Consider the following 55,738-nt stretch of genomic DNA (forward strand, 5'->3'; position numbering starts at 1 on the left):
AAGCATTCACTAAGTTGCTGCTAGGTGCTTGTGAGTTATGGCTATCAGAGAAGTAGTAATCGTCTTTGCCTTCTATACCAATTGATGCGTAAAGTGCTGGCGTAAAGTTATAACGCGCAGTGAATGCATATTGGTATTTAGGAGCTTGTGCTTGATCTCGACCATCTTGATCTAGGCCTGATTGCGCAACAAAGTCATTGATTTCTGTATGTAGATAACCTGCACTACCCGTTAGTAGTAAATTGTCAGTAGCTTGGAAGCTGCCTTCAATTTCTAAACCATAGTTTTCGCCAGAGCTGGCGTTATCGATATAACCTGTGAATTTTTGGCCTTCAACTTGCCACGATTTTAGCTGCATATCTTCACGGTACATGTAGAAAGCGGCAAGACGTAACACAAACTTATCGTCCAAAGAGCTTCCTTTCACACCAAACTCACCGCTCCATAGATATTCAGGGGCAAATGATGTGTGATTAGCAAAGAAATCAGCATCTAGGTTTAAGCCTTCGTCTTTTGCTTTTGCTAAAGCTTCAGAGTTAATACCGCCAGCTTTATAGCCACGAGTAATGCTGGTGTAGATCATGGTGCGATCAATAACTTGGTATTCAAGTGCAAGCTTACCGCCCACCATTACATCATCGGTTTCTTCAATAAAACCGTTATTGTCAATGTAGTCGCCTTGATACTGCTCAACACGTAAACCTGTGATTAAGGTTGTTTTTGGGCCGATAGGTGTTGCTAATTGACCGTATGCAGCAATATTGCTGGTTTCATAATTTGAGGTAAATGGTTGCGCAAGCCAAGTGTATTGACGTTCTAAGTCAACTTCGCGACCTTGATAATAAATGCCTGCGACCCACTCACCAGATTTACCACTAAATTGCAGCTCAGCCGCTTGATCTTGACGATCGCGAAAGTAAGCATCTGTTGAGCTATAACCCCAATCATGCAAGCCAGCAGCACATAACTCAGGTTGGGCTTCATCATTACACACCCAGTCTTCGTCATAGCTGTATAACAGCTCGCTGTCGATACCAGATAGGTTTAAGCTCACATCAAAAAAGTCAAAGCCGGTGTATATGTTTGCTAGGCCAACCGCAATGCTTTCTTGGTTGTCTTGGCCTGGCTCATCAGCAACACTGTAACGGCTGTTATCTAGTGTGAATGCGTCATAGCCGTTATTTATATCGATGTAATGTACATTCAGTTCAGTACGCAAATGCTCGGTCAATTGGCTGTGTAACTTAAAGCGAGAAACAAGCTCATCTTGTTGCTGGGTATCTTCACCTAAATAACGGTTTTCTACATACCCATCAGACTCACGTTGATAAATGCTGGCGCGTACTGCTGTGTCGTCGGTAATACCCGTACCTGCGGCAATACCTGCTTCATAGCTGTTGTAGTTGCCCGCACCTAATTGTATTTTCACACTTGGGTCAAGAGTGGGTGTTGAAGATTCCATTTGAATCATGCCAGCTAAGGCATCAGCACCAAAGCGAGTCCCTTGTGGGCCGCGATAAATTTCAACTTGGTCGATATCAAATAACAGTGAACTGCCGCCTAAACCAGAGTAGTTAATACCGTCGATCACTAAGCCAACTGAAGGATTAATAGGGTCAACAAACTGTGAGCGTAAACCAACACCACGAATTTGCACGAAACGACCACGAGATGCACCAGAGGTAAAGTTTACATTCGCTGCACTAGCAAGCATCTCATCTAAAAACTTTGCACCGCGTTGATTGATTTCATGATCTGAAAACAAGCTTGCGCTAGCACTAAGGGTTTGAATGCTTTCTCTTTTGAAATCACCGGTAACTTCAATCGTTTCTAGATCACCGTCTTCAGCGTAAGCAATCGAAGATGCTGCAAATAAAGGCAGGATGGCAGCAGATAATAATGATAAACGTCGTTTCATGCGGATTCTTAACTCCATTTTCGGGACTGCTATTCTAGCAACCTAGCTAGCCAAATGGCTATAAAATCAATTTTTATGGTATAAACGCAGGCAATTATACGTAAATTGATTAGGAATACGACTATGACCTTTAAAGTAGACTTTAAAGTGCGTGATTATGAGTGTGATTTACAAGGCATTGTTAATAACAGTGTTTATTTTAATTACCTAGAGCATGCTCGCCATGAGTTTTTACATGCTCAAGGTATCGACTTTGCAAAGCTAGCAAGAGAAAAAGTAAACCTTGTCGTGCTGCGAAGCGAAATGGATTACAAGGCATCACTAGTGCCGGGCGATGAGTTTTACGTTGCAGTTGAGCCTGAGCGTATCAGCCGTTTAAAGTTTGCTTTTAGGCAAACGGTGTATCGTAAACATGATGATAAAGTGATGCTGCAAGCTTTGGTGATTGGCACGTCGGTAAATGAAAAAGGTCGTCCTTTTTTACCAGAAGAAGTCGATAACTTATTCAAATAGTCTGCGTTGTTATTTAAAAAGCTAACTTAGAACAATTTTTTACAGATAAAACATGTTTTTTTAACGATCAATTGCGTTAAATGTTGTTATTATTACTATATTGAAATTTGAATCGTAAAAAAATATGAAGTTAGTAGCCTTGCCCCTCCTTTTAGTATTATTTTGCATGGGCTGCTCATCGACAGGGACAGTCACTAGTGAGCAATTAAAATATACACAGTGGCAATTATCAAAAGTGAATGGTTTAGCCATTCCTGTATCCCAAACAGCCTCGCTGCGTTTTATCGAAGCGATGCAGGTTAACGGCTTTGCTGGCTGTAATAAATTTTTTGGTGAAGGTGCGCTCAGCGAAGATACGCTAACAGTAAATAAGTTAGGTATGACACGTAAATCTTGTGGTGAGCAAGTTGATGCGCTTGAGCAGCAATTACTGTCAGCGCTAAAAGAAGGCGCAGCCATTACTTTAACTGGTGAGCAACTTACCCTACAAGGCGAGCACCATTTTACCTTCATTGCAAAAAACTAAAGTGGCTGAGCTTGCAGCAATTTTTTAACTGACGTACACTCAGGGCGTTTTAAAAGAAACGAATTTATACTTGTCGGAGTGCCTTAAATAAGGCTGAGATCGCGAAAGCGGGATCCGTGAACCTGATCAGGCTAACACCTGCGTAGGGAACAAGCTGCCTCACTGGGCGCTTGTGCGCCAAATTTTGGGGCATAAGCGGCACAGGCTGCACTAGTAAGCAATTAGCTTATTGACGATCCAATGGCGTTTGCCACTCTCTATTGCATTTGCAATATCTGACAAGACAACCCTTAAAGCAATGAGGTAAGTCATGTCAAACACAACAACTAAACCATCTCGCCGCGAAGTCCGCGCGGCTGCATCAGATTATATTTATAACTTAACGGGGCAACCGTTTCCTAATTCTCATAAAGTTTATGTAGAAGGTACACAAGACAATGTACGAGTAGGGATGCGTGAAATCACTCTCAGCGATACTTTTATCGGTGGCACTGAAGAGAACCCTGTATTTGAGCCTAACGCGCCAATTCGTGTTTACGATACATCAGGTCCATATACTGACCCAGATTTTCAACTTGATGTGCGCAAGGGTCTTGAAAAATACCGCGAAAAGTGGATTGAAAGCCGCGGCGACACTGAAATTTTAGACTCAGTGACTTCGCAGTTTTCTCAACAGCGAATGGCAGATGAAGGGTTAGATCATATCCGCTTTGAACATCTACCAAAGATCCGCCGTGCAAAAGCGGGTAAAAACGTGACCCAAATGCATTATGCGCGACAAGGCATTGTGACGCCTGAAATGGAATATGTCGCAATTCGTGAAAACATGGGACGCGCTAAAATTCGTGAAGAGTTACTAGCAGCCCAGCACAAAGGCGAATCGTTTGGCGCTAGCATTCCTGATTTTATTACCCCTGAATTTGTGCGTGATGAAATTGCCCGTGGCCGCGCCGTGCTTCCTAACAACATCAACCATCCTGAAACTGAGCCGATGATCATTGGCCGAAACTTCTTAGTTAAGGTGAACGCGAATATTGGTAATTCATCGGTCACATCATCAATCGAAGAAGAAGTAGAAAAAATGGTGTGGTCGACTCGTTGGGGCGCCGACACGGTGATGGACTTATCAACGGGCCGTTATATTCACGAAACCCGTGAATGGGTGGTGCGTAACTCGCCAGTACCAATTGGTACCGTACCAATTTACCAAGCGCTTGAAAAAGTAAATGGTGTGGCTGAAGACCTAACGTGGGAGATTTTCCGTGATACCTTGATTGAACAAGCAGAACAGGGTGTTGATTACTTTACCATTCACGCTGGCGTATTGTTGCGTTACGTGCCGATGACAGCAAAGCGTGTTACCGGTATTGTTTCCCGTGGTGGCTCAATCATGGCGAAATGGTGTTTAGCGCACCATAAAGAAAACTTCTTATACACGCATTTTGAAGAAATCTGTGAAATTTTAAAACAGTATGATGTGTGTTTTTCATTAGGTGATGGCTTGCGTCCGGGCTCTATTGCCGATGCTAATGACGAAGCCCAATTCAGCGAATTACGTACTTTAGGTGAGTTGACAAAACTTGCTTGGAAACATGATGTACAAGTGTTCATCGAAGGCCCAGGCCATGTGCCAATGCATATGATCAAAGAGAATATGGAAGAGCAGCTAAAACACTGTGAAGAAGCACCGTTTTACACGCTTGGTCCATTAACCACGGATATTGCACCGGGGTACGATCATTTCACATCAGGTATTGGCGCTGCGCAAATTGCTTGGTACGGCTGCGCTATGCTTTGTTATGTAACCCCTAAAGAGCATTTAGGCTTACCTAACAAAGAAGACGTTAAAGAAGGTTTAATCACTTACAAAATTGCTGCTCATGCTGCCGATTTGGCAAAAGGCCACCCGGGTGCGCAAGAGCGTGACAACGCATTATCAAAAGCGCGCTTTGAGTTCCGTTGGCACGACCAATTTAACCTAGGTTTAGACCCTGAACGCGCCCGCGAATATCACGACGAAACATTGCCACAAGAATCAGGCAAGATTGCACATTTCTGCTCTATGTGTGGCCCTAAGTTCTGCTCGATGAAGATCACTCAAGAAGTTCGTGATTACGCCAAAGATCTTGAAGCAAGAGGTATTGATCCAAATAACGTAGGTGATGCTATCGAAATCAAAATGGTCGATGTTGAAGCCGAAATGAAAGCGAAATCAGACGAGTTCAAAAAAACAGGCTCTGAGATTTACCACAAAGCAGTTTAATTGATGGAGCTAGGCATCAGCGATAGGCTCTGGGTATTTACCTAGGGCCTAGAGCTTAGGCCTAGAAAGTTTATGTCATTAAAGATAGCGATATTGGGCTTTGGTTTAACTGGCCGTTTAACTGCATTAGCACTTGCTAAAGAGCATCAGTTAAGTGTGTTTGAACAAGATGATGAACATGCTAGCAACAGTGCCGGTAGCGTTGCTGCAGCGATGTTAGCCCCCTTTGCAGAATCAGTCCTGTGTGAACAGGATTTAGCCATACAAGGGCTTAATAGCATCATTCGTTGGCAGCAAATTTTAAGTGAGCTCGATGAAGCGGTGTATTTTCAACAAACAGGCAGTTTAGTGGTTGCTCATCAGCAAGATAAGGGCGATTTACAAAGTTTTGTGAGCCGCTTAAAACCACTTGAAAGCTATCAGGCACAGGCATTGGTCGGCACTCAAATCGCTGATCTTGAGCCAGAACTAGCTGGGCGTTTCCATCAAGGTGTGTATTTACCTTGTGAAGGGCAGCTCGATAATCAGGCATTTTATTGCGCTAGTTTTAAAAAGCTTACCTCGCAAGGAGTGCAATTTAACTTTGGCTGTAAAGTTGAATTGAACGCCCATCAAGTGAATGGCCAAAGCTATGATTATGTATTTGATTGTCGCGGCTTGGGTGCTAAACAGGCTGAACCCTTACTGCGTGGAGTAAGAGGGGAGGTGGCGCGTTTATATGCACCAGAGGTGAACCTAACCAGACCGATACGACTGATGCATCCGCGTTACCCAATTTATATTGCTCCTAAGCCAAATCATCAATTTGTGATTGGTGCGACTGAAATCGAATCGCAAGACCGCGGTAAAGTCACCGTGCGCTCGGCGCTGGAGTTATTGTCTGCTGCTTATACCGTGCATAGCGGCTTTGCTGAAGGGCGTATCGAGAGCTTGCAATCAGGGCTTCGTCCAGCGTTTGCAGACAACCGCCCGAAAGTCACAAAACAAGGTCGAGTGATCAGTATTAATGGCTTGTACCGTCATGGCTATTTACTCGCGCCTCAGGTGGTTGATGACGCAGTGAGCTTAATTGCTTAAGGATAAAAATGAATATTTTAATTAATGGTCAGTCAGTTACAGTGAACGACAATACATCGCTCACTCAGGCGTTGAGCCAGTTTGGCGCAAGACCTCCATTTGCGGTTGCCGTTAATGGTGACTTTGTACCGCGCAGTCAATGCGATGCTAAAACCCTCAACGAAGGCGACAGCATTGAGTTATTGTCGCCAATTCAAGGAGGCTAAGATGGATAGTTTTTCGGTTTATGGTGAGCAGTTTACGAGTCGGTTACTGATAGGCTCAGCATTGTATCCTTCACCTAGTGTTATGCAGGATTCGATAGTGGCCTCACAGGCTGAGATTGTCACGGTTTCATTAAGACGTCAGCAAAGCGTTGCTGCGGGTGATGATTTTTGGCAATTGATAAAAAACACCGGGTTAAAGGTGCTGCCTAATACGGCGGGTTGTCATAGTGTGAAAGAAGCGGTGACCTTGGCACAAATGTGCCGCGAAGTGTTTGCCACTGATTGGATCAAGTTAGAGTTGATTGGTGATGAATATAATTTACAGCCCGATCCAATCGCACTGCTCGAAGCCACTAAAATTTTATTGGCCGATGGCTTTAAAGTTTTACCTTATTGCACAGATGATTTAGTGCTGTGTCAGCGCCTCGCTGACTTAGGCTGCGAAGTACTTATGCCTTGGGGGGCACCGATAGGCACGGGTAAAGGCTTACTGAATCCTTACAACTTAAAAATGATTCGTGAGCGCTTGCCAAACCATACTTTAATTGTTGATGCGGGCTTAGGTTTACCATCTCATGCCTGTCAAGCGCTTGAATTAGGGTATGATGCCGTATTATTAAATTCGGCGATTGCAGGTGCAGGTTGCCCAGTAACGATGAGTAAAGCGTTTAAGAGTGCGGTTGAAGCGGGGCGATATAGCTATTTGGCTAAAGCGATGCCAGAAAAAGACGTAGCAAGCCCATCAACGCCGACGCTTGGAATGCCATTTTGGCATCAAGAATAAAATGTGAGGAATAACATGAATCAGGTTGTATGGACCATAGCTGGCTCAGATTCGGGCGGCGGTGCAGGAATTCAAGCCGACATCAAGGCAATGCAAAGTTTTAATGTACATGGCTGTACGGTTATTACTGCTTTAACGGCACAAAATAGTTTAGGTGTAGAAGCACTTAACCCGATTTCAACAGAAGTGATTGAGTCGCAACTATTAGCCTTAGCCAGTGATATGCCTGCCAGTGTGATTAAAATTGGCATGCTTGCCAATGTGCAGCAAATACAGCTTATTAGTGAGCATTTAAAACATTACAAAGCAACTTGGGCAGAGCCGCCTTTGGTTGTTTATGATCCGGTTGCCATTGCCTCAAGTGGTGATTTATTAACAGAAGAAGATACTGTTAGTGCCATTAAAGAGTGCTTATTGCCATTAGTCGATGTAGTAACACCGAACACCCACGAAACGCAGCTATTAACCGGTGTTTATTTGATTGGCCCAAGCGCAGTGAAAGAAGCCGCAGAAAAGTTAACTGACTTTGGTGCAAAAGCGGTGATTATCAAAGGGGGTCATTGGGATTACCCAAGTGGCTATTGCATTGATTACTGCGTGCAAGGTGAGCAGGAATATTGGCTTGGTAACGAAAAAATTCAAACTCCGCATAGTCACGGTACTGGATGCAGTATGGCTTCTGTTATTGCAGCGTGTTTATCTAAACAGTATCCACTCAAAGATGCCTTTATTTTAGCAAAAGCCTATATAAACCAAGGATTAAAAGCAGCCGTTCGATATGGTGAAGGGATTGGCCCCGTTGCGCACACTTGCTTTCCAACAAATCTAGCAGATTACCCACAAGTCATCGAGGCGGGAAGTTGGCTAGGTGATGAACTCGACTTTGATTGCCCGGTTGACTTTACCATGGCCGCAGGTTTTGCCGAGTGCGACTCTAAACAGCTTGGTCTATATGCCGTTGTAGATACAGTTGATTGGTTAGAGAAGTGTTTAGCCGAAGGGGTTAAAACAGTTCAATTAAGAATGAAAAATGCAGACGATGCAGCACTTGATGAGTCGATTGCAAGTGCGGTTATGCTGGGGCAGAAGTACGATGCGCAGGTGTATATCAATGATTATTGGCAATTGGCGATTAAGCACGGCGCTTATGGTGTGCATTTAGGGCAAGAAGACTTACAAACCGCTAATTTAATTGCCATAAAAGAGGCGGGGTTACGCTTAGGTGTGTCGACTCATGGCTTTTATGAGATGCTACGCGCGCATAATTACAGACCAAGTTATATGGCGTTTGGTGCTATTTATCCAACCACCACCAAAGACATGACTGGGCAAATTCAGGGCTTAGAAAAGCTAGAAAAATTTGTGCCGTTGATGGCCGATTATCCAACGGTTGCAATTGGCGGGATTGATTTATCACGTGCTGAGCAAGTTGCTAGCACGGGTGTTGGCAGTGTTGCCGTAGTGCGTGCGATTACTGAAGCCGAAGACTACCAAGCAGCCATTGCCAAGTTAAAACAGCTGGTCGAAGGTCAGTCATAATATGAGCGCGTTAAGCGACAAAGAGCAAATTCGTTATAGCCGCCACTTGCTATTAAAAGAGGTGGGGCATGCGGGGCAGCAAAAGTTAAAGGCTGCACATATTGTGGTTGTAGGAGCTGGTGGGCTTGGCTCACCGGCACTGTTTTATTTAGCGGCAGCAGGAATAGGAACGCTCACTTTGATTGACGACGATAAAGTTGAGCTTTCAAATCTACAGCGACAAATACTCTATAAAGTAAACCACATGGGGCAGGCAAAAACACAGGCGGCTGCCAAAGTGTTAAGCAGTTTAAATAATCAAATTACGGTTAAGCCTCTATGCCAAAAGCTTGATGAAAGTAACTGTGCTGAGCTACTTGAAGGTGCTGACATCATTCTTGATTGCAGTGATAACTTTGCTACCCGCTATTTGGTTAATCGCTATTGTTTAGCTAAATCTATTCCGCTTGTTTCAGCTGCGGCTATTGCAACGCAGGGGCAGGTGATGAGTTTTGATTTTCGTGATGAACAAAGCCCTTGCTATAGCTGTATATTCCCGCAAACGGAGGAGCAAACAGCGCTTAATTGTGACAATGCTGGGGTATTGAGCCCTTTACTGGGTGTTATGGGAAGCATGCAAAGTTTATTGGCTATCAATATATTGCTTGGCCACAAAACGGGCAGCGAGTTTATTCAATTTGACGGGCTAACACTAATGCAGCAGCGCTTTAATATTCAAAAAGATAGTGAATGCTCAGAGTGTAATCGTGGAGTGTAGGCGCGATTTATTGTGAATTTTAAGCAAACCACTATTGCTCAAGTGGTTTGCTAAATTGAACTTATTAGTCGTTAATTTTCGCAAATGGTGTGCCCATGCGCGTCACTGTTTCTGGGTGTTGATCTGATAAGAACTCAGCTTGATTTGCACCCCAGGCTAAAATAACGGTCGAGCCTAACTTAAAGCGACCCATTTCTTCACCCTTCTTCAGAGTAATCGCGTTGTCACCTGTGGTTGGGTAATTCCAACTAAATACATCTTTACCTGCTGGTGGCGTGACTGTGCCTGCCCAAATAGTCTCGATGCTAGCAACAATTGTTGCACCAACAAGTACCATGGCTAGCGGGCCAATTTCAGTCTCAAAGATAGCCACAACACGCTCGTTACGAGCAAATAGGTTAGGTACATTTTGCGCTGTTAACGGATTTACCGAAAATAAATCACCCGGTACGTAGATCATTTTGCTCAGCGTACCATCAACAGGCATGTGAATACGGTGGTAATCTTTAGGCGCTAAATAAATAGTGGCAAATTTACCGCCTAAAAACGGCGCTGTGTCTTCTTCTTTGCCACCAAGGAGTGCTTGTAAGCTGTAGTCATGGCCTTTTGCTTGGATGATTTGACCGTCTACTACATCGCCTAATTGGCTAATTGCACCATCAACTGGGTGAGCAATAATGTCGCTTTCTTCAGCAAGTGGACGAATACCTTCTTTTAATGGGCGAGTGAAAAACTCATTAAAAGTTTTGTAATGAGCTGGATCTGGGTATTTAGCCTCACTCATATCAATTTTGTATTGTTTGATAAACAATTTAATTAAGGCCGTTGTTAAGCCACCCGCTTTTGCTGCTGCTAACTTGCCAACCATGCGCGAAATGAAATGTTTTGGCATGGCATATTGCATAGCAATTTTGAATTTATCTAAACTCACTTGTTATTTCCTAAATAGTTATACGCGAGGAGCGCGTGCACCAGCACGGCCGTCGGCCATAGTTTCTAAAATTCGGTGGTAACTGTCAAAACGAAGTTCTGAAATTTCACCATCATCAACAGCTTGGCGAATTATACAGCCAGGATCGTTTAAATGCTTACAATCGCGAAAACGACAGCCACCAATAAAATCACGGAACTCTTTAAAGCACCATGTAACGCGCTCAACATCTAAATGCCATAAGCCAAACTCACGAATTCCTGGTGAGTCGATTAGGTTACCACCACTTGGTAAATGGTGTAATCGCGATACGGTTGTTGTGTGTTGACCAAGGCCGCTGTTCTCAGAGACTTCTTGGGTTAGGATGTCTGCATCTGGCAGTACAGTGTTTACTAAGGTTGATTTACCCACACCACTTTGACCAACAAAAATGCTGTTTTTATCGACCAGTTTTTGTTTAAGCTCAGCAATGCCTTGACCGGTTTTATTACTGACTAATAGTACTTGATAACCAAGGTCGCGATAGATATCGAGAATTTCATCAATAAAAGCAAGGCCTTCATCGTCAATTAAATCTATTTTATTAAGCACTAAAATAGGCTCAATCCCCATGTCTTCACAGGCAACTAAATAGCGGTCGATAATGTTTGGCGTAAACTCAGGGAGTACTGCAGAGACCATTAAAATTTGGTCGATATTGGCAGCGACGACTTTCACGCCGTCATAAAAATCAGGTCGTGTTAGTTGTGAGCGACGCTCATGGGTTGCTTCAATAACGCCTGCTAAGTCGCCTTCGCTAACTTTTGCACGGCGAAAAATAACTTCATCACCACATACAAGGCTCGATACAGTTCTGCGTATATTACAGCGCAATACTTCACCTGATTCGGTTTCGATATCGGCATGTTGGCCAAATCGACTGATCACAACCGCATTTTCGGCAGGGCCTAAATTGTCATTTTGCCATTGCACAGTTGCCCCTTTCTGTTGCTTTTTGTCTGCATTAGAGAGGCGTTTTTGATGATTGGCCTTAATTCGACGTGATTGGCCTTTACTTAATTTCTTTTGTTTTGCCACTTTTGGCCTATAACTTGAGTAAATGTCGGGCTTTTTGAAAAAAAAGCTTTAGGTCGACTGATGATACTAATATGATATATCTAAATGCGTTGGATCTAAAGGAAAGCACCGCTAAGGTAACTATGTCTTTTCATAAATCAAATCTTATCTGGCTCGACCTGGAAATGACAGGCCTCGAACCAGCAACAGATAAAATACTCGAAATTGCCACTGTTGTCACCGACAGTGATTTAAACATCTTGGCTGAAGGCCCTGTTATTGCTATTCATCAAAGCGATGAACTGCTTGATGGCATGGACGAGTGGTGCACGACTCAGCACGGTCAATCTGGTTTAACAGCTCGTTGTAAAGCAAGCACATTCACTGAACAAGATGCTATTGATCAAACATTGGCATTTCTAAAGCAATGGGTACCTGCGGGTGCTTCACCTATGTGTGGTAATTCTATCGGCCAAGACCGCCGTTTTATGAATAAGTACATGCCTGAATTGGAAGACTACTTTCACTACCGTAACCTTGATGTGAGTACCGTTAAAGAACTTGCACGTCGTTGGAAACCTGACGTATTAGCGCAAGTGAACAAAAAAGGTTCACATCTAGCCCTCGACGATATCAAAGATTCGATCATGGAATTAAAGGTTTACCAAGAAAAATTCTTTAATTTGTAAAAAACATTTGCAAACACATCGGATTATTGTAGAATCCTGCCCCGCTTAAGACGTTAACCCCCGCGGGGTTGGTATGTCTCTAAGTAATTGAATGCGGCACTAGCTCAGTTGCCAGAACGTTTTACCGCAACCTTCAGGTTGTGCGCCAACGGACAAATTACTGACTACTTTTGAATGCGGCACTAGCTCAGTTGCCAGAACGTTTACCGCAACCTTCAGGTTGTGCGCCAACGGACAAATTACTGACTACTTTTGAATGCGGCACTAGCTCAGTTGCCAGAACGTTTACCGCAACCTTCAGGTTGTGCGCCAACGGACAAATTACTGACTACTTTTAATGCGGCACTAGCTCAGTTGCCAGAACGTTTTACCGCAACCTTCAGGTTGTGCGACAACGGACAAATTACTGACTACTTTAAAGCGGCACTAGCTCAGTTGGTAGAGCGCAACCTTGCCAAGGTTGAGGTCACGAGTTCGAGCCTCGTGTGCCGCTCCAATTTCTCACCAAAAGAAATTGGCTTAAGTTTCAAGGGGAAAGTAACTAACTTGAAGCTTGTAACTTAAAACTAGTAACTTATTGTGCGGCACTAGCTCAGTTGCCAGAACGTTTAACCGCAACCTTCAGGTTGTGCGCCAACGGACAAATTACTGACTACTTTAAAGCGGCACTAGCTCAGTTGGTAGAGCGCAACCTTGCCAAGGTTGAGGTCACGAGTTCGAGCCTCGTGTGCCGCTCCAATTTCTCACCAAAAGAAATTGGCTTAAGTTTCAAGGGGAAAGTAACTAACTTGAAGCTTGTAACTTAAAACTAGTAACTTATTGTGCGGCACTAGTTCAGTTGCCAGAACGTTTAACCGCAACCTTCAGGTTGTGCGCCAACGGACAAATTACTGACTACTTTAAAGCGGCACTAGCTCAGTTGGTAGAGCGCAACCTTGCCAAGGTTGAGGTCACGAGTTCGAGCCTCGTGTGCCGCTCCAATTTCTTCACCAAAAGAAATTGGCTTAAGTTTCAAGTGGAAGTAATTAACTTGAAGCTTGTAACTTAAAACTAGTAACTTATTGTGCGGCACTAGTTCAGTTGCCAGAACGTTTAACCGCAACCTTCAGGTTGTGCGCCAACGGACAAATTACTGACTACTTTAAAGCGGCACTAGCTCAGTTGGTAGAGCGCAACCTTGCCAAGGTTGAGGTCACGAGTTCGAGCCTCGTGTGCCGCTCCAATCTCTAAAAAATCCCAAAAACACTTTCTTAAATATAAAGCCAAGTTTTGCTTACAGCTTACAGCTTACAGCTAGTTTTAGATCTGGCCTTGAACAGTCGCGATAATACGTCTAGCGCCACCATGATCTCGGTGTTCACCTAAATAGATACCTTGCCAAGTACCTAGCATTAAACGGCCTTGGTTAATTGGAATAGTGAGCTCAGCACCTAGTGTACTGCTTTTTATGTGGGCTGGCATGTCGTCATCACCTTCATAATCATGGCGGTAATAACTTTGTCGTTCTGGCACAAAATGATTGAAGTGACTTTCCATATCCATTCTTACTGTAGGATCTGCATTTTCGTTAATAGTTAAGCTTGCAGAAGTGTGTTGAATGAATAGGTGTAATAAGCCGACTTTGTATTGTGCTATTTCTGGAAGTTGACGAAGTAGCTCGTCATCAATGATGTGAAAGCCTCGTGAGCGAGGCTTCAATTGAATGGTTTTTTGCTGCCAGCTCATAGTTTATCAAAGCTAACTTCAATATTGGCGTTACCATCAGCAGACGTGAATGGAATTAACACCTTGGCGCCTTCACATTTATGTGCAATTGTATGTCCCTTACCAGACACTACAACTGGCGTTGCCATATCAAACTCATAGCCTTTTTCGCCAAGTAAGTTTTTAGCGCCACCTGTCACCATGTTAGTAATTTCACCTACCATGTCGGTTACTTCTTCGTTCACCGTATCAGGGCGTTCACCTAGCATTCTTTCCATAATCGTCAGTGCTAGATTTTCATCAAAGGTGATTGAAAGTGAACCTTTAGTTTGTGGGCCAACCATACCAATCAAACCTGATACATCGCCACGGGCTAGTTCGTCTTTCTTTAAACTAGGTTTGCCCGGCTTTAATTCTGTTTGAGCCATAGTGCTCAAAACATTTAATAATGATGATAAAAAAGGGTTGATGAACTCCACATTCATTATTTATTTTCCCTTAGGTTTCGAAATGCTGTTAATCATACTTTAAGTGTAGTGGTTGTTTCAAACACCGCACTTATTCTTTGCATTTTTCGCATTTACCGTGCGCTTCAATTGTTTGTCCTGAGACAATAAACCCACTTTCTGCTGCTAAGTTATTAAGTTCATGAGAAATTACTGTTGAATGTAATTCTTTTACATAACCACAGCTGTCACAAATTAATAACTGTACAGGGTGAATGTGATCGAAATGATGGCACAGCATAAATGAGTTGGTGCTTTCAATTTTATGAATAAAGCCAAGTTCCGATAAGAAATCGAGCGCTCGATAAATAGTGGCAGGTTTTGCGCCTGACTCAGTTAATTTGAGTTGTTCTAATAGGTCATAAGCACCCACACCACCTTGCGCACTAGCTAATAGGCGGAATACTTTTTCACGGATAGGTGTGAAACGTGCACCACGATTATCGCATACTTGTTTTGCTTTACTGACGAGTGATTCTATATTCATCTTCTCTTATCCTTACGCTACCGTGATATACTAACATACTGTATTGTAGTTGCAGTGTTTTTATTCACTAACACGTTTTCAGGGGGTTTTCTTAATGAATGAATTGCTAGCTGCATTCATTTTCTTTTTTGCCGTCATTGATCCTATCGGGACCGTGCCTGTTTTTATTGCTGTTACACGCTGGGATGACGCCAAATTTAAGCGCAAAGTTGCATTAAAAGCGGTTGGTGTTTCGGCATTAGTGCTATTATTTTTTGTTGTTGCGGGCGAGTTACTTTTAAACGCGATCAATATTCCACTTTCGGCATTTCAGATTGCCGGAGGTATCGTATTATTACTGTTTGCTCTGTCGATGATCTTCGGTGAAAGTAAACCAGAAACAGAAATCAAAAGTGTTCGAGATAGCACCGAAACCGCTATTTTTCCGTTGGCGATTCCTTCTATTGCCAGCCCCGGTGCTATGCTTGGTGCAGTACTGATGACTCGAAATACCGAATACACTTGGTATGAGCAACTTATAACCTCATCAATTATGCTTTCTGTACTAGTAATTGTATTGGTTTTATTACTGCTTGCCACGCATGTTCATAAGTTAATTGGTGATAGTGGCGCGAGCATTATCAGTCGGGTGATGGGCTTAATTTTATCGTCAGTAGCGGTTACCAATATCTTAGGCGGTATCGCTCACTACTTCGGTTTGAGTGTTGTCGGCTAGTTTTAATTTAAAGTGCATTTTCAGTGATTTAAACTTTGAATAATTGCCTTCTTTTATCTAACTTTAAAGAAGGCAATATAAAATTTAAGGAACAAAGAATGCTAATCAAAAATGTCGTCTTATCTGTTTTTCTGATTTTTAGTTTAGGTGCTTGCATGGAGCCGACCTATGATAGTGGTAAGCTAAAAGTTATCGAAGTAACAGATCATGATTTTAAAATTAATGGTGAAAGCGCAGTAACCGTAATTGTTGGTCATGCCAATGTGGCGGAATACAGCTTCTCACTTCGTAAAAGTGATTTAAAGAAAGGCACGCTCCTGCAGTCTGTGTCTGACAGTAATCCAAATGTACGTGCAGATGGTACCTTCTTTAGTGAATATTATGTGCAATCAAAAGATCATGATACGCGTGCATCAATTGAAATTGTCGAAATGGACCCCGTTGAGAAAGTAGCACGAATTGCAGTGGGCGCTAAATTAGTTAACCTCAAGAACGAGGACTACAAAGAGCTTGAAATTACGATTTTGGAACTAACGGGCCAAAACCTTGAACACCTTCTTAGTAAAGTAAAAATGTAGTCTTAGTATTTAACCTTATTCATCAAAGAAGTGAGATTGCAGTACACTTCTTCGCCTCTTTTCACCATCTGATCTTCGATTAAGCCATGCCGCGAGCTAGCTTCGGTGGTATAATGGTCACAATTTTTCATTTCGGTGCATACCTAAAGGGTATGTGTCATCGCTATATTAAGCGTTAATCGTATTAGGTAATTTAAGTTGCAAGTAAATGCATTGATCTTTAAAGGGGCCATGTTATGAGCACAACGACATTAAACCGCCGTTTTTCCGTGGCACCCATGTTAGATTGGACTGATCGTCACTGTCGAACCTTTCACCGTAAAATGACTAAGCATGCTGTGCTTTACACTGAGATGGTGACAACCGGCGCTATTTTATTTGGTAAAGGCGATTACCTACACTTTAATGAGCATGAAGGGCCAGTGGCATTGCAACTTGGTGGCTCAGATCCTGAAGCGTTGGCTAAGTGTGCAAAGTTAGCGGCGGAGCGCGGCTATCATGAAGTAAATTTAAATGTCGGCTGTCCGTCTGATCGCGTGCAAAATGGTCGTTTTGGTGCTTGTTTAATGGCTGAGCCTAAACTGGTTGCTGACTGCGTTGCTGCAATGAAGGCCGAAGTGACTATTCCTGTTACTGTTAAAACGCGCATTGGTATTGATGAGCAAGATTCGTATGAGTTTTTATGTGCTTTAATTGAAGCGAGTCATGATGTTGGTTGTGATGACTTTATTATTCATGCGCGTAAAGCTTGGTTAAATGGCTTAAGCCCAAAAGAAAATCGTGAGATCCCACCTCTTGATTACCCGCGCGTTTATCAGTTGAAAAAAGATTATCCGCAATTGCATTTAAGCTTAAATGGTGGCGTGAAAACAATTGCTGATAGCGTAGCTCACCTTGAGTATGTTGATGGCATTATGATTGGTCGTGAAGCGTATAGTAATCCGTTTATTTTGTCTGAGGTCGACGAAAACATATATGGTGATGAAGCCTTTACGCTGAGTCGTCATCAGGTTGTGCGCTCGATGTATGACTATATTGAAGATGAAATGAGCAAAGGCGCTAACTTTTGGCATATTGCTCGCCATATGTTGGGAATTTTCCAAGGCCAACCTGGTGCGCGTGGTTTTAGACGCCATCTTTCAGAAAAAGGCCATGGTAAAGCGGCCGATTTATCTGTTATGGATAAAGCCTTAAGTTTTGTCCCAGAAGCCTAATCATTTACCCTATTAAAAAAGCCACATTTTGTGGCTTTTTTTGATCCTAAAATTTAGTGAAAAAGTTAATTTTTTAGTCAAATTAGTTATTTTTCATTCAGTCACTAGTCAGCCTAAATCTAAATTTAATTGACTCAACTCATTGTATATAAATGATAATTTTAATTTATTCGTTAGTTGGCACAAGAATTGGAATCTCCTAGCTGTATTAACCCAATAATCAACAGGAGAGTCACATGGGTGTATTAAATCGCGTAAATGACATTATTCAGGCAAACCTTTCTGCAGCATTAGACAAAGCTGAAGATCCTGAAAAGTTACTTAATCTACTCGTGCAAGAAATGCAGGATGCACTGACCGAATGCCGTGCAACTGCTGCGACATTTTTAACGCAAGAAAAGCAAATGAAGCGTGAAATTGCAGCGAAAAAAGCGAAAGTAGCTGACTGGCAAGCGAAAGCAGAAAAAGCGTTGAGTAAAGATCGTGATGATCTTGCCAAAGCAGCATTAGTTGAAAAGCAGCGTTTAACGACAGAAATCGAAGCGCAACAAGCTGAAATGGATAAAGTGGTAGAGTCACTCGCTAAATTGACAGAAGATTGTCAGCGTTTACAAAACAAGCTTGCAGATGCAAAAGCCAAACAGCTGACTTACATGCAAAAAGAACGCGTTGTTACAGCACGCTTAAAAGTAAAAGAGCAGCTTCATAGCAGTAAAGTTGAAGATGCATTAGCGCGTTTTGACTATTTAGAGCAGCGCGTTGAAAACATTGAGTCGCAAGTTGAAGCGTATGAACTGACACAAAGTGATGCTGCAAATTCAACAGCAGCACAATTCGCTGCCCTTGAGAAAGATGAAGCAATCGATAAAGAGCTTGCTGACTTGAAAGCAACGATGAAGCAGTCGGCTTAGGAGGTTAATAATGAATACTTATCACACATCGACACGTTGGTACCGTGATCTGAGTAATAAAAAGATCTCGGGTGTGTGTAGCGGACTCGCTGCGCGCTTGGGCTTCCCTGTATGGTCAACACGTTTGGTCATGATCATATTACTTATTCAAATGCCGCTGTTAATAGGCGTGGGTTATTTAGTGGCTCATTGCACTTTACCAGTGAAAGGTTACTAGGAGTAGGACATGAAAACGTTAGCTATCATCATTTTGGCAATGTTATTACTATGCACTGATGCGGTTTCATTTGTATCGTTTGACTCATGGCAATTACCTTTATCAATTGCTGATATGAGTTGGGCTGGGCTTGAGGTCATCGGTGCAATAGTGGCAGTCATTGCCGTCGTTGCAGGTGTTGCGCTATTCACTATTGGGCTGCTAGGCGCAGGTGTTGTTGCTTTGATTGGTGTTGTGCTTGCGTTTTTATTTGGCTCAGTAATGATTGCATGGCCACTTTTACTCATCGCAGCATTATGCTGGTTGATTGCCGATAACAAAAAATCGCCAGCTTAAGGTACTAATAAACTGCCTTAATACATAAAATATGCTAAATTTAGCGGGTAAGTTAATGTCTTAACAAGGATTAAAACATAATGAAACTGTGGCCCGCACTCTCTTTTCTTACCGCAAGTTTATTCTTTAGTACTTTTTCATCTGCCCATAGTGGCCATGACCATAGCGATGTTGCCGAAGTAACTGTAAGCAACGCGCAGGTACGTGAATTTTTACCAGCCAGTAAAGCCAGCGTGGCTTATTTAACTATTACTAACCCAAGTGAGCATGCAACGGTATTAACTAAAGCTGAGCTTGATGGTTTAGGACGTGTTGAAATTCATCAGCATACTCATGTTGATGGCATGATGAAAATGGAACAGGTTTTATCATTAAAGATTGATGGTCACAGCAGTGTTGAGTTTAAACCGGGTGGTTATCACTTAATGGTGTTTGAACCTGAAGATCAACTAAAAGCAGGGCAAGAACGAAAACTCACGCTATATTTTAATGATGGCAATCGAGTTTTTACTCAAGCCAAGGTTGTGTCTTTACAAGAAATGTCTGAGCAGGCATCAAAAAAAAGTAAAGAGCACTCACATCACTAGGAGGTATTATGTCTGAGCATAAAGGAAAAATAGCCAGTGCATTACTTATTATACTAATTATTTTTTACGCGATTGCTGTTTACTGGAGTAGTGAACCAGCTCGTATGGATGTTGTTAGCAAGGCAAAACAGGAAGCGCAAATGCGCGGTGAAAAGTTTGTCACCGGCTACACTACAACAACTACGTTGATCAATGTGGCAAGTACATTATTAAATAAGCCTGGCGGCTACTTATCTAACGATATGATGCCACCAAGTGTAATGATGGATAACATGCCGGCGTGGGAATATGGCGCGCTTGAGATGACCCGAGATTTAGTGTTGTCGATGCGTAAAGACTTCAGCCGTTCACAGTCTCAATCAACTGAGCACGAAGCTCTTAAAAAAGCACAGCCGCAATTTAATATAAGCTCGGTAGCATGGGCATGGCCTAGCGCAGAAACTGAATATCAAAAGGGTATTGATTTACTGGTTGTGTATCGCACTCAAATTGCGGATCAGAACGATCGAGATAGCCAGTTTTATGCCCGGGCCGATAACTTACGTGGCTGGTTAAAAGAAGCTGAAAAGCGCTTAGGTAGTTTAAGTCAGCGTCTAAGCGCAAGTGTTGGCCAAGATCGTTTGAACACTGATTTAGCTGGCGATACTGCAGCTCATCAAGCAACATACACCCCTTTGCAAAGCCAAGTAAAAACATCTTGGTGGCAAATTGATGATGTATTTTATGAATCGCGTGGTGCAACGTGGGCATTACTGCACTTTTTACAAGCGGTTGAATATGATTTTGCTGATGTCTTAGAAAAGAAAAATGCTCGTGTTAGTCTGCAACAAATTATTCGTGAATTAGAGGCCACGCAAGAAACTGTGTGGAGCCCAATGATCTTAAATGGCAGTGGTTTTGGTTTTGTTGCTAACCACTCACTGGTCATGGCGAATTATATTTCTCGAGCCAATGCGGCTCTAATTGAACTTAGCGAACTTTTAGCGCAAGGATAAAATGATGAAAAAGTACTGTTTAGCAGCTGCCCTTTCAATGGCCTGTTTAGCTCCAACAGCGCAAGCTGATACATTATTAGGTTTATACCTAGGTGTTGATGGCTGGCAATCAGATAACAGCGGTAGTTTTGCTCAAGACGGAAATCTACAAAGCTTTAAATTTGATGATGAAACGTTTACGAGCTACTACGCAGCACTTGAGCACCCAGTGCCGTTAGTACCAAACATTAAACTAAAATACACTGAACTTGAGTTAAATGGTGATACAACACTTGATGAAACATTTAGTTTTGGTGGTTCTGATTATGTGGTAGGCACACAAGTAGGCACTGTGAGTGATTTATCACATGTTGACTACATCCTATATTACGAAATCTTTGATAATGATTTGGTTTCAATTGATTTAGGTGTAAACGCTAAACAATTTGACGGTGAAATTACGGTAACGGGTACATCGCAAGATGGTGGCCAAAACACGACTGAGCGCGTTGATTTTTCTGGTTTCGTACCTTTAGTGTATGGTCGTGCTGAAGTTGGTTTGCCGTTAACAGGTTTAAGCGTATTCTTTGAAGGTAGCTTACTGGCTATCGACGATAGCAAAATTCAAGACTACCAAGCGGGTGTTGCATACGCTTTACTTGATAACTTAGCAATTGATATGGACATTAAAGCGGGTTACCGCTCAATGACTTTAGAGCTTGATGATATTGATGATATCTACACAGATTTAGATGCATCAGGCCCATTTGCGGGTATTCAAATCCACTTCTAATCGAGTTTTTCGGTTTATATTTAGCTGGCAGCTTTATTTTAAAGTTTGCCAGCTAACTTCAAATTCATCTTCTAATGATGTTGAAAGTATCTGCTTATAAGCCTTATTTATTGGCGATGCGATTAGCTTTCTTAACTCGTCGCCCGTTTGTGTAAATTTATAATAACTGAGTACTAAGTCATTACTTTTTGCTTTTAAAACCAAGCGTTGATTCATAAAGCTCAGTACTAGTTCTTGGCCTGCTTTTAAAACCGCTGATTCGATTTCTTTTCGATACAGTAAGTTAATATCCATCAGAGTAAGAATATCAGGAAAGCTAACAGGGGTTTTCCCTAAATTAAATGACACCTTGTTACCTTTTCTAAGTAAATCAAACAGCGAAGGCTTCTTGTAAAAGCCGAGTAAAATTAAGTGGCTGTTATCTTTTTCATTGAAGCCACACAGTGATGTACAGCGCTGAAGGGCATCTGCTTCGCGCTGAGTCATGTGTTTAAGTGTTTGTAAGCTTTTAATCGAAAAGGTGCCCGGTGACACGGTTTCACCTGCGAGTATTTTTGCCCATAGCTTTTGCATTGAAGAATTAGCTGTGTCTTCACATAAACTAATAAAGCGCTCTATCCAATCAAAATCTGGCTGTTGTTGGCCTGTGACATCGGGGCAAAACGCCATAGCCATCGCCATAATAGTTTCGATATTTTCTTGGCGTTTAATGAATTGAATTTCTTGGCGAGTTTGAGCGCGCTCTAAAAGGCTTGCTTGCGCTTTAATTTGATAAGCTAACTGCTGTTGACCTTGTGCTGAATAGCTGTCATCACCAGCATGGTTGATCCTAGCCGATGATGCCTTATGAATAGGGTAGCCAAGCTGGTTTTCTATGATATTAGCAAGATTAACTCTCGCCTGAGCTGCTTTCACTGTCATCGGTCACACTGTCCTTGCCTGTTGTTGCTAACTGCGCATGAGTTTTGATGTTATTGAGCGCCAGTTTTACTGTGTTATTGAGAATATACTGGCTTAGTAAAGCAAGGTAGCCACCAATAATAGGGGTGTTGACCTCACCTTTTAATGAACACTCAATGTTAACGTTATCGCCTTCAGGTAAATAGCGAATTGTGCCTTGGGCAATGTGTTCTTTATTAAATAAGATATTAAATGAAAGCTGGCTGTTGTCGAGTTGGGTGATGGTCATTTCACCTTCGCCAAAGCGACTTTGCCAAAATTGATGTGCACCTACACCTTGGCTAGGTTCTGCAATGGTAAATTTAATACTCGGGTCGACAGCCTGCCATGGTTGCCATTTAGGCCATTGATTAAAGTCGCCTATAAGGCTTGCAATCTCAGCACTGCTCGCATTCACTTTAATTGATTTGTGAACAGTATATTGCGGTGAAAGCATGAGCCCAATCACAAGTGAGATCAGAATGCTGATAAAAATCGCTTTTAGGGTAAAAATGAGTATTTTAATAATCTCACCTCAGGCAATTGTTTTATAACTTTCATAACATTATACGTAACATAGACTATAATCTGTTTGATACTATATAAGCTATCACTAATGTATCATAGTTAAATAAGTGATAGAATTTTGAGCATCGCTGTAAAATGGAGTGGCGCCATAGTTACAGTATTACGGGGATCACTCTAAGGAATTATTAATGGCATCAGAGAGTAACGACTTTTTGTTTAGTGACCAAGATGACGAACAGTTAGTGGATGAAACTGTCTCTGATTTTTGGGACGTATTAATTGTCGATGATGATCCAGAAATACATTCAGTTACTAAGCTTGCCCTCTCAGGCGTAGAGTTTTGGGATAAAGGGCTGCGATTCCATCATGCCTACTCAGGTGCAGAAGCGCTCGAATTACTTAAAAATGACCATACGATTTCGGTAATACTCCTTGATGTGGTTATGGAGTCAGATGATGCTGGCTTGCAAGTTGTAAAGCAGGTTAGAGAGTGCCTCAATAATCACAATGTGCGCATAATTTTACGTACCGGACAACCAGGCTATGCACCTGAAGAAAAAGTGATCCGCGAATACGATATTAACGACTACAAAACAAAAACAGAACTAACACGTAGTAAACTTATCACTGCCCTTGTAACGGCTATTCGATCTTATGAGCAAGTATGTCAGCTCGAATTTCAAAGCCGCGCGTTAAATAATATTTTGTATGCATCTAAGGCTATTCTTGGTTTTACTGATATCAAAGCCTTTTCAATGGCAGTGATTAAGCAGCTCTCAATTATTTTAGATTGCGAACCGCAAGGTTTACTTTGTGGTTCTATCGAAGATGATAACCAGGTTTATGTTTTAGGTGGTTGTGCTGAATATAATGAGTTTATTGGCCAGGGTATTGAGCAGCTTGATGATGGCCGTATTATCATGCAAGTTAATAACTGCCTAGCCCAAGGTGAGCATCAGCACACCGATGTAGACAGTACGTATTTATTAAAAAGCAAAAACCGCCAAGCAGCTATTTACTTAGAAACCGAGCACACACCAAGTCCTTCACAACTACAATTTGCAGAGATATTTTTAACCAATGTCAGTGTTGGTCTTGATAATGTTAGGTTGTTCAACCGTTTACGTGATGCAGCTTATAAAGATGTTTTAACTGGCTTATCGAATCGTAATGATTTCATGAATAAAGTGGAGCGTTACTACCAGCCGGGTAAAAGTGACTATGTCTTTTTATTAATTGATGTTGCGCAATTCTCAGATATTAATAATGGCTTAGGCCAAGAGATTGGTAACTTATTACTAAATGCCATTGTTGATAGGCTACATCAAGAATACCCAAATGCAAAGCTGCTATCGCGCATTGGTGCAGATGTGTTTGGCTTACTGTTACCCGTTGGTGAATGTGATGTTGAGCTACTACGCGAGCATTTAAGTTTGCCGTTTAATGCCGGTGAACACATTTTACCAATCAACTTTAATATTGGCCTATGTTATCAAGGTGATTTCTTACAAGCAGGGATCGAGACCTTAAAGCTGGGCTACATTGCGCTTAACCAAGCTAAAAAACAATCTTCTGAAATGGTGGTGACGTATACCCCAGACATGGAAGAGAAAATGGCTTGGCGTTTAGGGATCATCAGACAGCTTCGTCAAGATTTTGAGCAGCGTAAATTAGAGGTTTGGTTTCAGCCACAACTTGATTTAAATACACTTGAAATCATTGGCTGTGAAGCGCTACTGCGTTGGCCGTCAGGTAATGGCCAGTATATTTCGCCGGCGATTTTCGTTCCAATGGCTGAAGATGCTGGTTTAATTGTTGATATAGGGCAATGGGTGCTAGAGCAAGCATGTATGCAGCAAAAGCGCCTCGAAGCAATGGGCTTTGCAATTAGCATTGCTGTGAATGTTTCAGTGCCGCAGTTTAAAGTTAAAGGCTATGCGCAGCAGGTTAAAGACACTTTAATTAAGTACGATGTAAAGCCGCAATTTATTGAACTCGAAGTGACCGAAAGCGTGGTAATGGATGAGCTAGCTAATGTGATCACCACATTAAAAGAGCTTAAAGAGTTTGGTATCGAGATTGCGATTGACGACTTTGGTACAGGGTTCTCATCGTTAAGTTACTTGCAAAAACTTCCGCTAGACAGACTTAAAATAGATCGCGCCTTTATTAAAGATTTACCAGGTCAAGATTGTCAGGCGATTGCTGCGTTAATTATTTCTCTTGGTGCAAGGTTAGGCTTAAAAACCATAGCAGAAGGGGTCGAGACACAAGCGCAAGCAGATTATTTAGCCCAGCTTGGCTGTGATGAAGTGCAAGGCTTCATGTATGCTAAGCCTATGCCAGAAAAAGAGTTAATTACCTACCTGCAAGCTAAACAATAGAAAGTTTCAACAAAAGCATATTAATTAAACAGCGCCCTCCCATGTGAAGGGCGTTTTGTTTTCTATAATAATCTATAAGACTGAGGTATAATTCGCCCCTTTTGTTAGCAGAGTACACTTTATGAGCGCATTAAAAGCCGAGCGAGGCCTGTTTTCTTACCCTAAGTATTGGGCTGAATGCTATGGCACGGCGCCATTTTTACCAACCACTCGTGCAGAAATGGACGCGTTAGGCTGGGATAGCTGTGACGTGATCATTGTCAGTGGTGATGCGTATGTAGATCACCCTAGTTTCGGTATGGCTGTGATAGGGCGTATGCTTGAGTCACAGGGTTTTCGTGTGGGTATAATTGCACAGCCTGATTGGAACTCAAAAGATGCCTTTATGGCGTTAGGTAAGCCTAACTTATTCTTTGGTGTTACAGCGGGTAATATGGACTCGATGATCAACCGTTATACTGCTGAAAAGCGTATGCGTCATGATGATGCTTATACGCCGGGTAACATAGGCGGTAAACGTCCTGACCGTGCGGTAGTTGTATACAGCCAACGCTGTCGCGAAGCTTATAAAGATGTGCCGCTGATCATTGGTGGTATTGAGGCGAGTTTACGCCGTATTGCTCATTATGATTATTGGCAAGAAAAAGTACGCCGTAGCGTATTGTTTGATGCCAAAGCTGACATTCTAATTTACGGTAATGCTGAGCGCCCACTTGTTGAAGTTGCCCACCGTATTGCCGCGGGTGAGTCGGTTGAGACAATTCAAGATATTCGTGGTACTGCGGTTATTCGTAAAGAACCATTACCGGGTTGGCGTGGTAGTGACTCAACTGCAATAGATAAAATAGGTAAGATTGATCCAATTCCAAACCCGTATGGCGCAGATGATGTGGGTTGTAGTAAATCTGAATTTAAAAAAGCAGGTATTGATTTAAGTGCCGAGGCGGCTAAGCCAATCACTGTTCAGCCAGCTCGTCCTAAGCCTTGGGAAAAGACCTACGTTAAGCTGCCAGCGTATGAGCAAGTAAGCGTAAATAAACCGCTTTATGCCCATGCCTCGCGTATTTTGCACCAAGAAACAAACCCAGGTTGCGCCCGTGCGTTATTTCAACGCCATGGCGATCGTTCTATTTGGGTTAACCCGCCTGCATTTCCGCTTGAAACTGAAGAAATGGATGGCGTATTTGGTTTGCCATATCAGCGTATTCCGCACCCAAGCTACGGCGATGAAAAAATCCCAGCCTATGAAATGATTAAAACCTCGGTGAACATCATGCGTGGTTGCTTTGGTGGCTGTTCTTTCTGTTCGATTACAGAGCACGAAGGACGTATTATTCAAAGCCGTTCTGAGCAATCAATTATTGATGAAATTGAACAAATTCGTGACAGAGTACCGGGCTTCACTGGGGTTATCTCTGACTTAGGTGGACCGACAGCGAATATGTACAAGTTGCGCTGTAAGAGTAAAAAAGCAGAGAGTACATGCCGACGTTTATCATGTGTTTATCCTGATATCTGTAAGCACATGGACACGGATCACACCCCAACTATTGAGCTTTATAAAAAAGCCCGTGATGTAAAAGGTGTAAAGAAAATTTTGATTGCGTCTGGCGTACGTTATGACTTAGCTGTAGAAGACCCTCGCTATGTAAAAGAGTTGGTTACCCATCACGTAGGCGGGTACTTAAAAATTGCCCCTGAGCATACTGAAGATGGTCCATTGTCTAAGATGATGAAGCCGGGCATGGGAGCTTACGATAAGTTTAAAGAGCTATTTGATAAATACTCAAAAGAAGCGGGTAAAAAGCAGTATTTGATCCCGTATTTTATTTCTGCTCACCCAGGAACGAAAGACGAAGACATGGTGAACATGGCGTTGTGGTTAAAGTCTAATGACTTTAAGCTTGATCAAGTGCAAAACTTTTATCCATCGCCGATGGCCAATGCAACCACGATTTATCACACTGAGATGAACTCGCTGCGTAATATTAAGAACAATACTGAGCAAGTGCCTGTTCCAAAAGGCGCACGCCAGCGTCGCTTACACAAAGCGATTTTACGTTACCACGATCCTGCTGGTTGGCCGATGATCCGAGAAGCACTAAGAAAAATGGGCAAAGCGAATCTAATCGGTAAAGGACCGAACTGTTTGGTACCTGAAGAAGGTCGTAACGAGAAAGCTGCTAGAGGAAAGGGCGGTAAAGGCCGTGCGGCACTGACTCGTCACACCGGTTTTAGCCAGTTTAAAAAGGCCAATACCAAACCTCGAGTAGGTAAAAATAAGCAGCGCGCAAAGTAAATAGATATAAATACGGCCCTTTAAGGGCCGTTTTTATTTATACCAATTCGCTTAACTAAGTATTATTGCGAATTGGTATTAGATCAATAACCAAGTTGCAGTGCCTAAAAAGGCAAAGATACCAACAATATCAGTGACGGTTGTCAGCACTACGCTCCCTGCAAGGGCTGGGTCAATTTTCATTTTCTTAAGAATTAATGGAATGCTCGCACCCGCAATACCAGCGGCAACAAGATTCATAAACATTGCAAAGGCCAGCACTGCGCCGAGTTTAAAGTCCCACTGCCATAGGGCAACCACACCAGCAATTAATATCGACCAAATAATGCCATTCAGTGCGCCAATCGCTAACTCCTTAAGTAATAAGAAGCGTTGGTTGGTTTGGTTGATATGACCAACCGCTATACCACGAATAACCAGAGTTAGGGTTTGGCTACCCGCAACCCCCCCCATTGAAGGGACGATACCATTGAGTACCGCTAAAATAGGCAAGATTGCTAAGGTGTTTTCGAAAAAGCTTGCCACAATTGCTGCTAACAATGCGGTTAATAAGTTAACCCCAAGCCAAATAGAGCGACGCTGCGAACTTTTTAGCACTGGCGCAAAGGTATCTTCTTCGTCGTCAAGACCAGCGAGGCTTAGCATGCTGTGCTCTGCATCTTCACGGATTACGTCAACGATATCATCAATAGTAATACGACCAAGCAAGTGAGCGTTATCATCCACAACAGGCGCTGAAATCCAGTTGTGACGCTCGAACAGTTGAGCTACATCACTTTCATCCATAGAGATTAGGATTGACTCACAGTCTTCATCCATTAAATCACGAACAATTTTATCTGAAGGACTGGTCAGCAATGTAGTTAATGAAAGCGCGCCTAAAAAGCAGTTATGCTTATCAACTACATATAAGTCATCGGTACCCTCTGGTAGCTCACCTCGTAAGCGTAAATAGCGCAGTACAACATCGAGAGTAACGTCAGGACGAATGGTGACCGTATCGCTGTTCATCAAGGCACCGGCTGAGCGCTCTTGATAAGAAAGTGCTTGAGTTGCTCTCTCTCTATCTTGCGAATCCATGGCACTGACAACGTCTTGATATACGGTATCAGGAAGACTACGTAAAACCTCACCTAAGTCATCGTCGTCCATATCTTCAGTGGCAGCAGCAATGTGCTCAGGCTCCATCTGGGCAATAATGCCAAGACGTACATCTTCAGAGAGTTCTTCTAGAACATCACCACGGACATCTGGATCAACCAGCTGCCAAAGCATACGACGAATTTTATGGGGAGAAGACTCAAGTAAAAGGGCTGTATCACAAGGTGCCGTTTTGGCTAACATACCGCGCACTTGAACAAATTGACCACTATTGAGTGACTTGGTCACTTGTTTGAGTTGTTGTAGTGGATAATCTTGTTCAAAGGCTTCTGGCATTGGCGTCCTTACAACTGAAAAAAGTTTAAATAGGCTAAGCAAATACAGCATAGTTGCTTTGTAGTGTATTTGCAGAGATATCGTCGCACTGCGATAAATTTATTAAGAGTTTTGTAATTTAGAAAAGCGAGCGATATAAAAGTAGGATATTTAAAGGGAATTTTAAATATCCTAATTAAGTTTACCGTAAACCTTGAAGTCTTAGCAAATGCTATTCTTGCTCGTGGAAGCGTTGTGCAATTAATTCGCCGATTGCCGTTAATGCAGCATCGGCGTCAGGGCCTTCGCACACAACGCGAACTTCTTTACCCTGACTACTTTCAAGTAGCATTAATGCTAACACGCTGTCGCCTTCAGCTTCTTTATCATCTTGATAAAGCGTAATTTTGGCATCAAATTGCAGTGCTAATTGCGCTAAAACAGTAGCAGCACGAGCATGTAAGCCAAGTTTGTTTTGAATTAAAAAGGTATCTTCAGCGTGCATTGTTGGTGCCTAATTAAATGTCTTGTTCGCGGTGGCGAATTTTTACATTAGCATGGCTTTTGGCAAAGCTCTCACCAATTGTTTGCGCTAAGTAAACAGAGCGATGCTGGCCGCCGGTGCAACCAATAGCAATGGTCAGGTAACTGCGGTTATTACGCTCTAAATGTGGCAACCAAGTTTGCACAAAGGTTTGTATTTGCCAAGTGAACTTTTGCACTATGCTGTGGCTAGCTAGGTAATCTTTTACTGGTTGATCAAGGCCAGTTAGTGGCTTTAAATCAGGTTCCCAGTGTGGGTTAGGTAAAAAGCGTGCATCAAAAACGTAGTCAGCTTCTTTTGGAATACCATGCTTAAAGCCAAACGACATAAAAGTAATAATTAGCTTTTTATCTTTTTTACCTAAAATCTTTTCGCGAATTGATTCTGCTAACTGATGAACACTCAGATCAGTGGTATCAATCATAAAGTCAGCGCGAGTGATCAACACATCAAGCAGGATTTTTTCTTGTTTAATGGCCAGATCAAGCGGCAAAGAATCAATAGATAGTGGATGCAAGCGGCGTGTTTCTGAAAAGCGCTTGATCAGAGTTTGGTCATCACTGTCTAAATAGAATAGTGTTGGGTTTGCGAAACCTGGCAGGTACTCAAGAATATCATTAAATTCTTGCTGCTCTTTCGGTAAGTTACGTACGTCGATACTGACCGCTATTTTATCGTAGTTATCAGACACACTACGTACGAGCGAAGGCAGTAAATTAACCGGAATATTATCAACGCAATAATAGCCTAAGTCTTCAAGTACTCGTAAAGCGACCGATTTACCTGAGCCTGAGCGACCGCTGATAATTATTAATTCCATTTATGCCTCTGCTGATATGACCTGAAACAGTTGCTGATCGGTAGTAGCACTACGCAGCTGTTTACAAAATTCTTTATCTTTAAGTCTATCAGCAATTGTTGATAAGGTCTTTAGGTGAAGCTGACAGTCACCATCTGGTACGATGAGTGCCACAAAAATATCAACTGGACGATTATCAATTGCATCAAAATTAATAGGGGATTCACTCACTATCACAAATGCATGAGGCTCATCTGCGCCGCTCATTCGGCCATGTGGAATAGCAATACCTCGGCCAATGCCGGTGCTACCTAGTTTTTCTCGGTTGAGTAAAGCATCTAGGATATCTTGTTGCGATAAATGAGGAAGCTGCTGGTGGGCCAGTTCGCTGATATATTCAAGAATTCTTTTTTTGCTATTAAAAAGGACCGCAGCTTTGCTGCAGTCCTGGTTAGTAAGTGAACTTAGTTTCATAATTTAATGTCGAGCTAATTTCTCTTTGTGTTTAATGACTTGGCGATCAAGTTTATCGATCAGTGAGTCAATGGCTGCGTACATATCTTGATGTTCTGTAGAAGCGAACAATTCGCCTCCGTTTACATGTAAAGTTGCTTCTGCTTTTTGGCTTAATTTTTCTACATCTAGAATGACATGAACATTATTAATATGGTCAAAATGCCTTTCTAGTTTTGCAAACTTGGTGTTTACATAGTCTCTTAATGAATCTGTGATTTCTACATGACGACCAGTTAAATTTAGTTGCATAAGCATTTTTCCTTCTATGTAAAACGTCTAAATCAGACTCTTACGCTGATTAGACGGAGGTATTGCTAGAGACTCACGATATTTTGCAATTGTACGTCTAGCTACTTTAATTCCTTGCTCAGCCAATATATCTGCAATTTTGCTATCACTCAATGGTTTAGCTGAGTTTTCTGCAGCGACTAACTTCTTGATTAAAGCGCGTATTGCTGTAGAAGAACACTCACCACCATTTTCGGTGCTGACATGGCTTGAGAAGAAATATTTCAACTCAAAAATACCCCGTGGGGTATGCATATATTTTTGCGTTGTTACCCGTGAAATCGTCGATTCATGCATTTCGACCATTTCAGCAACATCATTTAGCACCATCGGCTTCATTGCCTCAGGGCCATGCTCAAAGAAAGCTTGTTGTTGTTGAACGATACAGTTGGTCACCTTTAATAGCGTATCGTTACGGCTTTCTAAGCTCTTAATAAACCACTTTGCTTCTTGTAAGTGAGAGCGAATAAATTGGCTGTCGCTACTTGATTTAACAGAGCGAGACATAGCTGCATATTGGCTGTTCACTCTAATCTTTGGCATACAATCTGGGTTTAACTCGACTACCCAGCGGCCTTTCACTTTTTTCACTGATACATCAGGTATAACGTACTCAGATTCTTCGCGTACTATGCTATCCGCAGGCTTAGGATTTAAGCTGTGGATGAGCGTCATCACTTCTTTAAGCTCGTTTTCTTTAAGCTTAGTCTTTTTCATCAAAGTTCGATAGTCGCGACTCGCTAATAATTCGATATGCTCAGATAAAACCATTTTAGTTTCAGCTAAATATGGCGTATCGGCATCGAATTGGCGTAGCTGAATGCACAGACATTCTTGTAAACTGCGCGCGCCAATACCCACAGGATCAAATAACTGAATTCTTTTTAAGACCGCTTCGACTTCATCAAGTTCGATTTCTTCTTCATCGTTATTTTGATTAAAGCTTTCGACTATATCTTCACAGCTTACCGTTAAAATACCTGAATCATCGATAGCTTCTACAATTGCCACAGCAATCGCTTCATCAGTAGGGCTAAATGGCGTGAGCTGTAATTGCCACATTAGGTATTCGTGAAGAGTTTCGGTTGATGCACCTTGATAGATAGACTCATCTTCAGGCATTGGCCCTGATGATGTTGAAGGGGCGGCACTCATGTACTCATCCCAAGTAACATCCATGGCTAAGTCATCGCTTACGGTGTCTTTATTGAGAGCATCACTACTTTCTTGCTCGTACTCGCTAGGTGCTTCTTCGGCAGACGCGCTGACTTGCACATCGTCAGACTCCGCTTTTTGCTCATTCTTGCCGGTGCTTTCTTCATTGTAATCCGCTTCTTCCACTTCAAGTAGGGGATTACTATCAAGCGCTTCTTGAATTTCTTGCTGGAGATCCAATGTACTGAGCTGCAACAAACGAATCGCTTGTTGCAGTTGTGGAGTCATTGTAAGTTGCTGGCCCATGCGCAGCTGTAATGATTGCCTCATGTATCCCTAACAATCCTTTTTAAGTTATCGATAACTGTAAAAACACAGTTATCGATTTATTGTCATTGTTATAAGTCTAGCAGATGCTCTAGTCGCTGGCGTAATGGTTACAGCCTGAATTGCTCGCCTAGATATACATCGCGTACAGTTTGGTCTGCTAATACGTGCTCAGGTGTGCCTGATGCAATTAGCTCCCCATGAGAAACAATGTAGGCTTTTTCACAAACATCAAGGGTTTCTCGAACATTATGGTCAGTAATTAGTACACCGATACCACGATTTTTTAGGTGCTCAATAATTTTCTTTATATCTAACACTGAAATTGGATCAACACCAGCAAAAGGCTCATCTAAAAGGATAAATTTAGGATTAGCGGCTAATGCGCGAGCAATTTCTACACGGCGTCGCTCACCACCTGACAGCGCCATACCTTGGCTGTCACGAATGTGTTGAATACTAAATTCATCTAGTAAGCTATTTAGTGTTTCTTCGCGACCTGCTTTGTTTAGATCTTTGCGGGTTTCTAAAATAGCCATCAAGTTTTGGTAAACCGTTAACTTTCGAAAAATTGACGATTCTTGTGGCAGATAGCCGATACCTAAGCGGGCACGATTGTGCATTGGTAAAAGGGTAATATCGTTATCATCAATGCTGATTTTACCTTTGTCGCTTGGGACTAGGCCTACAATCATATAGAAGGTGGTGGTTTTACCCGCACCATTTGGGCCAAGCAAGCCAACAATGCTGCCAGCTTCAACTTCAAGACCGACATTTTTAACCACTTGGCGGCCTTTATAGCTCTTAGCTAAAAGCTCTGCTTTTAATGTACTCATGGTTGACCTTTATTGTCTTTTTTATTTTCAACAGGCACTAAAATAGTGTGTACACGATCTGTTGAGTTTTCGTCTTTTTCAGCACTGATCAGCTGCTGTGCCATATCATAGGTAATGCTTTTTGCTGTTACTTTTTGACCTGCTTGAGTAACTTCAGCTTCACCATTTAAGGTTAAGAAGCGTTTTGCAACATCATAACGAACTTCTTCGGCGCTGGCGCTCATCACGGTGCCATCAGTTTGCTTTTCTTCGAAGTAAGCAGGCTTACCTGTGGCAATAATTAACTCTACTGTACCTTCGGTGTCACCGCCGTGTGCTTCAAGGCGTTCAGCGGTAATACGACGATTACCATGCACGATCTCTACATTACCTTCGAATATGCCAACGCCATCTTTTAGTTTACCTACTTGGCGATCTGAGCTAATGCTAATCTGAGCGCCAGTTTGTTCGGCAGCTGCGCCCGAAAAGGCAATCAATAAGCTTGGGATCAGGAGTAATTTCTTCAGTTTATTGGTCATAGTATATGGTTCGTGTATGGTTAGTTAACTCAACAATTTCGGTTTTTAAATCGGCTTTTAAGCCTTTACCGGTAATCTTTAAATTCGGTCCTGTTAGTGTCACAGGTTGCTTAGAAAACATGGTCATTTTATCAATATCGACATTAATGTTTTCTGCTTTTATATCTTCAATCATGCCGTTGTGGGTTAAGTTTTTAGCAACTACATCCCCTTCAAAAATCAGTTGATCGTTTTCATACAATGTGGCTTCTTTGGCTTTTACTTGCCAAACCTGCTGGTCGCCATAAATAGTAAAAATAGGTTGCTCAAAAAAGGTAAACCCTAATTGTTGATACAACTCCATTTTAGCAGCAGCCACTTTATGACTAATTTTGCCTTGCTCATCATACGCTGTTTGCTTTAACGCCACAGCAGTGTAATCAGGTGTTGCGATGATCTCGTCTTCACTAGTTATTGTGTCTGTTGATTGGTTAAAGTACGGGTACCATAACCACACCATGCAACAAACAAAAACAATACTCAGTAAAATACGGGCTATATTCATGCGCTGGTTCCATCGCTAGTTAACGGCTTACCGTTTTCTAACATCAGTAAATCAGTTAATTCACGCACAGCTCCAAAGCCACCTGGTAATAATGTGGTGTAATGAGCCAGCTTTTTAATCAGTGGGTGTGCGTCGTTTACAGCAACAGCAAACCCTACTTTTTCCATTACTGGTAAGTCTGGACCATCATCACCAATATAGGCAATTTGTTCATCAGTCAGCCCCAGTTTATCTTTTAACTCTTGATAAGCAATCAGCTTATCTTCTTGTCCCTGATAAATGTGCTGAACTGTTAGGCTAGTCATTCGCTGCTGAACTATTTGTGAATGGCGGCCAGTAATCACAGCCACTTCAAAGCCACTATTAATGAGCGCTTTAATACCAAAGCCATCTTTAGTATTAAATGCTTTAAGCTCTTCGCCATCATTACCTAAATAAATTCGGCCATCAGAAAAAACACCATCTATATCACAGATTAGCAGTTTTACTTTTTGTGCGCGCTGACTCACATCAGGGCTAAGAGGCTGGTATAGCTCGGCGAATGTCATTGCTTAAAGAACTCCTGCTTTTAATAGGTCTTGCATATTAAGGGCACCAATTGGCGTATTACTTTGATCTACCACAATTAAACCATTGATACGTTTACGTTCCATAATATTTAAAGCTTCAGCTGCAAGCATATCAGGGCGAGCAGTTGTACATGAACTAGTCATCACTTGGCTAATTGCAGTGCTATGGATATCGATGCGCTGTTCTAAAATACGGCGTAAGTCACCATCAGTGAATAACCCGGCTAACTTTTCGTCTGCTCCGATTACAGCGGTCATACCAAGGCCTTTGGCTGACATTTCGATTAGTGCGTCTTTAATGCTTTGGGTTTCGCTAACGATTGGTGTGGCGTCGCCTGCGTGCATCACATCATCTAATGTAAGCAATAAACGTTTACCTAAGCTGCCACCCGGGTGTGAAAGCGCAAAGTCATCGGCTGTGAAACCACGGGTTTCAAGTAATGCAACCGCCATTGCATCGCCCATAACCAAGGTTGCAGTAGTACTTGCAGTTGGCGCAAGGCCTAACGGACATGCCTCTTGGCTTACTTTAATGCACACATGAACATCAGACAGTTTTGCCATGGTTGAGTCTGGGTTGCCTGTTAGTGAAATCATCTTTGCGCCAATGCGCTTAATAACAGGGATAATGCTGAGTACTTCGCTGGTCTCACCTGAGTTCGAAATACACATCACCACATCATCACGGGTGATCATGCCTAAATCACCGTGGCTTGCTTCGCCAGGGTGAACAAAAAATGCAGGTGTGCCAGTACTTGCAAGGGTCGCCGCAATTTTATTACCAACGTGGCCTGACTTGCCCATACCAATCACAATAATACGACCTGTACATTGGAACATTAATTGGCAAGCGCTATCGAAATCTTGATTTATATATTGCTCAATTTCTTGTAAAGCTTGTGCTTCAATTTCGAGTACGCGCTTACCCTGCGCGATAAAGCTAGGTTGTGTCATTAATTATCCTACTTGGCTGAAAATATAGCCCTGATATGCAATAAATGCGACTAACAAGAAGCCACCTTCTACTCTATTGATACGACGAGCACCTTTAAAGTTCAATGACATGGCAATCAACACAATCGTTGCTGCAATCATGATAAGTGCATCGCGGTTTGCCGCAGAAGGGTCAATAATTGACGGATTGATAATACCTGCAAGTGGTAATACGGCGAGTAAATTGAAAATGTTTGAGCCAACGATATTCCCGAGCGCTAAATCGTCTTCGTTCTTTAATACCCCAGCAATACAGGCTGCCAGCTCTGGTAGGCTGGTACCAATAGCAATTATGGTTAAACCTATTACAAGGTCTGATAGACCAAAATATTTCGCAATATCAACGGCTGATTCAACTAAAAAGTGTGAACTAATTGGTAATAAAATCATGCCGATGACTAACCAAAATACGGCAGATTTGGTACTGACATCATTCGGAACATCTTCACATGCTTCGCTGACAAATGGGTCATCTTGGTTTTTAGCACGCAGAGAAACAATAACTAAACCACCAATAAACACCGCAAAAGCAATCATCAAGGCAATGCCTTCAGCGAACGAAAAATAGTTATCTGAGAACACATACCAAGCGGCTACTGAGATTAACAGTACCAGCGGCATTTCGCGTTTAAGTGTCATTGAAGATACTGAAAGAGGGCGTAGTAAAGCTGTGACACCAAGTACAAGTAAGATGTTAGTAATGTTAGAGCCGACCGCATTACCTACCGCAGTATCTGTTTTATCAGCAAGTGCTGCCGATGCAGATACCATCATTTCAGGGGCTGATGAGCCCATAGCAACAACGGTTAAACCAATGATTAGGGTGGGGATCCCCATATTTTTTGCGAGTGCAGCCGCCCCATAAACAAACCGATCGGCACTCCAAACGAGTGCAGCAAAACCAATAATTAAAATGACAAAAGAAGTCACCATTGTGATACGCCAACATTACTTATACAGATGACTGCAAATAGTAACAAAAGCGAACCTGAAAGTATAAGTAAAAGAATGGGCTGGCGAGCATAAAGCGTGCTTAGCAAGGAAACTAAATTTCAGGTGTCGTTAAGCTCTTTGCAGCTAGCTTTAGAATTTATTGATAGAAAATATTACAAAATTTTACGATTTGTTTTTTCCATCTTGACTAAAAAACCCTTAAAATGGCAAAACTAGTGAAAAACGTTATGGAGAGCGACTTGTCGCAATCAATAGTAGAAATCAAGGATGTAACCTTTTCACGGGGCGATAGAATCATATATAAAAATATGAGTTTTAACATTCCGAAAGGCAAGATTACCGCTATCATGGGACCAAGCGGCATTGGTAAAACCACCATGTTGCGCTTAATTGGCGGTCAGCTTAAACCTGATTCTGGTGACATTTTATTTGAAGGCAATAGCATTCCTGGCATGACTCGCAAGGAACTTTATGCTGCCCGCACCAAAATGAGTATGCTGTTTCAAAGTGGCGCTTTATTTACCGATATGTCAGTGTTTGACAATATCGCCTTTCCTTTGCGCGAACATACTCAACTCAGCGAAGATTTAATCCGACTTGTCGTTTTAATGAAATTACAAGCTGTCGGCTTACGTGGCGCACAAGACTTAATGCCGTCTGAGCTTTCTGGTGGTATGGCTCGCCGTGCTGCTTTAGCGCGTTCAATTGCTCTTGATCCAGAGCTTATCATGTACGATGAGCCATTTGCTGGCCAAGACCCTATCTCTATGGGTGTGTTAGTTAAGCTAATTAAATCACTGAATGAGGTGCTAGGTTTATCATCACTTATCGTGACCCATGATGTAACAGAGGTGATGAGCATTGCTGATCACGTGATCATCATTGCTGATCAAGGGGTGATAGGCGAAGGTTCACCAGAGCAAATGCAAAACCATGAATCTGAGCTTGTGCAACAGTTCTTAAATGGTTTATCGGATGGTCCTGTACCATTCCATTTCCCAGCTCCTGCGTATGATGATGAATTACTAGGAGTGCATAATGCTTGATCTATTCCAGAAGTTAGGTCACAAAACATTAGGGCGCTTTGCCGCGCTTGGTCGTTCAACTCAGATGCTGTTTGGTGCACTCGTTAATGTGCCGAACTTCAAAAAAGGCACGCCTTTACTTGTTCGCCAATTATATATGGTGGGCTCGCAATCTCTTTTAATCATTATGGTGTCAGGCTTATTCATCGGTATGGTGCTCGCCCTGCAGGGTTACACCGTATTAGTAGGCTATGGTGCTGAAGATAGCTTAGGGCCTTTAGTGGCATTGAGCTTATTACGGGAGTTAGGCCCTGTAGTAACTGCGTTACTGTTTGCAGGCCGCGCGGGCAGTGCACTTACTGCTGAAATTGGTTTAATGAAAGCAACCGAGCAATTATCAAGTTTAGAAATGATGGCGATTGATCCACTTAAACGCATTATTGCACCGCGTTTTTGGGCTGGTTTTATCAGTATGCCATTACTTGCATTAATATTTTCTGCGGTTGCTATTATCGGCGCTCATTTAGTGGGTGTTGATTGGCTTGGTGTTGATTCAGGAAGCTTCTGGTCAATCATGCAAGCGCAAGTGTCGTTTCAACAAGATATTGTGAACGGCATGATTAAGAGTTTTGTATTCGCCATGATTGTGACCTGGATTGCACTTTACAAAGGCTATGACTGTGTTCCTACATCTGAGGGGATCAGTAAAGCGACAACAGAAACCGTTGTGCACTCGTCATTGGCAGTATTAGGTTTTGACTTTATTTTAACAGCGGTAATGTTTACCAGCTAATTAGGGTATAAAGATGAATTCACGGAAATTAGAAATATTAGTTGGCTTTTTTGTAGCCCTTGGTATCGCTGCATTTGCATTATTAGCATTTAAAGTTGCGAATGCCGGCATTAGTGGTAGTGGTGAGACTTACCAACTGAATGCAAAGTTTGAAAACATTGGTTCTTTAAAAGCACGTGCGCCGATTAAAGTAGGTGGTGTAGTTGTTGGCCGAGTTGAATCAATCTTTATTCACCCAAAAGAGTTTGTGCCTGTGGTAAATATGGCGATTGATGCAAATTACTTATGTAAGTTTTCAGACACAACATCAATCTCTATTTTGACATCAGGTATTTTAGGTGAGCAGTACTTAGGCATTAACCCTGTTATTGCCCCTGAATCTGCTGAGCAACGCTGTATGGGTGAAGATGTAACAGCAAGTGAGCATGATACAGATCTAGATGATCTATTTGGTGTTGAAAGCAAAGCGCTTGCAGATGGTGACTACATTACTGATACAAAATCAGCGCTTGTTTTAGAAGAGTTAATCGGTCAGTTCTTATTCAACCAGGGTGGTGAATAATTATGTTTAAGAAGTTTTTATTATGTATTGCTGTGCTGTTTAGCCTAAACGCACAAGCCGCTGAACCTAAGGTTGATTTAAAAGACCCGTACAAAATGGTTCGTACAGTGTCAGATAATACTTTTGCACGTATTACCAAAGACCAACCTCTTATCGCGAAAGACAAAGAGCATCTTCGCGTTATTGTAGAAGAAGAGCTAATGCCTTACATTGACTACAAGTATGCTGCACTGCGCGTACTAGGTAATCACGTGTCAAAGGTGCGTGCTATCGAAGATAAAGAGGAAAAAGCGAAAGCGATTAAAGAGTTACAACGCTTCATTGACGTTTTTCAAAAGTATTTAATTGCTACTTACGCAGGTGTGTTTACTCAATACACTAATCAAAGCGTTGAGTTTGCTCCGCCTCAGCCTTTCAAAGGCCAAGATGTGGTGGTTGTTAAAACTAAGATTGTTGAAGCCGGTAAACCTGATATCAGAATCGACTTTAAAGTACGTGAAGACCGCAGTGGTGACTGGGGCGCGTACGATATGATCGCAGAAGGTATTAGTTTGCTTGATGCTAAACAAAGTGAATTACAAGGTATTTTACGCCAACATGGTCTAGATTATGTAAGTGACTTACTAGAGCAGAAGAGCCAACTGCCAGTGCAATTTAGAGGTGATGGTGGCGATGAGTAAAGTCGAGATTACTCAACTTGAAGATAACCAGTTTCGAGTCAGTGGCGAACTGACTCGAAATTCAATTGGCCGTGAACGCCTTCTGAACGCCAAGTCAGATTCTAGCCATAAAACATGGTATTTTGACCTTTCTGGGCTATCTAGGGTTGACACAGCGGGCTTAGCTTGGTTAATTCACTCTTTCGCAGAATTAAAGCAGCAAGGTATTCACCTTGAACTGCAAAATAGCCCTGAACAATTGCAAAATTTAATGCAATTGGGTCAGGTCACAAACTTATTTGAGTGAGATTTATGGAAACAAGCCAAGTCGAAACGTTATTACGCGACGAACTAAAACTAGATGAAGTGATTGTTAAAGCAAATGGTAGCCACTACGAAGTGATTGCTGTTGGTGAGTGTTTTGATGGTTTATCTCGCGTGAAGAAGCAACAGTTGGTTTATGCTCCGTTAATGTCAACAATCTCAGACGGTACAATCCACGCTGTATCTATTAAAGCGTTCACACCGACTGAATGGAAACGCGAACAAAAATTTATTTTACCTCAATAGTCGCAGGGCCTCCTAATGGATCAATTTGTTATTCAAGGTGGCACCTCGCTGGCAGGTGAAGTCACTATTTCTGGCGCTAAAAATGCCGCTCTTCCAATTCTTTTTGCTGCGCTTTTAGGGCAGGGCAAAAGTACCTTTAGTAATGTTCCTCGTTTACGCGATATTGGCACCACAGAAGCCTTGTTAAAAACACTGGGTGCAAATGTAGAGTGGCAGCAAGACAAGCTAATCATTGATGGTGCGACGGTTGATAAAACGCTTGCACCGTACGATCTGGTAAAGCAAATGCGTGCCTCAGTACTTGCATTAGGTCCTTTAGTTGCCCGTTTTGGTGAAGCGCAAGTATCACTGCCTGGTGGTTGTGCAATTGGTGCTCGCCCAGTTGATATCCATATTCAAGGTCTTGAGCGCATGGGCGCTATCATCAAGGTTGAAAATGGTTACATCAACGCAAAGGTTGATGGTCGCTTAAAAGGCGCTGAAATCTTTATGGAGATGGTCAGTGTTGGCGCAACAGAAAACTTACTGATGGCAGCAACGCTGGCTGACGGTAAAACAGTACTTGAAAATGCAGCTCGCGAACCTGAAATTACCGATCTTGCTAATTGCTTAATTGCGATGGGTGCGAAGATCAGCGGTGCAGGCACTAGCCGTATCGAAATTGAAGGGGTTGAGTCACTATCGGGTTGTGAGTACAGCATTCTTCCTGATCGCATTGAAACAGGCACTTTCTTGGTTGCGGCGGCAATGGCTGGCGGTGAAGTGCTTTGTAAAAATACAGACCACCATAGTCTTGATCCTGTGATTGAAAAGTTGCGTGCTACCAATGCCTTGGTTGAAGTCACTGATAACAGCATTTACCTTGATATGCGTGGCCGCGAACTAAAAGCGGTTAATATTAAGACTATGCCACACCCGGGTTTCCCTACCGATATGCAAGCGCAATTTACAGCTTTAAATGTGGTAGCGAAGGGCAGTGCAACCATCACAGAAACGATTTTCGAAAACCGTTTTATGCACGTGCCTGAGTTACAGCGTATGGGCGCAAACATTCGCTTAGAAGGTAATACAGCAATTTGTGGGGATACCGAAAGCTTATCGGGCGCACAGGTAATGGCAACTGATTTACGTGCCTCGGCAAGTCTGATTCTTACTGGCATCGTTGCTCAAGGTGAGACTATTGTTGACCGCATCTATCACGTAGATCGTGGTTATCAACGCATTGAAGATAAGTTGAGTGCTCTAGGTGCCAATATCAAGCGTCGTTCAAGCTAATCGCTAAGACTTATAAAAAAGGCCTAACATCAGTTAGGCCTTTTTTATATCTGTGTTGTTTCAGTAACTACTGCTCGTCTTCGAGTTCAGCAACAGTTACCATCACTTTTAAGACTTTACCATCGCGGTAAATCTCAAATTCAAGCTCTTTACCTGGTTCTGTATTCGCAAGTTTCTCGAGCACTTGTTGTGGGTTGGCTACAGGAATACCGCCAATTTTGATTACAATGTCAGTTTCTCTGATGCCTGCTTTCCAAGCTGGGCCAAATGGATCAAGTTGAGAAATACGCATGCCTGCAACAGGTGTAAAGCTATCGCTTACATCTTTGCCCGTGCTATCAATACCTGTGCCACTGAAGCCTAAATAGCCACGAACGACACGACCATGTTTGATTAGCTTATCCATCACATCTTTGGCAATCGAGTAAGGTACCGCAAAAAAGATACCCTGAATATCGAGATTTTCATGAGTTTTAAATTGTGCCGAGGTAATACCGACTAAGTCACCTCGTGAATTGACTAACGCGCCACCTGAGTTACCTACGTTAATCGCAGCATCCATCTGTAACAGGCTGCTGTAAGGGCTATCGATTAAGTTTTGTTTACCCGTCGCACTGATTATACCTTGGGTAATGGTTTGGCCTAAGTTAAGCGGGTTTCCAATCGCTAAAACAACATCACCAACACGTGGCTTAAATTTATCATTTACTGGAATTTTTGGTAAATGCTCAGCGCTGATCTTTAATAGCGCTAAATCTGTTTGAGTATCAAAACCAATCACTTGTACATCATAAAAGCGACGGCCATCAGCCAGCGTGACGATAATGAGATCGGCATTTTTAATTACATGGTAGTTAGTCAGAATATAGCCGTCTTGGGTCATGATCACACCAGAGCCAAGAGCTTGAACGGTGTTTTGGCGTTTATAGCGCGGTTGATTGGAAATGCTTTCTGAAAAAATAGTAACAACCGACGGTGCTGCTTTTTGCACTGCATCAGCAAAGCTCATGTGCTCTGATGATATCGCCGCAGGTAAATTCATATCTGGTAACAGTGTGCTACGAAGGCTTGGGCTAAATAACACCACTAAAAAGGCAATGCCTAAACCGGTGAAAAGCGGAGGAAGGATAAATTTAAAAAGTTTTAGCACAGTATTCTTATTATCAGTGAGCAATCCCTTAATGATGGCACAAAAAAAATAACAGCGGCAAGCACCGCTGTTATTTTTTCATGATTTATCAACTAGGTTTACTGGATCAGTACGAAAATAAGCTCTCTACCGCGCTTAACACCTAGTACGATGTTACCTTTGGTATTTTCGATGATCTTATTCATGTCGCGAATTGTTTCAACGCGTTGACGGTTAACTTGCATGATCACGTCACCTTCTTCAAGGCCAACGCGAGCAGCAGGAGAACGTGCTTGCACGCCGGTTACTTCAACACCTTTACCATCACTCTTCTGAGTGTTTTCTAATGTTGCACCTTGGAAAGCTGGGTGTGTCTCTTCGCCTGCGGCAGTTGTGGCTGATGCACCATCGAGCGTGACATTAACAGTTTTAACTTTGCCATCTCGGTAAATGCCCAGTTTTACTTTTTTGCCCTCACCAAGTGTAGCAATTTTACTGCGTAGTTCATGGAAGCCACTAATTTCGGTGCCATCAACGCTAATAATTACATCACCGGCTTTGATACCCGCTTTACTTGCTGCGGTATCATCCATTACTTGCATAACGTAAGCGCCTTGTTTCACGTCGAGTTGTTGTGCTTTAGCAAGGCCTGCATCAAGTGGGCGACCCGAAATACCTAATGAGCCACGGCGCACTTCACCGTGTTCGATAATTTGGTCAACAAGGTTTTTCATCATGGTAGATGGAATTGCAAAGCCAATCCCCACGTTGCCTCCAGATGCACCTAAGATAGCGGTGTTGATACCAATCAGCTCACCATTAAGGTTAACTAACGCGCCGCCTGAGTTACCTTGGTTGATAGCTGCATCGGTTTGAATAAAGTCTTCATAGCCTTCTATATTTAAACCGCTACGGCCAAGGGCACTGACGATACCTGATGTTACTGTGTGACTTAAACCAAATGGATTACCAATGGCAACTGCAAAATCACCTACACGTAACTGATCTGAATCGGCAATTTTAAGCGCTGTTAAGTCCTCAGCATCAATTTGCAACAAGGCAATATCTGATTCTTTGTCGCTACCGATTTTAGTTGCTTCGTATTCTCGGCCATCCTCTAAGGTCACCACCATTTTTTCGGCATCTTCGATAACATGGTTATTGGTTACCACGTAACCTTCGTCTGCATCAATGATCACACCTGAGCCTAGGCCACTAAATTCACGCTTTTGACTGCCACCACGAGGAACACCAAAAAAGTCATCAAAAGGAGTCGCACGGCGGCGAACTTCTTTAGAGCCTGATACTTGAATACTCACCACACCCGGTGTGATCTGTTCAAGCATAGGTGCTAGGGTTGGCAATTGTTGACCATTTACAGCAACAGGAAGTTTTGCCATTGAAATTGCAGGGCTTAATAATAAGCTAGAAGATAAAATAGCAGCACTGATAACAGATAATTTCATTTTCATAGTCTGGGTTTACTCCACTTCAGAGATAAAGCAAAAACTAAAAAGGGCTGCATAAGCAGCCCTTTTCTTGGTTTAGATATAAAGCTGTTATATCTAAAGACTATGGGGTCAAAAAAAAGTTCATCAAGAGGCTTTAGAATGTTCTGAAACTTTCTCTGAGCCAGTGAACAGGCCCGTTTCACCTACAACATAGTCAGCTGGCTGAGCTTCGGCACTTGAACGATCGCCTCTGCGGTCTTGTAATGAGTTTTGTAATTGCTCAGTCGTTTCTTTAGAAAAGAATGGCTCATTTGGATGCTGTTTTTTATCAGCAAGTAGTAGTTTATTTGTTTCTTCTACATGGTTCAGTAGCTGGTCGTAGTTATCTTTCATTTTAGATACTAGCTTACCTGTGCTCGCTAGATGATCAGCTACATCTTGACGATATTGTTCAAGCGCATTGTTAGCTTGCTCGACTTGTTGTTCTAGTTCGTCTTGCTTAAATTGTTTTTTGGTTACAAAAGCACCAATGAAGAATGCTGAAATTGCAACGATGATTAGAATACCTATCCAGGTAATTGTGCCCATAAATCTACCCCTTTGGGAAAAAATAACAAAAACAAATGCTTTAAAAGCATTTATAGTCCAATCATTATTAAAATATGCTTAATTTGATTGTGAAATCATACTGCGGGCTAATATACCCTGAGATACGATGCGTGTTAATATACTGTGCAAATTTAACTGTGTTTTATTGTAACGACCTATGACTCCTTGGCAGAAATACCAACAAGATTTACAACGTGAAGACTTTGTACATGATGCAGCGCAAGAAAATGCAGTGCGCCATTTGCAAAGACTCTATGATGACCTAACGGCAGACAAACCGGCCGCGAAGGGGTGGTTTGCCAAACTATTCTCTAAAGATAGCACGCCAAGTATAAAAGGGCTGTATTTTTGGGGCGGAGTAGGTAGAGGTAAGACCTATTTAGTTGATACTTTCTACGAAGCTTTACCTACTGATCGTAAGATGCGTGTGCACTTTCACCGTTTTATGCATCGCGTGCATGATGAGCTGAAAAAGTTAAAAAATACCAGTAATCCATTAAATGTGGTTGCAGATATATTTAAATCAGAAACGGATATTATCTGTTTTGATGAATTTTTTGTGCAAGATATCACTGATGCAATGCTACTAGGTGGCTTGATGGAAGCATTATTTGAACGCGGTATTGTGCTGGTTGCGACATCAAACATCGTGCCTGATGAGCTATATCGAAACGGTTTACAACGTGCGCGTTTCTTACCAGCAATAGAACTGGTAAAAGCCAATACCGAAATTGTTAATGTTGATTCGGGGGTTGATTATCGCTTACGTACCCTTGAGCAAGCCGAAATTTTCCATAGTCCGCTTGATAAGCAAGCTGATGATAATTTATTTGAATACTTCGATAAGTTGTCACCTGAGCCCGGTGTGCTCGATAAAGAAATTGAAATTGAAGGGCGGATGATCAAAACCCGTAAAGTGTCTGACTGTATTGCTATGTTTGAGTTTAGTGAACTATGTGAAACAGCCCGCAGCCAAGTTGATTACATGGAAATAAGCCGACTTTATAACACGGTGATTTTGTCTAACGTAAAATCATTAGGCCAAGCCAATGATGATGCCGCACGTCGTTTTATCGCGTTAGTGGATGAATTCTACGAGCGTCATGTAACGCTGATTATTTCTGCTGAAAAGCCAATAACCGAGCTATATAGCGAAGGTAACTTAAATTTTGAATTTAAGCGTTGTATTAGCCGACTACAAGAAATGCAATCGCTAGAGTATTTAGCAAAAGAGCATCTAGCGTAGTAGAGCTGTCAGCCTTCAGCCGTCAGTTTTTAGCTGATCGAGATAGTGGTTTAGTTTTTATGTTTTTAACCACAATAGCTTTACATTTATTTCTCTGGTTTTATGTTTTTGATAGCTGATAGCTGATAGCTGATAGCTGATAGCTGATAGCTGATAGCTGATAGCTGATAGCTGATAGCTGATAGCTGATAGCTGATAGCTGATAGCTGATAGCTGATAGCTGATAGCTGATAGCTGATAGCTGATAGCTGATAGCTGATTTTCTCGAATAAAAAACAACCATCATATAGCAATGTGGTTCAAGTGCTGGTATACTCCCGCGTCTGCCACGTTGCGTTCTATTGCCAGATATTAGTTTAGCCTCTAATTGATGGCTCAAAGTCTTAAACTCGAAGGGGTTAAAGCATTCAACTTAGAGCGGTAATTAATAATAATTACCTGTGGTTTTAATTAAAAAACATTGGATTTTAATAAATGAAAACGTTTGTTGCTAAGCCAGAAACAGTAAAACGTGACTGGTACGTAGTTGACGCTGAAGGTAAAACTTTAGGTCGCATCGCTACTGAAATCGCTCGTCGCCTACGCGGTAAGCATAAAGCTGAATACACTCCTCACGTAGATACTGGTGATTACATCATCGTTATCAACGCTGAGAAAGTTACTGTTACTGGTAATAAAGCAAAAGACAAAATGTACTACGCTCATACTGGTTTCCCAGGTGGTCTTAAGTCTACTACTTTCGACAAGCTTCAAGCTGCAAAGCCTGAAATGATCATCGAAAAAGCTGTTAAAGGCATGTTGCCACGTGGTCCTTTAGGCCGCGCAATGTACCGTAAACTTAAAGTTTACTCAGGTACTGAGCACAACCATGCTGCACAACAGCCTCAGGTTCTAGACATTTAAGGAGCACTATCATGGCAAATCAATACTACGGTACAGGTCGTCGTAAAAGTTCAAGTGCTCGCGTATTCTTACGCCCAGGCACTGGTAACATCGTAATCAACAAGCGCTCTCTAGAAGAGTACTTCGGTCGTGAGACTGCTCGCATGGTTGTTCGTCAAGCATTAGAGCACGTAGAAATGACTGAAAAGTTTGACCTACACATCACTGTTTCAGGTGGTGGTACTACTGGTCAAGCTGGTGCTATCCGTCACGGTATCACTCGTGCACTTATGGAGTTTGACGAGTCTCTACGTCCTACACTTCGTAAAGCAGGTTTCGTTACACGTGATGCACGTAAAGTTGAGCGTAAGAAAGTGGGTCTTAAGAAAGCACGTAAGCGTCCACAATTCTCAAAACGTTAATATTTACGTTTATCAGAATACCAAAAACCCAGCTTCGGCTGGGTTTTTTGTTTTTCAGAGCTGTCAGCTTTAAGCCGTCAGTTTTTAGCTGATCGAGAGAGGGCTCACTGCTTGAATGAACAAGTTCTTGCCAAGGCTTAATATTCCCATATACTTCTCGCATCTCGCATCTCGCATCTCGCATCTCGCATCTCGCATCTCGCATCTCGCATCTCGCATCTCGCTGAAGCGCAAAACCCTACCTTTTTTCGTTCGATATTTGACCACTGATAATAATTAGTACGTATTACAGTAAAAAAACTTCAAGATTTAGCAAAATTAGCTTAAATCCATCAGTTAATTGATGAAATTTTTTGCTACAATTGGGGGGCAAGTAATGTGAGTGAGTTCAACAACAGCTAATGCAGAATTCTGTTTCCTCTTAGTGAGGTTGATCTTGGTCAGTATATTGTTTTTTTATATGCGTTATCATAACCAGCGGCTTCATACTCGAGCTAACCTAAATTAATAATTCATTAAATAGGGTTTATTCGAGCATGAGACTGTGAATAACCTTGTTTTAATCAAGGGTTTTAATTATGATCGCGTCTATTTTGAAATTTCTAAAAATTAACCTGCTGTAACTGATGTTCTCAATATGGCAAGTGTTGGGAATCATAGTGGAGATAAGTGGATGAGCAATGCGCCTGTAGACAATGGCCGACGTCGCTTTTTAACCATAGCTACCTCTGTTGTTGGTGGTGTTGGTGCGGCTGGGGCTGCTGTTCCTTTTATTGCGTCTTGGAATCCAAGTGAGCGAGCTAAATCTGCGGGTGCGCCTGTAGAAGTAGATATCAGCAAGCTTGAGCCAGGACAATTAATACGTGTTGAGTGGCGAGGAAAACCTGTTTGGGTTATTAATCGTACACCAAGAATGCTTGAACAGATGAAAGAACATGAAGGTCAACTTCGTGATCCTGCGTCTGAAGAGCCTCAACAACCTGAATCATCAACCAATGAATATCGTTCGCAACGTCCTGAAATTTTCGTTGCTGTTGGTATTTGTACGCACTTAGGTTGTTCTCCTAGCTTCCTACAAGGTGGCTTTGGTGAGAAAGTAGAGGGCACAGACGACGGTTTCTTCTGTCCGTGTCACGGTTCTAAATTTGATATGGCTGGTCGTGTATTCCAATCTGTACCTGCACCATTAAATCTAGAAATTCCTCCGTATACCTTCCTTGATGACACGACTATTCTAGTCGGTGAAGAAAAAGGAGTGGCGTAATGTTTGGTAAAATTATTGGTTGGATCGACGATCGTATTCCAATGACACGTGTTTGGAACATGCATATTGCACAGTATCCAGCACCAAAAAACTTTAACTTCTGGTACTTCTTTGGCTCTTTAGCCATGTTAGTACTTGTTAACCAAATCGTAACTGGTATCTGGTTAACAATGAACTTCGTACCATCTGCTGAAGGTGCTTTCGCATCGGTAGAATACATCATGCGTGATGTAGAATACGGTTGGTTACTTCGTTACCTTCACTCAACAGGTGCATCAGCGTTCTTTATCGTTGTATACCTGCACATGTTCCGTGGCATGATCTACGGTTCTTACCAAAAACCACGTGAATTACTGTGGTTATTCGGTATGTTCATCTTCTTAGCGCTTATGGCTGAAGCTTTCATGGGTTACTTACTACCTTGGGGACAAATGTCTTTCTGGGGTGCACAGGTAATCATTTCACTATTCGGTGCGATTCCGGTTATTGGTGATGACTTAACGCTTTGGATCCGTGGTGACTACGTAATTTCTGGTGCTACGCTTAACCGCTTCTTTGCACTACACGTAATTGCATTACCTTTAGTAATCGTTATCTTAGTATTCTTACACATTGTTGCACTACACGAAGTGGGTTCAAACAACCCTGATGGTGTTGAAATTAAGCGTAAGAAAGGCACTGTAGCTGAAGAAGATAAGCCTAAATTCAAATTCCACGAGTATTACACCAACAAGAAAGACATTGTTGATGCAATCCCGTTCCACCCTTACTACACAGTAAAAGATATTGTGGGTGTGGTTGGTTTCTTAATCTTATTCTGTTGGGTTGTATTCTTTATGCCTGCGATGAATGGTTTCTTCCTAGAAGCGCCAAACTTCGAAGCAGCTAACCCGCTGAAAACACCAGAGCACATTTTCCCAGTTTGGTACTTTACGCCATTCTACGCAATCCTACGTGCAATCCCTAACAAGTTAATGGGTGTTGTGGCGATGGGTGCATCTATCGTAGTGCTTGCGTTACTACCTTGGATTGACCGTGGTTCGGTTCGCTCTATTCGTTATCGTTGTGGTTTACACAAGTTAAACATCGCACAATTCGTGGTAACTTTCGTTATCTTGGGTTGGGTTGGTGCTACACCACAAACTGATTTCAAAACGCTGTTATCACAAATCACGACTGTGACATACTTCATGTTCTTCGTATTGTTATTTGTTTACAGCAAGAATGAGAAAACTAAGCCATTACCAACGAGGTTGACGAAATGATGAAAAAGCTAATTATCGGTTTATTCGCATTGTTGCCATCGTTGACAATGGCAGCAGGTCCTTCGGTTCCTTTAATGGATGCGAACATTGACCTTAAAGATAACGCATCTTTACAGCGCGGTGCTAAATTGTTCATGAACTACTGTCTTGGTTGTCACCAAATGCAGTATCAACGTTATGAGCGTACGTTCCGCGATATCGGTATTCCTACTGAGATTGGTCAAGAGCAATTAATTTTTGATGGCTCAAAAGTAGGTAGCCACATCAAAAATGCGATTGATAAAGATGACGCAGCTAAATGGTTTGGCGCAGCGCCACCGGATCTTACGCTTGTTGCGCGAGTTCGTGGTACTGACTGGATCTACACTTATCTGAAGTCATTCTATAAAGACGAGTCTCGTCCGTTTGGCGTAAACAACGTTGTTTTCCCATCGGTAGGTATGCCACACGTTCTTCAAGAACTACAAGGTTTACCAACACCAATCACTGAAGAAGTGGAAGAACATGGTCACACTGTGACTAAAGTTGTTGGCGTTGAAACAGATGGTTCTGGTGAAATGAGTGTTGACGAGTACGATCGTGCTGCTCGTGACTTAACTAACTTCTTAGCTTACGTTGGCGAGCCGTCACGTTTAGAGTCAGAAGCGTTAGGTCTTAAGGTAATTGGTTTCCTAGTGATTCTATTTATCTTGGCATTCATGCTGAAGAAAGAATACTGGAGAGATGTTCACTAATCCTGGGCATTTTGAAAGGTAGTTTTGTGATAGGGGCTTAAGCCCCTATTGCTGTTTTTGTAATATAATGGAGGTAGGCATGGCCGTAGCTGCCAATAAGCGCCCTGTAATGACCCTGTTTTCTGGTGCTAACTGTATGTATAGCCATCAAGTACGTATCGTACTTGCTGAAAAAGGTGTAAGTGTTGACATTCACCTGGCTGAAAAGGATAACCTGCCAGAAGCACTTCATGAGATTAACCCTTACGGTACAGTACCAACACTGATCGATCGTGAGCTTGGTTTATATCAGGCAAACATCATCATGGAATACCTTGATGAACGTTTCCCTCATCCTCCACTAATGCCAGTTTATCCGGTTATGCGTGGCCGTAGTCGTCTGATGATGCATCGTATCGACACGGATTGGTATAGCCTAGCTAACAAAATCACTAGCGGTAGCAGCGAAGCTGCGCAAGCACGTAAAGAGCTTACAGAAGCGTTACTTGCAATTGCACCAATCTTCTCTGAAGCACCTTACTTCATGAGTGAAGAGTTCAGCTTAGTTGATTGTTATTTAGCACCACTACTTTGGCGTTTACCTGAGCTTGGCATTGAGCTTAATGGTGCAGGCGCGAAAGAGCTTAAAGAATACATGTTGCGTTTATTTGAGCGTGAATCATTCCAAGCTTCACTAACTGAAGCAGAGCGTGAGATCCGTTTATAATGACGCCTAATCGTCCTTATTTACTACGCGCTTTCTTTGATTGGATTGTTGATAATCAGTGCACACCACACTTAGTGGTTAACGCTGATTTTCCTGCTGTACAAGTACCAACACAGTTTGTGCAAGACGGTCAGATCGTTTTGAACATTAGCCCATCAGCGGTAACACAATTTGCAATGGACAACCAACAGCTTAGCTTTAATGCGCGCTTTGGTGGCCAACCAATGCAAGTGTACGTACCTATGGGTGCTGTGCTCGCAATTTATGCACGTGAGAATGGTGAAGGGACTGTATTTACTGCAGAAGAATTCATCGAGGACGAAGACGATTTTGCTCCGGTATTAGAAAGTGTTGAAACACCTGACGATATTACGCCAGATGATGAACCACCTGCTAAACCAGAGAAGAAAAAAGGTGCTCACTTACGAGTGATTAAGTAACCTTAGTTAGACAAAAGAAAACCCGCTATTTAGCGGGTTTTTTATTATTAATTATCTATTTAGCGTTACAGATATTCAAACACTTTAATAACACGTTCAACGCCTGATACGTTACGTGCTACATCAACCGCTAAATTCGCTTCAGAGTCGCTCACTAAGCCCATTAAAAAGACTTCGCCATTCTCTGTTACGACTTTGATGTTATTGCTGCTGATGCTTTCTGTGGTGAGCAATTGCGTTTTCACTTTAGAAGTTAACCAAGAGTCGTGCGTTTGCGTACTCATACCAATATTTGAACCAATGCGAATTTGGTTGTGGATTTTACGAATGCCATCAACGCCTTCAATAGCGCGTTGTGCTTCGTCTTTCATTTCTGCGTTAGCAACTTGGCCAATCATAAGCACAATGCCATTAACGCTAATGACGTTAACGTTAGCAAATTTATGTAGGCGCTCATTTTCGCTGATAGCAATAGAACTTTTAATTTCGATGTTGTTATCGTCGATTTGTGAACCAATCGTGCGGCGATCATTCGCAGCAGTTACAGCGCCTGCAGTACCGGCGACAACGGCAGCTGCACAGCCTTGCAGCAATAAAACGGTACCAAATACTAGTAAAGACTGTTTAAACATTAATTTTCTTCCTGTGGGAATAAGGTTAAATCGATAAGCTCACTGAGGCAGTGTAAATTCACTAAGTGTGACTCAACAATACGGCTTGGGCGTTTGGATGGAACACGAATTTCAACATCATTTGGGCCAAGTAAGCCAACTAATTCACCACCATCATCACCAACAAGCACAATCACTTTCATATCACGGGTCAGTGCCGCTTCAACGGCTGAGATAATCTGCTTTTCATTACCATTGACAGCAATTGCTAATAAAAGGTCGCCTTGCTGTGCAAATGCACGAATTTGTCGTGCAAAGGTTTCGTGCTCATCATTATTTGCGGCTGAGCCTAAGTTAACTTGATCTTGTGCAAGCGCAACTGCGGGTAGGCATGGGCGCTCGGTTTCATAAAAGTTAATTAACAGCCCAGCCATATGCTGTGCCAACATGTGGCAGCTAGGAGTGCCACAACACAGCAGTTTATTGCCATTAATAAGACTTTGTGCAATGGTGAACGCTGCCGATTCAAGTGCGCTTGGCAGTACTTCACCTGCCGCTATTTGAACTTGAATATTTTCGGTAAAGATTTTTTTTATCGTTTCTTGCATAACCTACCAAATTAAGCCGACGCCAAACGGCGTTAGTAAACATTTTTAAACCAGTTTAGGGTGCTGTTAAGCTCACCTGTTATAGCGACATAATCTATCCGCATAGCCTGGTTTGAGATCTTTTTCTCGGCAAGATAATGGCTAATCGTGCGCCTTAATCGTTGCTGCTTTTGTTTGCTGAGCGCATAGTTTGCACCACCACGCAGGGCGTTTTTTCTAAATTTTACTTCTACAAATACTAGTGTTTGCCCGTCACGCATTATTAGGTCAAGCTCACCGTATTTACATAAGTAATTACGCTCAATGGCTTTTAAGCCATGTTGTATTAAATACTGCTCTGCCTGATGTTCGTAATACAGGCCTTTCTCGCGGCTATTTTGCCACAATTGATTAAACCACGACATAGCTTCATCCTTGAGCTAATACTACGTTTTAAAAAAGGTTATTCAGCGGCGTTAATCCCAATAGCAGATTGCATAAATAGCGGGATTGGTTGCTCAGTCGCTAAATCAACCGCAATGATTTTCTTATTCTTGTACTGTGCCCAATCTAGGGTGCGTGTAACATAGCCATTACTAGCAATGCTTAATTGACCACTGATACCACTAAAGCGTTTGCCTTGTACCATACTCAGTTGTTTTACATCACCGAGCATACTGGCTGCATCGAACGCCATGGCAAATAAGCGCTGGCTTATATCAGCGTTTTCTGGCCATAAGCTTTCGTACTGTTGGCGTAAATTGTGTTGCTGAATTTGACCGTCAAGCATCCAAGGTAGTTCCGTAAAATAAAGGCCATCTAAGTCGCCTTTATCGGTTCTATCAATTTGTTTACTGTGGCTTTTTGAGCTGGCATAAAGCGGGATTCTATCTGCGAAGGTACTCACATTAACGTCTAAATAAGGCTTGATTAAGCGTGTTTCGGTGGCATCACCTAAAATATAAATCACGTCAATGTCGCTGCGTGAGCGGGTTTCACTTTCTACTTCTTGCTTGAATAATGATTTGACGACTTTAATACGCTCTTTACTTTGGTCTACTTCAAGTAAGCCAGTGATGGTTTTCGGCATATCATCTTTACCTGAGTAAAACCCTATTTGTGGTTTAACTTCGCTGTATCGTTGCCACTGCGTATTAAAGTGTTCAACTAAACGCTGACCGTTACTATTATTAGGGGCTAGCAACATCGGCTTTTGATAGCCTGCTGTTAAAAATCGCTCTAATGCTTGCTGAACTTCATGCTCAGGGCTTAGTGCAAAGAAAAAATGCTGCTGTGAAATGCGCTCACCATCAAAGGTGTTTAAATGCATTACCGGGTAATCAACCAGTGTTTGTGCGCTAGTAAGCTTTTCGATATTGCTTTTTAGTAGTGGGCCAATAATAAAATCAGCATTAAATTCGCTTAGCTTGAGTGAGATCTCTGCAGCTGATAGTGATTCATCAATAAATAGGGTTTGCTCTAATGGCTGTCCATCTAAGGCCGCAAGCACACCGGCTTTTAAGGCATCACCTAATCGCTCATTAGCACCTGATTGTGGAATAAGCACAGCTAAACGGTTCACATTTAAAGGTTCAATTTGTACCAGCTCAGTCACTTTTTTTGGCAGCACTTCAGCGGCTGGGTGACCCGGGTAGCGACGCAGCCAGTTATTCATTGCTTGGTGAAGTTCTACAGGCGCACCTAAATACACTTGATGATAAAGCGCTAAATTAACCCAACCTTGTTGCACCACAGAGCCTCGGTTAAAGCGCTCAAGTGCGTACGATGAAAGCTGGGTTAGGTTTTGCCATAAATCTTTGTTTAAATTGGCAACGGTAAAGTTATTTTCGCTGCTAAGTGTTGATGCCTTAAAAAAGAAAGGCATTGCTTGTTTTGGCATACCTTGCGACGCGTAAACGCGCGCTGTCAGGTATTGATGCCATGCTTGATGCTCTGGCTGGCTTAACTGAGGCTCAAGTTGTTGTAACTGAGCTAAAGCTAAGTTGCTTTTGCCTTGATGCTCTTGCGCAAGGGCAATGTAAAGTTTGTTTTGAATTTGGTCCACACTTGGGGTTGCTTCAAGTTCGAGGCAGATTTTTTCTAGCAGTGCCCAGCGCTCTTCACTGATAGCCGCATCACGTGCAGTATATAAAAGCTGGATTTTATCGGCACCTTGACGGTTTAGCGCCGCTTGGTACATAGATTGTGCGTCGGTTAGCTGTGATAGCGCAATACTCGATTGGCTCGATTGATTTTCTGCACTATTTCGAGGTTTTTCGGTTGTGCTACAAGCCGATAACCCTGACAATACAATTAATAGACTAACAAGTTTAAGTCGCACAATGATTTCCCGATACGTTAACGCGATTTGCTTATATTACTGACTGACGCAGGAGACCTCAATGTTAAATGAGGACAATTCAGATAAAATCGGCACTCTTTACATTGTTGCCACGCCTATTGGTAACTTTGATGACATCAGCCAGCGTGCCATCCAAACCCTATCTGAGGTTGACTTAATAGCCGCTGAAGATACTCGTCATACAGGAAAGTTGTTAAGCCACTTTAATATCAAAGCAAAAACCTTTGCTCTGCATGACCATAACGAGAAACAAAAA

64 protein-coding genes, 4 tRNA genes and 1 riboswitch (2 of these 69 cut by a window edge) are annotated in these 55,738 nt (G+C 42.3%); of the genes, 40 read left to right on the forward strand and 28 right to left on the reverse strand.

Annotated elements, in window-relative coordinates; all coding sequences use genetic code 11:
* Nucleotides 1-1,918, reverse strand: partial view of a TonB-dependent receptor gene (locus AADY36_RS01955; RefSeq protein ID WP_342408436.1) — the 5' portion only. It extends 182 nt beyond the left edge of the window; the window shows 1,918 of its 2,100 coding nt (coding positions 1-1,918); the start codon lies at nt 1,916-1,918; the stop codon falls past the left edge of the window.
* Nucleotides 1,919-2,041: 123 nt separating this feature from the next.
* Between AADY36_RS01955 and AADY36_RS01960 the strand changes: the two genes are divergently transcribed.
* The 8 genes from AADY36_RS01960 to AADY36_RS01995 all read left to right on the forward strand — a co-directional run bounded on the left by AADY36_RS01960 (nt 2,042) and on the right by AADY36_RS01995 (nt 9,583).
* A complete protein-coding gene (locus AADY36_RS01960) occupies nt 2,042-2,431 on the forward strand; it encodes an acyl-CoA thioesterase (RefSeq protein WP_054561129.1) in 390 nt (129 codons plus the stop codon).
* Nucleotides 2,432-2,555: 124 nt separating this feature from the next.
* Nucleotides 2,556-2,957 carry an META domain-containing protein gene (locus tag AADY36_RS01965; protein ID WP_054561128.1) on the forward strand — a complete coding sequence of 134 codons (402 nt, stop codon included), beginning with the start codon at nt 2,556-2,558 and terminating at the stop codon, nt 2,955-2,957.
* A 64-nt stretch (nt 2,958-3,021) separates the two neighbouring features.
* Nucleotides 3,022-3,123: riboswitch (TPP riboswitch) on the forward strand.
* A gap of 144 nt (nt 3,124-3,267) precedes the next feature.
* Entirely contained in the window at nt 3,268-5,220 is a 1,953-nt protein-coding gene (thiC, locus tag AADY36_RS01970) for a phosphomethylpyrimidine synthase ThiC (protein WP_054561127.1), read from the forward strand.
* A 72-nt stretch (nt 5,221-5,292) separates the two neighbouring features.
* Nucleotides 5,293-6,297, forward strand: coding sequence for an FAD-dependent oxidoreductase (locus AADY36_RS01975; protein ID WP_342408437.1), 1,005 nt, complete (start codon nt 5,293-5,295; stop codon nt 6,295-6,297).
* A gap of 8 nt (nt 6,298-6,305) precedes the next feature.
* On the forward strand, nt 6,306-6,503 hold the full coding sequence (thiS, locus tag AADY36_RS01980) for a sulfur carrier protein ThiS (RefSeq protein ID WP_171041525.1): 198 nt from the start codon (nt 6,306-6,308) through the stop codon (nt 6,501-6,503).
* Nucleotide 6,504: 1 nt separating this feature from the next.
* On the forward strand, nt 6,505-7,287 hold the full coding sequence (locus tag AADY36_RS01985) for a thiazole synthase (RefSeq protein ID WP_054561124.1): 783 nt from the start codon (nt 6,505-6,507) through the stop codon (nt 7,285-7,287).
* 15 nt (nt 7,288-7,302) lie between these two features.
* Nucleotides 7,303-8,826, forward strand: coding sequence for a thiamine phosphate synthase (gene thiE / locus AADY36_RS01990; protein WP_342408438.1), 1,524 nt, complete (start codon nt 7,303-7,305; stop codon nt 8,824-8,826).
* A 1-nt stretch (nt 8,827) separates the two neighbouring features.
* Nucleotides 8,828-9,583 (forward strand): HesA/MoeB/ThiF family protein, encoded by a 756-nt coding sequence (locus AADY36_RS01995; protein WP_342408439.1) that lies wholly within the window; start codon nt 8,828-8,830, stop codon nt 9,581-9,583.
* Nucleotides 9,584-9,647: 64 nt separating this feature from the next.
* Here AADY36_RS01995 and asd read toward each other — a convergent pair whose 3' ends face one another.
* A complete protein-coding gene (gene asd / locus AADY36_RS02000; protein WP_175083551.1) occupies nt 9,648-10,514 on the reverse strand; it encodes an archaetidylserine decarboxylase in 867 nt (288 codons plus the stop codon).
* A gap of 18 nt (nt 10,515-10,532) precedes the next feature.
* Nucleotides 10,533-11,591 (reverse strand): small ribosomal subunit biogenesis GTPase RsgA, encoded by a 1,059-nt coding sequence (rsgA, locus tag AADY36_RS02005; protein ID WP_054561121.1) that lies wholly within the window; start codon nt 11,589-11,591, stop codon nt 10,533-10,535.
* A 122-nt stretch (nt 11,592-11,713) separates the two neighbouring features.
* Here rsgA and orn point away from each other — a divergent pair, with 122 nt between their 5' ends.
* The 5 genes from orn to AADY36_RS02030 all read left to right on the forward strand — a co-directional run bounded on the left by orn (nt 11,714) and on the right by AADY36_RS02030 (nt 13,481).
* A complete protein-coding gene (gene orn, locus AADY36_RS02010) occupies nt 11,714-12,259 on the forward strand; it encodes an oligoribonuclease (RefSeq protein WP_054554138.1) in 546 nt (181 codons plus the stop codon).
* 420 nt (nt 12,260-12,679) lie between these two features.
* Nucleotides 12,680-12,755, forward strand: a tRNA-Gly gene (locus tag AADY36_RS02015).
* 166 nt (nt 12,756-12,921) lie between these two features.
* Nucleotides 12,922-12,997: transfer RNA gene (locus AADY36_RS02020), tRNA-Gly, on the forward strand.
* A 166-nt stretch (nt 12,998-13,163) separates the two neighbouring features.
* A tRNA-Gly gene (locus tag AADY36_RS02025) sits at nt 13,164-13,239 on the forward strand.
* Between the two features lie 166 nt (nt 13,240-13,405).
* Nucleotides 13,406-13,481 (forward strand) — tRNA-Gly (locus tag AADY36_RS02030).
* Between the two features lie 77 nt (nt 13,482-13,558).
* Here AADY36_RS02030 and AADY36_RS02035 read toward each other — a convergent pair.
* The 3 genes from AADY36_RS02035 to AADY36_RS02045 all read right to left on the reverse strand — a co-directional run bounded on the left by AADY36_RS02035 (nt 13,559) and on the right by AADY36_RS02045 (nt 14,956).
* Entirely contained in the window at nt 13,559-13,984 is a 426-nt protein-coding gene (locus AADY36_RS02035; protein ID WP_054561120.1) for a secondary thiamine-phosphate synthase enzyme YjbQ, read from the reverse strand.
* Nucleotides 13,981-14,448: a chemotaxis protein CheX gene (locus AADY36_RS02040; RefSeq protein ID WP_054554140.1), complete on the reverse strand. Its 468-nt coding sequence runs from the start codon at nt 14,446-14,448 to the stop codon at nt 13,981-13,983. Before AADY36_RS02040 ends, AADY36_RS02035 begins: the two co-directional genes overlap by 4 nt.
* A 73-nt stretch (nt 14,449-14,521) precedes the next feature.
* Nucleotides 14,522-14,956 (reverse strand): transcriptional repressor, encoded by a 435-nt coding sequence (locus tag AADY36_RS02045; protein ID WP_054554141.1) that lies wholly within the window; start codon nt 14,954-14,956, stop codon nt 14,522-14,524.
* A gap of 94 nt (nt 14,957-15,050) precedes the next feature.
* On the opposite strand from AADY36_RS02045, the gene AADY36_RS02050 reads away from it, so the two are divergent.
* From AADY36_RS02050 to AADY36_RS02090, 9 genes are all read left to right on the forward strand, one after another.
* Entirely contained in the window at nt 15,051-15,671 is a 621-nt protein-coding gene (locus AADY36_RS02050) for a MarC family protein (protein ID WP_054561119.1), read from the forward strand.
* A 155-nt stretch (nt 15,672-15,826) separates the two neighbouring features.
* The gene (locus AADY36_RS02055) at nt 15,827-16,249 is read left to right on the forward strand and encodes a hypothetical protein (protein ID WP_130166181.1); all 423 of its coding nucleotides are present in this window, start codon (nt 15,827-15,829) and stop codon (nt 16,247-16,249) included.
* Nucleotides 16,250-16,485: 236 nt separating this feature from the next.
* Nucleotides 16,486-17,463: a tRNA dihydrouridine(20/20a) synthase DusA gene (gene dusA, locus AADY36_RS02060; RefSeq protein ID WP_082422939.1), complete on the forward strand. Its 978-nt coding sequence runs from the start codon at nt 16,486-16,488 to the stop codon at nt 17,461-17,463.
* Between the two features lie 236 nt (nt 17,464-17,699).
* Nucleotides 17,700-18,374, forward strand: a complete 675-nt coding sequence (locus AADY36_RS02065) for a PspA/IM30 family protein (protein WP_342408440.1) — start codon at nt 17,700-17,702, stop codon at nt 18,372-18,374.
* A gap of 10 nt (nt 18,375-18,384) precedes the next feature.
* Complete coding sequence (locus AADY36_RS02070; RefSeq protein WP_054554145.1) at nt 18,385-18,591, forward strand: PspC domain-containing protein; 207 nt, start codon at nt 18,385-18,387, stop codon at nt 18,589-18,591.
* A 9-nt stretch (nt 18,592-18,600) separates the two neighbouring features.
* A complete protein-coding gene (locus tag AADY36_RS02075; protein ID WP_054554146.1) occupies nt 18,601-18,927 on the forward strand; it encodes a hypothetical protein in 327 nt (108 codons plus the stop codon).
* Between the two features lie 80 nt (nt 18,928-19,007).
* Nucleotides 19,008-19,514, forward strand: coding sequence for a copper chaperone PCu(A)C (locus AADY36_RS02080; protein ID WP_054561116.1), 507 nt, complete (start codon nt 19,008-19,010; stop codon nt 19,512-19,514).
* Nucleotides 19,515-19,522: 8 nt separating this feature from the next.
* Entirely contained in the window at nt 19,523-20,509 is a 987-nt protein-coding gene (locus tag AADY36_RS02085; RefSeq protein ID WP_054561115.1) for a DUF2333 family protein, read from the forward strand.
* Between the two features lie 4 nt (nt 20,510-20,513).
* A complete protein-coding gene (locus AADY36_RS02090) occupies nt 20,514-21,281 on the forward strand; it encodes a TIGR04219 family outer membrane beta-barrel protein (protein ID WP_054561114.1) in 768 nt (255 codons plus the stop codon).
* A 33-nt stretch (nt 21,282-21,314) separates the two neighbouring features.
* Here AADY36_RS02090 and AADY36_RS02095 read toward each other — a convergent pair whose 3' ends face one another.
* Together AADY36_RS02095 and AADY36_RS02100 are read right to left on the reverse strand one after the other, a co-directional pair.
* Nucleotides 21,315-22,202 carry a TIGR03899 family protein gene (locus AADY36_RS02095; RefSeq protein WP_054561113.1) on the reverse strand — a complete coding sequence of 296 codons (888 nt, stop codon included), beginning with the start codon at nt 22,200-22,202 and terminating at the stop codon, nt 21,315-21,317.
* Nucleotides 22,171-22,677: an SRPBCC family protein gene (locus tag AADY36_RS02100; RefSeq protein ID WP_235575457.1), complete on the reverse strand. Its 507-nt coding sequence runs from the start codon at nt 22,675-22,677 to the stop codon at nt 22,171-22,173. Before AADY36_RS02100 ends, AADY36_RS02095 begins: the two co-directional genes overlap by 32 nt.
* Before the next feature lie 259 nt (nt 22,678-22,936).
* Here AADY36_RS02100 and AADY36_RS02105 point away from each other — a divergent pair, with 259 nt between their 5' ends.
* Both AADY36_RS02105 and AADY36_RS02110 read left to right on the forward strand, forming a co-directional pair.
* On the forward strand, nt 22,937-25,132 hold the full coding sequence (locus tag AADY36_RS02105) for a bifunctional diguanylate cyclase/phosphodiesterase (protein ID WP_054561111.1): 2,196 nt from the start codon (nt 22,937-22,939) through the stop codon (nt 25,130-25,132).
* Nucleotides 25,133-25,253: 121 nt separating this feature from the next.
* On the forward strand, nt 25,254-27,431 hold the full coding sequence (locus tag AADY36_RS02110; protein ID WP_058585936.1) for a YgiQ family radical SAM protein: 2,178 nt from the start codon (nt 25,254-25,256) through the stop codon (nt 27,429-27,431).
* A 78-nt stretch (nt 27,432-27,509) separates the two neighbouring features.
* On the opposite strand, the gene mgtE is transcribed toward AADY36_RS02110, so the two are convergent.
* The 12 genes from mgtE to AADY36_RS02170 form a co-directional block, all read right to left on the reverse strand.
* Nucleotides 27,510-28,868 carry a magnesium transporter gene (mgtE, locus tag AADY36_RS02115; protein ID WP_054561109.1) on the reverse strand — a complete coding sequence of 453 codons (1,359 nt, stop codon included), beginning with the start codon at nt 28,866-28,868 and terminating at the stop codon, nt 27,510-27,512.
* Nucleotides 28,869-29,079: 211 nt separating this feature from the next.
* Nucleotides 29,080-29,352 (reverse strand): HPr family phosphocarrier protein, encoded by a 273-nt coding sequence (locus tag AADY36_RS02120; RefSeq protein ID WP_054561108.1) that lies wholly within the window; start codon nt 29,350-29,352, stop codon nt 29,080-29,082.
* Between the two features lie 13 nt (nt 29,353-29,365).
* Nucleotides 29,366-30,211, reverse strand: coding sequence for an RNase adapter RapZ (gene rapZ, locus AADY36_RS02125; RefSeq protein WP_054561107.1), 846 nt, complete (start codon nt 30,209-30,211; stop codon nt 29,366-29,368).
* Nucleotides 30,212-30,664, reverse strand: a complete 453-nt coding sequence (gene ptsN / locus AADY36_RS02130; RefSeq protein WP_054561106.1) for a PTS IIA-like nitrogen regulatory protein PtsN — start codon at nt 30,662-30,664, stop codon at nt 30,212-30,214.
* Nucleotides 30,665-30,667: 3 nt separating this feature from the next.
* The gene (hpf, locus tag AADY36_RS02135) at nt 30,668-30,955 is read right to left on the reverse strand and encodes a ribosome hibernation promoting factor (RefSeq protein WP_036971325.1); all 288 of its coding nucleotides are present in this window, start codon (nt 30,953-30,955) and stop codon (nt 30,668-30,670) included.
* Between the two features lie 27 nt (nt 30,956-30,982).
* Entirely contained in the window at nt 30,983-32,479 is a 1,497-nt protein-coding gene (locus AADY36_RS02140; protein ID WP_054561104.1) for an RNA polymerase factor sigma-54, read from the reverse strand.
* Nucleotides 32,480-32,586: 107 nt separating this feature from the next.
* On the reverse strand, nt 32,587-33,312 hold the full coding sequence (gene lptB, locus AADY36_RS02145; protein WP_054561103.1) for an LPS export ABC transporter ATP-binding protein: 726 nt from the start codon (nt 33,310-33,312) through the stop codon (nt 32,587-32,589).
* A complete protein-coding gene (gene lptA, locus AADY36_RS02150; RefSeq protein WP_054561102.1) occupies nt 33,309-33,830 on the reverse strand; it encodes a lipopolysaccharide transport periplasmic protein LptA in 522 nt (173 codons plus the stop codon). Before lptA ends, lptB begins: the two co-directional genes overlap by 4 nt.
* A complete protein-coding gene (gene lptC / locus AADY36_RS02155; protein ID WP_062566531.1) occupies nt 33,820-34,374 on the reverse strand; it encodes an LPS export ABC transporter periplasmic protein LptC in 555 nt (184 codons plus the stop codon). The genes lptA and lptC overlap by 11 nt, the downstream gene beginning before the upstream one ends.
* Nucleotides 34,371-34,922 carry a 3-deoxy-manno-octulosonate-8-phosphatase KdsC gene (kdsC, locus tag AADY36_RS02160; RefSeq protein ID WP_054561100.1) on the reverse strand — a complete coding sequence of 184 codons (552 nt, stop codon included), beginning with the start codon at nt 34,920-34,922 and terminating at the stop codon, nt 34,371-34,373. The genes lptC and kdsC overlap by 4 nt, the downstream gene beginning before the upstream one ends.
* Nucleotides 34,923-34,925: 3 nt before the next feature.
* On the reverse strand, nt 34,926-35,897 hold the full coding sequence (locus AADY36_RS02165; protein ID WP_342408441.1) for a KpsF/GutQ family sugar-phosphate isomerase: 972 nt from the start codon (nt 35,895-35,897) through the stop codon (nt 34,926-34,928).
* A 3-nt stretch (nt 35,898-35,900) separates the two neighbouring features.
* Entirely contained in the window at nt 35,901-36,869 is a 969-nt protein-coding gene (locus tag AADY36_RS02170) for a calcium/sodium antiporter (protein WP_239961980.1), read from the reverse strand.
* Between the two features lie 248 nt (nt 36,870-37,117).
* Between AADY36_RS02170 and AADY36_RS02175 the strand changes: the two genes are divergently transcribed.
* The 7 genes from AADY36_RS02175 to murA are packed head-to-tail and all read left to right on the forward strand — an operon-like array spanning nt 37,118 to nt 41,774.
* The gene (locus tag AADY36_RS02175) at nt 37,118-37,936 is read left to right on the forward strand and encodes an ATP-binding cassette domain-containing protein (protein ID WP_082401555.1); all 819 of its coding nucleotides are present in this window, start codon (nt 37,118-37,120) and stop codon (nt 37,934-37,936) included.
* Nucleotides 37,929-38,708 (forward strand): lipid asymmetry maintenance ABC transporter permease subunit MlaE, encoded by a 780-nt coding sequence (gene mlaE / locus AADY36_RS02180; protein WP_054554167.1) that lies wholly within the window; start codon nt 37,929-37,931, stop codon nt 38,706-38,708. The genes AADY36_RS02175 and mlaE overlap by 8 nt, the downstream gene beginning before the upstream one ends.
* 13 nt (nt 38,709-38,721) lie before the next feature.
* Entirely contained in the window at nt 38,722-39,270 is a 549-nt protein-coding gene (gene mlaD / locus AADY36_RS02185; RefSeq protein WP_054561096.1) for an outer membrane lipid asymmetry maintenance protein MlaD, read from the forward strand.
* Nucleotides 39,271-39,272: 2 nt separating this feature from the next.
* Nucleotides 39,273-39,950, forward strand: a complete 678-nt coding sequence (locus AADY36_RS02190) for an MlaC/ttg2D family ABC transporter substrate-binding protein (protein WP_054561095.1) — start codon at nt 39,273-39,275, stop codon at nt 39,948-39,950.
* Complete coding sequence (locus tag AADY36_RS02195) at nt 39,943-40,236, forward strand: STAS domain-containing protein (protein WP_342408442.1); 294 nt, start codon at nt 39,943-39,945, stop codon at nt 40,234-40,236. Before AADY36_RS02190 ends, AADY36_RS02195 begins: the two co-directional genes overlap by 8 nt.
* A gap of 5 nt (nt 40,237-40,241) precedes the next feature.
* On the forward strand, nt 40,242-40,499 hold the full coding sequence (locus AADY36_RS02200) for a BolA family protein (protein WP_054554171.1): 258 nt from the start codon (nt 40,242-40,244) through the stop codon (nt 40,497-40,499).
* A gap of 15 nt (nt 40,500-40,514) precedes the next feature.
* Nucleotides 40,515-41,774, forward strand: coding sequence for a UDP-N-acetylglucosamine 1-carboxyvinyltransferase (gene murA, locus AADY36_RS02205; protein ID WP_054561093.1), 1,260 nt, complete (start codon nt 40,515-40,517; stop codon nt 41,772-41,774).
* 67 nt (nt 41,775-41,841) lie between these two features.
* On the opposite strand, the gene AADY36_RS02210 is transcribed toward murA, so the two are convergent.
* The 3 genes from AADY36_RS02210 to AADY36_RS02220 form a co-directional block, all read right to left on the reverse strand.
* The gene (locus AADY36_RS02210; RefSeq protein ID WP_055020793.1) at nt 41,842-42,924 is read right to left on the reverse strand and encodes a trypsin-like peptidase domain-containing protein; all 1,083 of its coding nucleotides are present in this window, start codon (nt 42,922-42,924) and stop codon (nt 41,842-41,844) included.
* A gap of 98 nt (nt 42,925-43,022) precedes the next feature.
* The gene (locus AADY36_RS02215; protein ID WP_054561091.1) at nt 43,023-44,375 is read right to left on the reverse strand and encodes a Do family serine endopeptidase; all 1,353 of its coding nucleotides are present in this window, start codon (nt 44,373-44,375) and stop codon (nt 43,023-43,025) included.
* Nucleotides 44,376-44,498: 123 nt separating this feature from the next.
* Nucleotides 44,499-44,942: a YhcB family protein gene (locus tag AADY36_RS02220; RefSeq protein ID WP_055020791.1), complete on the reverse strand. Its 444-nt coding sequence runs from the start codon at nt 44,940-44,942 to the stop codon at nt 44,499-44,501.
* Between the two features lie 178 nt (nt 44,943-45,120).
* On the opposite strand from AADY36_RS02220, the gene zapE reads away from it, so the two are divergent.
* The gene (zapE, locus tag AADY36_RS02225; RefSeq protein WP_054561089.1) at nt 45,121-46,209 is read left to right on the forward strand and encodes a cell division protein ZapE; all 1,089 of its coding nucleotides are present in this window, start codon (nt 45,121-45,123) and stop codon (nt 46,207-46,209) included.
* Nucleotides 46,210-46,309: 100 nt separating this feature from the next.
* Here zapE and AADY36_RS02230 read toward each other — a convergent pair whose 3' ends face one another.
* Nucleotides 46,310-46,588, reverse strand: coding sequence for a hypothetical protein (locus AADY36_RS02230; protein ID WP_342408443.1), 279 nt, complete (start codon nt 46,586-46,588; stop codon nt 46,310-46,312).
* A gap of 95 nt (nt 46,589-46,683) precedes the next feature.
* Here AADY36_RS02230 and rplM point away from each other — a divergent pair, with 95 nt between their 5' ends.
* The 7 genes from rplM (at nt 46,684) to AADY36_RS02265 (ending at nt 51,922) form a co-directional block, all read left to right on the forward strand.
* Nucleotides 46,684-47,112 carry a 50S ribosomal protein L13 gene (gene rplM, locus AADY36_RS02235; RefSeq protein WP_054561088.1) on the forward strand — a complete coding sequence of 143 codons (429 nt, stop codon included), beginning with the start codon at nt 46,684-46,686 and terminating at the stop codon, nt 47,110-47,112.
* Nucleotides 47,113-47,120: 8 nt separating this feature from the next.
* A complete protein-coding gene (rpsI, locus tag AADY36_RS02240) occupies nt 47,121-47,513 on the forward strand; it encodes a 30S ribosomal protein S9 (RefSeq protein WP_095209788.1) in 393 nt (130 codons plus the stop codon).
* 673 nt (nt 47,514-48,186) lie between these two features.
* On the forward strand, nt 48,187-48,777 hold the full coding sequence (gene petA / locus AADY36_RS02245; RefSeq protein WP_054554178.1) for a ubiquinol-cytochrome c reductase iron-sulfur subunit: 591 nt from the start codon (nt 48,187-48,189) through the stop codon (nt 48,775-48,777).
* A complete protein-coding gene (locus AADY36_RS02250; protein ID WP_054554179.1) occupies nt 48,777-50,042 on the forward strand; it encodes a cytochrome b in 1,266 nt (421 codons plus the stop codon). The genes petA and AADY36_RS02250 overlap by 1 nt, the downstream gene beginning before the upstream one ends.
* Nucleotides 50,039-50,776, forward strand: a complete 738-nt coding sequence (locus AADY36_RS02255; protein WP_054554180.1) for a cytochrome c1 — start codon at nt 50,039-50,041, stop codon at nt 50,774-50,776. The genes AADY36_RS02250 and AADY36_RS02255 overlap by 4 nt, the downstream gene beginning before the upstream one ends.
* A gap of 79 nt (nt 50,777-50,855) precedes the next feature.
* A complete protein-coding gene (gene sspA / locus AADY36_RS02260) occupies nt 50,856-51,482 on the forward strand; it encodes a stringent starvation protein SspA (RefSeq protein WP_054554181.1) in 627 nt (208 codons plus the stop codon).
* Nucleotides 51,482-51,922 carry a ClpXP protease specificity-enhancing factor gene (locus tag AADY36_RS02265; RefSeq protein WP_054554182.1) on the forward strand — a complete coding sequence of 147 codons (441 nt, stop codon included), beginning with the start codon at nt 51,482-51,484 and terminating at the stop codon, nt 51,920-51,922. Before sspA ends, AADY36_RS02265 begins: the two co-directional genes overlap by 1 nt.
* A 65-nt stretch (nt 51,923-51,987) precedes the next feature.
* Here AADY36_RS02265 and dolP read toward each other — a convergent pair whose 3' ends face one another.
* The 4 genes from dolP to AADY36_RS02285 are packed head-to-tail and all read right to left on the reverse strand — an operon-like array spanning nt 51,988 to nt 55,461.
* Nucleotides 51,988-52,554, reverse strand: a complete 567-nt coding sequence (dolP, locus tag AADY36_RS02270; RefSeq protein WP_054561086.1) for a division/outer membrane stress-associated lipid-binding lipoprotein — start codon at nt 52,552-52,554, stop codon at nt 51,988-51,990.
* Nucleotides 52,554-53,141, reverse strand: a complete 588-nt coding sequence (locus tag AADY36_RS02275; protein ID WP_054561085.1) for an SIS domain-containing protein — start codon at nt 53,139-53,141, stop codon at nt 52,554-52,556. The genes dolP and AADY36_RS02275 overlap by 1 nt, the downstream gene beginning before the upstream one ends.
* A gap of 32 nt (nt 53,142-53,173) precedes the next feature.
* A complete protein-coding gene (locus AADY36_RS02280) occupies nt 53,174-53,545 on the reverse strand; it encodes a YraN family protein (protein ID WP_055020790.1) in 372 nt (123 codons plus the stop codon).
* 38 nt (nt 53,546-53,583) lie between these two features.
* Nucleotides 53,584-55,461 carry a penicillin-binding protein activator gene (locus AADY36_RS02285; protein ID WP_342408444.1) on the reverse strand — a complete coding sequence of 626 codons (1,878 nt, stop codon included), beginning with the start codon at nt 55,459-55,461 and terminating at the stop codon, nt 53,584-53,586.
* A gap of 61 nt (nt 55,462-55,522) precedes the next feature.
* On the opposite strand from AADY36_RS02285, the gene rsmI reads away from it, so the two are divergent.
* Nucleotides 55,523-55,738, forward strand: partial view of a 16S rRNA (cytidine(1402)-2'-O)-methyltransferase gene (rsmI, locus tag AADY36_RS02290; protein WP_269407340.1) — the 5' portion only. The gene runs 642 nt beyond the window's last position; 216 of the gene's 858 nt are visible here — the first part of the coding sequence; the start codon lies at nt 55,523-55,525; its stop codon lies off the right edge, out of view.

This window comes from Pseudoalteromonas sp. D15MCD-2 (genome assembly GCF_038562745.1).
Taxonomy (GTDB): domain Bacteria; phylum Pseudomonadota; class Gammaproteobacteria; order Enterobacterales; family Alteromonadaceae; genus Pseudoalteromonas.

Bases quoted from the DNA above. Each gene is read 5' to 3' on its own strand.
- AADY36_RS02105 (WP_054561111.1), top strand. From the start codon at position 22,937: ATGGCATCAGAGAGTAACGACTTTTTGTTTAGTGACCAAGATGACGAA.
- AADY36_RS02280 (WP_055020790.1), bottom strand. From the start codon at position 53,545: ATGTCGTGGTTTAATCAATTGTGGCAAAATAGCCGCGAGAAAGGCCTG.
- AADY36_RS02095 (WP_054561113.1), bottom strand. From the start codon at position 22,202: ATGACAGTGAAAGCAGCTCAGGCGAGAGTTAATCTTGCTAATATCATA.
- thiE (WP_342408438.1), top strand. From the start codon at position 7,303: ATGAATCAGGTTGTATGGACCATAGCTGGCTCAGATTCGGGCGGCGGT.
- AADY36_RS02100 (WP_235575457.1), bottom strand. From the start codon at position 22,677: ATGCTTTCACCGCAATATACTGTTCACAAATCAATTAAAGTGAATGCG.
- orn (WP_054554138.1), top strand. From the start codon at position 11,714: ATGTCTTTTCATAAATCAAATCTTATCTGGCTCGACCTGGAAATGACA.
- AADY36_RS02080 (WP_054561116.1), top strand. From the start codon at position 19,008: ATGAAACTGTGGCCCGCACTCTCTTTTCTTACCGCAAGTTTATTCTTT.
- AADY36_RS02140 (WP_054561104.1), bottom strand. From the start codon at position 32,479: ATGAGGCAATCATTACAGCTGCGCATGGGCCAGCAACTTACAATGACT.
- AADY36_RS02120 (WP_054561108.1), bottom strand. From the start codon at position 29,352: ATGCACGCTGAAGATACCTTTTTAATTCAAAACAAACTTGGCTTACAT.
- AADY36_RS02055 (WP_130166181.1), top strand. From the start codon at position 15,827: ATGGAGCCGACCTATGATAGTGGTAAGCTAAAAGTTATCGAAGTAACA.
- zapE (WP_054561089.1), top strand. From the start codon at position 45,121: ATGACTCCTTGGCAGAAATACCAACAAGATTTACAACGTGAAGACTTT.
- AADY36_RS02045 (WP_054554141.1), bottom strand. From the start codon at position 14,956: ATGAATATAGAATCACTCGTCAGTAAAGCAAAACAAGTATGCGATAAT.
- mlaD (WP_054561096.1), top strand. From the start codon at position 38,722: ATGAATTCACGGAAATTAGAAATATTAGTTGGCTTTTTTGTAGCCCTT.
- AADY36_RS02070 (WP_054554145.1), top strand. From the start codon at position 18,385: ATGAATACTTATCACACATCGACACGTTGGTACCGTGATCTGAGTAAT.
- thiC (WP_054561127.1), top strand. From the start codon at position 3,268: ATGTCAAACACAACAACTAAACCATCTCGCCGCGAAGTCCGCGCGGCT.
- rplM (WP_054561088.1), top strand. From the start codon at position 46,684: ATGAAAACGTTTGTTGCTAAGCCAGAAACAGTAAAACGTGACTGGTAC.
- lptC (WP_062566531.1), bottom strand. From the start codon at position 34,374: ATGAATATAGCCCGTATTTTACTGAGTATTGTTTTTGTTTGTTGCATG.
- AADY36_RS02250 (WP_054554179.1), top strand. From the start codon at position 48,777: ATGTTTGGTAAAATTATTGGTTGGATCGACGATCGTATTCCAATGACA.
- AADY36_RS01965 (WP_054561128.1), top strand. From the start codon at position 2,556: ATGAAGTTAGTAGCCTTGCCCCTCCTTTTAGTATTATTTTGCATGGGC.
- AADY36_RS01960 (WP_054561129.1), top strand. From the start codon at position 2,042: ATGACCTTTAAAGTAGACTTTAAAGTGCGTGATTATGAGTGTGATTTA.
- AADY36_RS02165 (WP_342408441.1), bottom strand. From the start codon at position 35,897: ATGACACAACCTAGCTTTATCGCGCAGGGTAAGCGCGTACTCGAAATT.
- AADY36_RS02085 (WP_054561115.1), top strand. From the start codon at position 19,523: ATGTCTGAGCATAAAGGAAAAATAGCCAGTGCATTACTTATTATACTA.
- AADY36_RS02065 (WP_342408440.1), top strand. From the start codon at position 17,700: ATGGGTGTATTAAATCGCGTAAATGACATTATTCAGGCAAACCTTTCT.
- AADY36_RS01995 (WP_342408439.1), top strand. From the start codon at position 8,828: ATGAGCGCGTTAAGCGACAAAGAGCAAATTCGTTATAGCCGCCACTTG.
- AADY36_RS02195 (WP_342408442.1), top strand. From the start codon at position 39,943: ATGAGTAAAGTCGAGATTACTCAACTTGAAGATAACCAGTTTCGAGTC.
- kdsC (WP_054561100.1), bottom strand. From the start codon at position 34,922: ATGACATTCGCCGAGCTATACCAGCCTCTTAGCCCTGATGTGAGTCAG.
- AADY36_RS02190 (WP_054561095.1), top strand. From the start codon at position 39,273: ATGTTTAAGAAGTTTTTATTATGTATTGCTGTGCTGTTTAGCCTAAAC.
- AADY36_RS02255 (WP_054554180.1), top strand. From the start codon at position 50,039: ATGATGAAAAAGCTAATTATCGGTTTATTCGCATTGTTGCCATCGTTG.
- AADY36_RS02090 (WP_054561114.1), top strand. From the start codon at position 20,514: ATGAAAAAGTACTGTTTAGCAGCTGCCCTTTCAATGGCCTGTTTAGCT.
- AADY36_RS02215 (WP_054561091.1), bottom strand. From the start codon at position 44,375: ATGAAAATGAAATTATCTGTTATCAGTGCTGCTATTTTATCTTCTAGC.
- mgtE (WP_054561109.1), bottom strand. From the start codon at position 28,868: ATGCCAGAAGCCTTTGAACAAGATTATCCACTACAACAACTCAAACAA.
- AADY36_RS02040 (WP_054554140.1), bottom strand. From the start codon at position 14,448: ATGAATGTGGAGTTCATCAACCCTTTTTTATCATCATTATTAAATGTT.
- AADY36_RS02220 (WP_055020791.1), bottom strand. From the start codon at position 44,942: ATGGGCACAATTACCTGGATAGGTATTCTAATCATCGTTGCAATTTCA.
- murA (WP_054561093.1), top strand. From the start codon at position 40,515: ATGGATCAATTTGTTATTCAAGGTGGCACCTCGCTGGCAGGTGAAGTC.
- AADY36_RS02265 (WP_054554182.1), top strand. From the start codon at position 51,482: ATGACGCCTAATCGTCCTTATTTACTACGCGCTTTCTTTGATTGGATT.
- AADY36_RS02050 (WP_054561119.1), top strand. From the start codon at position 15,051: ATGAATGAATTGCTAGCTGCATTCATTTTCTTTTTTGCCGTCATTGAT.
- AADY36_RS02035 (WP_054561120.1), bottom strand. From the start codon at position 13,984: ATGAGCTGGCAGCAAAAAACCATTCAATTGAAGCCTCGCTCACGAGGC.
- AADY36_RS02075 (WP_054554146.1), top strand. From the start codon at position 18,601: ATGAAAACGTTAGCTATCATCATTTTGGCAATGTTATTACTATGCACT.
- AADY36_RS02170 (WP_239961980.1), bottom strand. From the start codon at position 36,869: ATGGTGACTTCTTTTGTCATTTTAATTATTGGTTTTGCTGCACTCGTT.
- sspA (WP_054554181.1), top strand. From the start codon at position 50,856: ATGGCCGTAGCTGCCAATAAGCGCCCTGTAATGACCCTGTTTTCTGGT.
- lptB (WP_054561103.1), bottom strand. From the start codon at position 33,312: ATGAGTACATTAAAAGCAGAGCTTTTAGCTAAGAGCTATAAAGGCCGC.
- dusA (WP_082422939.1), top strand. From the start codon at position 16,486: ATGAGCACAACGACATTAAACCGCCGTTTTTCCGTGGCACCCATGTTA.
- petA (WP_054554178.1), top strand. From the start codon at position 48,187: ATGAGCAATGCGCCTGTAGACAATGGCCGACGTCGCTTTTTAACCATA.
- lptA (WP_054561102.1), bottom strand. From the start codon at position 33,830: ATGACCAATAAACTGAAGAAATTACTCCTGATCCCAAGCTTATTGATT.
- AADY36_RS02200 (WP_054554171.1), top strand. From the start codon at position 40,242: ATGGAAACAAGCCAAGTCGAAACGTTATTACGCGACGAACTAAAACTA.
- AADY36_RS01975 (WP_342408437.1), top strand. From the start codon at position 5,293: ATGTCATTAAAGATAGCGATATTGGGCTTTGGTTTAACTGGCCGTTTA.
- thiS (WP_171041525.1), top strand. From the start codon at position 6,306: ATGAATATTTTAATTAATGGTCAGTCAGTTACAGTGAACGACAATACA.
- AADY36_RS01985 (WP_054561124.1), top strand. From the start codon at position 6,505: ATGGATAGTTTTTCGGTTTATGGTGAGCAGTTTACGAGTCGGTTACTG.
- AADY36_RS02175 (WP_082401555.1), top strand. From the start codon at position 37,118: ATGGAGAGCGACTTGTCGCAATCAATAGTAGAAATCAAGGATGTAACC.
- mlaE (WP_054554167.1), top strand. From the start codon at position 37,929: ATGCTTGATCTATTCCAGAAGTTAGGTCACAAAACATTAGGGCGCTTT.
- AADY36_RS02275 (WP_054561085.1), bottom strand. From the start codon at position 53,141: ATGCAAGAAACGATAAAAAAAATCTTTACCGAAAATATTCAAGTTCAA.
- ptsN (WP_054561106.1), bottom strand. From the start codon at position 30,664: ATGAAACTAAGTTCACTTACTAACCAGGACTGCAGCAAAGCTGCGGTC.
- hpf (WP_036971325.1), bottom strand. From the start codon at position 30,955: ATGCAACTAAATTTAACTGGTCGTCATGTAGAAATCACAGATTCATTA.
- rapZ (WP_054561107.1), bottom strand. From the start codon at position 30,211: ATGGAATTAATAATTATCAGCGGTCGCTCAGGCTCAGGTAAATCGGTC.
- dolP (WP_054561086.1), bottom strand. From the start codon at position 52,554: ATGTTTAAACAGTCTTTACTAGTATTTGGTACCGTTTTATTGCTGCAA.
- AADY36_RS02110 (WP_058585936.1), top strand. From the start codon at position 25,254: ATGAGCGCATTAAAAGCCGAGCGAGGCCTGTTTTCTTACCCTAAGTAT.